The 57671-nt window shown below is 43.0% G+C and carries 49 protein-coding genes (2 of these 49 running past the window's edge); 13 read left to right on the top strand and 36 right to left on the bottom strand.

Features of this window, described 5'->3' with window-relative positions:
• Positions 1-1222, bottom strand: the 5' portion of a protein-coding gene (gene fdrA, locus MKZ09_RS04450) for an acyl-CoA synthetase FdrA (protein ID WP_076207669.1). Its footprint begins 323 nt before the window's first position; the window shows 1222 of its 1545 coding nt (coding positions 1-1222); its start codon is at positions 1220-1222; its stop codon lies beyond the left edge, outside the window.
• A 3-nt stretch (positions 1223-1225) separates the two neighbouring features.
• A complete protein-coding gene (locus MKZ09_RS04445; RefSeq protein WP_143767377.1) occupies positions 1226-1936 on the bottom strand; it encodes a DUF2877 domain-containing protein in 711 nt (236 codons plus the stop codon).
• A 541-nt stretch (positions 1937-2477) separates the two neighbouring features.
• On the opposite strand from MKZ09_RS04445, the gene MKZ09_RS04440 reads away from it, so the two are divergent.
• Positions 2478-4175, top strand: a complete 1698-nt coding sequence (locus MKZ09_RS04440) for a PucR family transcriptional regulator (protein WP_076136807.1) — start codon at positions 2478-2480, stop codon at positions 4173-4175.
• A gap of 58 nt (positions 4176-4233) precedes the next feature.
• Here the strand turns inward: MKZ09_RS04440 and MKZ09_RS04435 are convergent, their stop codons facing one another.
• From MKZ09_RS04435 to MKZ09_RS04400, 8 genes are all read right to left on the bottom strand, one after another.
• Positions 4234-4890 carry a M48 family metallopeptidase gene (locus MKZ09_RS04435; RefSeq protein ID WP_076136931.1) on the bottom strand — a complete coding sequence of 219 codons (657 nt, stop codon included), beginning with the start codon at positions 4888-4890 and terminating at the stop codon, positions 4234-4236.
• A gap of 80 nt (positions 4891-4970) precedes the next feature.
• Complete coding sequence (locus tag MKZ09_RS04430; protein WP_076207667.1) at positions 4971-6344, bottom strand: hypothetical protein; 1374 nt, start codon at positions 6342-6344, stop codon at positions 4971-4973.
• Between the two features lie 165 nt (positions 6345-6509).
• Positions 6510-8417, bottom strand: a complete 1908-nt coding sequence (locus MKZ09_RS04425) for a flagellin N-terminal helical domain-containing protein (RefSeq protein WP_076136810.1) — start codon at positions 8415-8417, stop codon at positions 6510-6512.
• Between the two features lie 203 nt (positions 8418-8620).
• Positions 8621-9274, bottom strand: coding sequence for a bacillithiol biosynthesis deacetylase BshB2 (gene bshB2, locus MKZ09_RS04420; protein WP_038574105.1), 654 nt, complete (start codon positions 9272-9274; stop codon positions 8621-8623).
• A gap of 23 nt (positions 9275-9297) precedes the next feature.
• The gene (locus tag MKZ09_RS04415; RefSeq protein ID WP_076207665.1) at positions 9298-9642 is read right to left on the bottom strand and encodes a YojF family protein; all 345 of its coding nucleotides are present in this window, start codon (positions 9640-9642) and stop codon (positions 9298-9300) included.
• A 233-nt stretch (positions 9643-9875) separates the two neighbouring features.
• Positions 9876-11756: a PAS domain S-box protein gene (locus tag MKZ09_RS04410; protein WP_076207663.1), complete on the bottom strand. Its 1881-nt coding sequence runs from the start codon at positions 11754-11756 to the stop codon at positions 9876-9878.
• Between the two features lie 112 nt (positions 11757-11868).
• The gene (locus MKZ09_RS04405; RefSeq protein ID WP_076207661.1) at positions 11869-13566 is read right to left on the bottom strand and encodes a hypothetical protein; all 1698 of its coding nucleotides are present in this window, start codon (positions 13564-13566) and stop codon (positions 11869-11871) included.
• Between the two features lie 242 nt (positions 13567-13808).
• Positions 13809-14258, bottom strand: coding sequence for a VOC family protein (locus tag MKZ09_RS04400; RefSeq protein ID WP_076136816.1), 450 nt, complete (start codon positions 14256-14258; stop codon positions 13809-13811).
• 100 nt (positions 14259-14358) lie between these two features.
• Here MKZ09_RS04400 and MKZ09_RS04395 point away from each other — a divergent pair, with 100 nt between their 5' ends.
• Entirely contained in the window at positions 14359-15297 is a 939-nt protein-coding gene (locus MKZ09_RS04395) for a helix-turn-helix transcriptional regulator (RefSeq protein WP_076207659.1), read from the top strand.
• A gap of 2 nt (positions 15298-15299) precedes the next feature.
• Here MKZ09_RS04395 and MKZ09_RS04390 read toward each other — a convergent pair whose 3' ends face one another.
• Positions 15300-15974 (bottom strand): winged helix DNA-binding protein, encoded by a 675-nt coding sequence (locus MKZ09_RS04390; RefSeq protein ID WP_256719287.1) that lies wholly within the window; start codon positions 15972-15974, stop codon positions 15300-15302.
• A gap of 168 nt (positions 15975-16142) precedes the next feature.
• Here MKZ09_RS04390 and MKZ09_RS04385 point away from each other — a divergent pair, with 168 nt between their 5' ends.
• The gene (locus tag MKZ09_RS04385; protein ID WP_076207655.1) at positions 16143-16766 is read left to right on the top strand and encodes an NAD(P)H-dependent oxidoreductase; all 624 of its coding nucleotides are present in this window, start codon (positions 16143-16145) and stop codon (positions 16764-16766) included.
• A 20-nt stretch (positions 16767-16786) separates the two neighbouring features.
• On the opposite strand, the gene MKZ09_RS04380 is transcribed toward MKZ09_RS04385, so the two are convergent.
• The 3 genes from MKZ09_RS04380 to lpdA are packed head-to-tail and all read right to left on the bottom strand — an operon-like array spanning position 16787 to position 19942.
• Entirely contained in the window at positions 16787-17938 is a 1152-nt protein-coding gene (locus MKZ09_RS04380; RefSeq protein ID WP_076207653.1) for an ABC transporter permease, read from the bottom strand.
• Complete coding sequence (locus tag MKZ09_RS04375) at positions 17922-18551, bottom strand: HlyD family efflux transporter periplasmic adaptor subunit (protein WP_076207651.1); 630 nt, start codon at positions 18549-18551, stop codon at positions 17922-17924. Before MKZ09_RS04375 ends, MKZ09_RS04380 begins: the two co-directional genes overlap by 17 nt.
• Positions 18548-19942 carry a dihydrolipoyl dehydrogenase gene (gene lpdA, locus MKZ09_RS04370; protein ID WP_076207649.1) on the bottom strand — a complete coding sequence of 465 codons (1395 nt, stop codon included), beginning with the start codon at positions 19940-19942 and terminating at the stop codon, positions 18548-18550. Before lpdA ends, MKZ09_RS04375 begins: the two co-directional genes overlap by 4 nt.
• A gap of 193 nt (positions 19943-20135) precedes the next feature.
• Here lpdA and MKZ09_RS04365 point away from each other — a divergent pair, with 193 nt between their 5' ends.
• A complete protein-coding gene (locus tag MKZ09_RS04365; protein WP_076136828.1) occupies positions 20136-20702 on the top strand; it encodes a TetR/AcrR family transcriptional regulator in 567 nt (188 codons plus the stop codon).
• A gap of 45 nt (positions 20703-20747) precedes the next feature.
• On the opposite strand, the gene MKZ09_RS04360 is transcribed toward MKZ09_RS04365, so the two are convergent.
• A complete protein-coding gene (locus tag MKZ09_RS04360) occupies positions 20748-21590 on the bottom strand; it encodes an aldo/keto reductase (protein WP_076207647.1) in 843 nt (280 codons plus the stop codon).
• A gap of 222 nt (positions 21591-21812) precedes the next feature.
• Between MKZ09_RS04360 and MKZ09_RS04355 the strand changes: the two genes are divergently transcribed.
• A complete protein-coding gene (locus MKZ09_RS04355; protein WP_076207644.1) occupies positions 21813-22802 on the top strand; it encodes a DUF4003 family protein in 990 nt (329 codons plus the stop codon).
• Positions 22803-22823: 21 nt separating this feature from the next.
• A complete protein-coding gene (locus MKZ09_RS04350) occupies positions 22824-23270 on the top strand; it encodes a GNAT family N-acetyltransferase (protein WP_076207642.1) in 447 nt (148 codons plus the stop codon).
• A 108-nt stretch (positions 23271-23378) separates the two neighbouring features.
• Here MKZ09_RS04350 and MKZ09_RS04345 read toward each other — a convergent pair whose 3' ends face one another.
• From MKZ09_RS04345 to MKZ09_RS04335, 3 genes are all read right to left on the bottom strand, one after another.
• Positions 23379-23612 carry a hypothetical protein gene (locus tag MKZ09_RS04345; protein ID WP_143767376.1) on the bottom strand — a complete coding sequence of 78 codons (234 nt, stop codon included), beginning with the start codon at positions 23610-23612 and terminating at the stop codon, positions 23379-23381.
• A 721-nt stretch (positions 23613-24333) separates the two neighbouring features.
• A complete protein-coding gene (locus MKZ09_RS04340) occupies positions 24334-26979 on the bottom strand; it encodes an FtsX-like permease family protein (protein WP_076207637.1) in 2646 nt (881 codons plus the stop codon).
• A gap of 13 nt (positions 26980-26992) precedes the next feature.
• Positions 26993-27694: an ABC transporter ATP-binding protein gene (locus MKZ09_RS04335; RefSeq protein ID WP_036684849.1), complete on the bottom strand. Its 702-nt coding sequence runs from the start codon at positions 27692-27694 to the stop codon at positions 26993-26995.
• Between the two features lie 273 nt (positions 27695-27967).
• Between MKZ09_RS04335 and MKZ09_RS04330 the strand changes: the two genes are divergently transcribed.
• Both MKZ09_RS04330 and MKZ09_RS04325 read left to right on the top strand, forming a co-directional pair.
• A complete protein-coding gene (locus MKZ09_RS04330) occupies positions 27968-29743 on the top strand; it encodes an ABC transporter ATP-binding protein (protein ID WP_076098706.1) in 1776 nt (591 codons plus the stop codon).
• Entirely contained in the window at positions 29730-31505 is a 1776-nt protein-coding gene (locus tag MKZ09_RS04325) for an ABC transporter ATP-binding protein (RefSeq protein ID WP_076207635.1), read from the top strand. Before MKZ09_RS04330 ends, MKZ09_RS04325 begins: the two co-directional genes overlap by 14 nt.
• Before the next feature lie 81 nt (positions 31506-31586).
• On the opposite strand, the gene MKZ09_RS04320 is transcribed toward MKZ09_RS04325, so the two are convergent.
• The 6 genes from MKZ09_RS04320 to MKZ09_RS04295 form a co-directional block, all read right to left on the bottom strand.
• Positions 31587-34952, bottom strand: coding sequence for a hypothetical protein (locus tag MKZ09_RS04320; protein WP_076207633.1), 3366 nt, complete (start codon positions 34950-34952; stop codon positions 31587-31589).
• A gap of 182 nt (positions 34953-35134) precedes the next feature.
• Entirely contained in the window at positions 35135-35887 is a 753-nt protein-coding gene (gene yaaA / locus MKZ09_RS04315) for a peroxide stress protein YaaA (RefSeq protein WP_076207630.1), read from the bottom strand.
• A 96-nt stretch (positions 35888-35983) separates the two neighbouring features.
• Positions 35984-36232: a hypothetical protein gene (locus MKZ09_RS04310; RefSeq protein WP_076207628.1), complete on the bottom strand. Its 249-nt coding sequence runs from the start codon at positions 36230-36232 to the stop codon at positions 35984-35986.
• Between the two features lie 31 nt (positions 36233-36263).
• On the bottom strand, positions 36264-37820 hold the full coding sequence (locus MKZ09_RS04305; RefSeq protein ID WP_076207626.1) for a glycosyltransferase family 39 protein: 1557 nt from the start codon (positions 37818-37820) through the stop codon (positions 36264-36266).
• 236 nt (positions 37821-38056) lie between these two features.
• Complete coding sequence (locus MKZ09_RS04300) at positions 38057-38926, bottom strand: aminoglycoside phosphotransferase family protein (protein WP_076207624.1); 870 nt, start codon at positions 38924-38926, stop codon at positions 38057-38059.
• A gap of 51 nt (positions 38927-38977) precedes the next feature.
• The gene (locus MKZ09_RS04295; RefSeq protein WP_256719286.1) at positions 38978-39865 is read right to left on the bottom strand and encodes a spermine/spermidine synthase domain-containing protein; all 888 of its coding nucleotides are present in this window, start codon (positions 39863-39865) and stop codon (positions 38978-38980) included.
• 495 nt (positions 39866-40360) lie between these two features.
• Here MKZ09_RS04295 and MKZ09_RS04290 point away from each other — a divergent pair, with 495 nt between their 5' ends.
• Positions 40361-41884 carry a flavocytochrome c gene (locus MKZ09_RS04290; RefSeq protein ID WP_036684833.1) on the top strand — a complete coding sequence of 508 codons (1524 nt, stop codon included), beginning with the start codon at positions 40361-40363 and terminating at the stop codon, positions 41882-41884.
• A gap of 83 nt (positions 41885-41967) precedes the next feature.
• Here the strand turns inward: MKZ09_RS04290 and gnpA are convergent, their stop codons facing one another.
• Both gnpA and MKZ09_RS04280 read right to left on the bottom strand, forming a co-directional pair.
• Positions 41968-44130, bottom strand: coding sequence for a 1,3-beta-galactosyl-N-acetylhexosamine phosphorylase (gnpA, locus tag MKZ09_RS04285; RefSeq protein WP_076207622.1), 2163 nt, complete (start codon positions 44128-44130; stop codon positions 41968-41970).
• Positions 44131-44142: 12 nt separating this feature from the next.
• Positions 44143-45162: a glycoside hydrolase family 88/105 protein gene (locus MKZ09_RS04280; protein WP_076207620.1), complete on the bottom strand. Its 1020-nt coding sequence runs from the start codon at positions 45160-45162 to the stop codon at positions 44143-44145.
• A gap of 425 nt (positions 45163-45587) precedes the next feature.
• On the opposite strand from MKZ09_RS04280, the gene MKZ09_RS04275 reads away from it, so the two are divergent.
• Complete coding sequence (locus MKZ09_RS04275) at positions 45588-46529, top strand: AraC family transcriptional regulator (protein ID WP_076207618.1); 942 nt, start codon at positions 45588-45590, stop codon at positions 46527-46529.
• Between the two features lie 22 nt (positions 46530-46551).
• On the opposite strand, the gene MKZ09_RS04270 is transcribed toward MKZ09_RS04275, so the two are convergent.
• The 4 genes from MKZ09_RS04270 to MKZ09_RS04255 all read right to left on the bottom strand — a co-directional run bounded on the left by MKZ09_RS04270 (position 46552) and on the right by MKZ09_RS04255 (position 49315).
• Complete coding sequence (locus MKZ09_RS04270; protein ID WP_076207615.1) at positions 46552-47310, bottom strand: hypothetical protein; 759 nt, start codon at positions 47308-47310, stop codon at positions 46552-46554.
• 252 nt (positions 47311-47562) lie between these two features.
• Positions 47563-48285 (bottom strand): MBL fold metallo-hydrolase, encoded by a 723-nt coding sequence (locus tag MKZ09_RS04265; RefSeq protein ID WP_076207613.1) that lies wholly within the window; start codon positions 48283-48285, stop codon positions 47563-47565.
• 113 nt (positions 48286-48398) lie between these two features.
• On the bottom strand, positions 48399-48968 hold the full coding sequence (locus MKZ09_RS04260; protein ID WP_076207611.1) for an SF0329 family protein: 570 nt from the start codon (positions 48966-48968) through the stop codon (positions 48399-48401).
• A complete protein-coding gene (locus MKZ09_RS04255) occupies positions 48950-49315 on the bottom strand; it encodes a winged helix-turn-helix transcriptional regulator (protein WP_076128545.1) in 366 nt (121 codons plus the stop codon). Before MKZ09_RS04255 ends, MKZ09_RS04260 begins: the two co-directional genes overlap by 19 nt.
• A gap of 191 nt (positions 49316-49506) precedes the next feature.
• Here MKZ09_RS04255 and MKZ09_RS04250 point away from each other — a divergent pair, with 191 nt between their 5' ends.
• Positions 49507-50040 carry an NAD(P)H-dependent oxidoreductase gene (locus MKZ09_RS04250; RefSeq protein WP_076207609.1) on the top strand — a complete coding sequence of 178 codons (534 nt, stop codon included), beginning with the start codon at positions 49507-49509 and terminating at the stop codon, positions 50038-50040.
• Between the two features lie 73 nt (positions 50041-50113).
• On the opposite strand, the gene MKZ09_RS04245 is transcribed toward MKZ09_RS04250, so the two are convergent.
• Positions 50114-51280, bottom strand: a complete 1167-nt coding sequence (locus tag MKZ09_RS04245) for a DUF4317 domain-containing protein (RefSeq protein WP_036684821.1) — start codon at positions 51278-51280, stop codon at positions 50114-50116.
• A 158-nt stretch (positions 51281-51438) separates the two neighbouring features.
• Positions 51439-52560 carry an NAD(P)/FAD-dependent oxidoreductase gene (locus MKZ09_RS04240; protein ID WP_076207607.1) on the bottom strand — a complete coding sequence of 374 codons (1122 nt, stop codon included), beginning with the start codon at positions 52558-52560 and terminating at the stop codon, positions 51439-51441.
• Positions 52561-52728: 168 nt separating this feature from the next.
• Here MKZ09_RS04240 and MKZ09_RS04235 point away from each other — a divergent pair, with 168 nt between their 5' ends.
• Positions 52729-53916 carry a YhgE/Pip domain-containing protein gene (locus MKZ09_RS04235; protein WP_076207605.1) on the top strand — a complete coding sequence of 396 codons (1188 nt, stop codon included), beginning with the start codon at positions 52729-52731 and terminating at the stop codon, positions 53914-53916.
• Between the two features lie 46 nt (positions 53917-53962).
• Positions 53963-54502, top strand: a complete 540-nt coding sequence (locus tag MKZ09_RS04230; RefSeq protein WP_076098721.1) for a PadR family transcriptional regulator — start codon at positions 53963-53965, stop codon at positions 54500-54502.
• Positions 54503-54577: 75 nt separating this feature from the next.
• Here the strand turns inward: MKZ09_RS04230 and MKZ09_RS04225 are convergent, their stop codons facing one another.
• The 4 genes from MKZ09_RS04225 to MKZ09_RS04210 form a co-directional block, all read right to left on the bottom strand.
• The gene (locus MKZ09_RS04225; protein WP_162164281.1) at positions 54578-55564 is read right to left on the bottom strand and encodes a FecCD family ABC transporter permease; all 987 of its coding nucleotides are present in this window, start codon (positions 55562-55564) and stop codon (positions 54578-54580) included.
• On the bottom strand, positions 55564-56604 hold the full coding sequence (locus MKZ09_RS04220; protein WP_076207602.1) for a FecCD family ABC transporter permease: 1041 nt from the start codon (positions 56602-56604) through the stop codon (positions 55564-55566). The genes MKZ09_RS04225 and MKZ09_RS04220 overlap by 1 nt, the downstream gene beginning before the upstream one ends.
• A gap of 65 nt (positions 56605-56669) precedes the next feature.
• Positions 56670-57491, bottom strand: a complete 822-nt coding sequence (locus MKZ09_RS04215) for an alpha/beta hydrolase (protein WP_076207600.1) — start codon at positions 57489-57491, stop codon at positions 56670-56672.
• Positions 57488-57671, bottom strand: partial view of an ABC transporter substrate-binding protein gene (locus MKZ09_RS04210; protein ID WP_076207597.1) — the 3' end only. The gene runs 833 nt beyond the window's last position; the window shows 184 of its 1017 coding nt (coding positions 834-1017); the start codon falls outside the window, past its right edge — the gene reads right to left on this strand; its stop codon occupies positions 57488-57490. Before MKZ09_RS04210 ends, MKZ09_RS04215 begins: the two co-directional genes overlap by 4 nt.

Genomic DNA, 57671 nt, shown 5'->3' with positions numbered 1-57671 from the left:
TCATCGGATGTGGTTTGCCGTTAGTGAAACCATCATCCCCAAAGTCAATAAACGTATGCGCTTGGCTGATATGGATATCACCCAGCTGATATTCCGGATCTTTTGGAATGTTGCTATAGACATCTTCGTATTTCTCCATCGCTAGATACATTGCTTCATCACATAAAGTACCGCCGCAGAATAACCCACGAATATACTTCTGTTCTGGTTTCAGCCTGACCTTAATCTCCTCAATCAGCGGAAGGTTTAGCGGATGCTTGTCAATTTGACTCTCATCAATGCCGGATAGAATTACCGCCTTCAGCGCGGCCTCTTTGGTTGTTTTGGCAAAATGTCCACCTGCCTCCAGAACAGCTTCCTCCGTTCCTCCGATAAAGCAGACCACGACAGGCTTATGCATATTTTTGATTTCATTCAGCACTTTTTGTTCCACACTTTTGGCTGGTGGCTTGGAAATCAACACAATGACCTTAGTGGCTTCGTCTTCGTTAAGCGCTTTCATAGCATCAAGCATCATTACTCCGCCGACACGTTCACTTAGGTCTCTGCCGCCTGTACCAATCAACTGTGAGATGCCTCCGCCAAAATCGTGAATCCGCACGCTGATTTCCTGACTTCCTGTGCCGGATGCACCCACGATGCCGATATTTCCTTTACGAACCTTATTGGCAAAACATAGGGCCATATTTCCAATGATCGCGGTTCCGCAATCCGGCCCCATCATCAGTAATCCACGCTCATGTGCTATTTTTTTTAATTCAATTTCGTCTTCTACGCTTACGTTGTCACTGAACATCATGACATGGAGATTATTCTCCAGCGCTTTTCTTGCTTCTCTGGCTGCAAACGCTCCGTTGACTGAAATCACTGCAAGATTAGCTGCTGTCATATTCTTCACTGCCGACTCAATTGTTGGATATTTAAGCTCTGTACCACCAACTGCACTGTCTTTTTTAATAAACAGCTCTTCGATTACTTCAAAGGCAACTTCAGCCAGCTCAGGGGATGCTGCTTTGATTACGATCATCAGGTCACTATTCTTAGCTTCCTCTAGCTCAGGGGTTATCAGCCCTACATTCGCTAATACCTCTTTATTCATTTGAGTAGCCATAGCGATAAAAGCTTGTTCGACACCCTCTATTTGATTCGCTTTGGTCGACAACGACATGAGCGAGACGGAATCAAAGTATGTGTTTCTTTTAATTACTATTTTAGTCGACATATCTTACCTCCAACGTTGTTCTAGATTAAGATCCAAACCGCTAATGATTCCCAAGGCAATATCTGTTCCGGAAGAAGAACCTATATCCAGCACTGCCGATAAGCCAAGAAGCATATTTTCCTTACTCTCATACATGAGCGAATGCAGCATCTGACCCATTGACTCTCTCACCTGACCCCAAGCCGCTTTTTTCAGAGCCATATAGCTTATTTCATTCGTTAATTCAGCTGCTTCGTTCACGACTTCCCTGCACCACAGCTGGTATTTACTAATAGGACTCTGAGGCAGATGGATCACAGCAAACAATCCAACTAAAAAATCATCTCCCGACGGAGTCAGCCCTGGGCCTAATCCCATTAGTCGAATTGCATAAAAAGCAGCCTCTTCCATGCTGTCATTCGCCAAGGCGTTCAGAAGACCTGAAGATCGCTCTTCCAGCAGCCGCATCGTTTCTCTCTCAAAGCTGCTAGAACCCGCAAACTGCTTCATACCGCCTGGTTTTCCATAGCTATTGATATAAGCTTTTGCCGCAGCCAAATTATCTCTTAGCGTCTTTACTTCTATTGGAAAAACAGATAAAGAGCTCTGCCAAACTGTCAGTTCCTTCATCGATATTGAAAGCTTAGTGCCAATATATAATTGATCACTCTCCGCAAAAACTTCTTCTCCCACAACCAGTCCAAGAACCGAAAAACTACTAACCTCTGTGATCAAAGTATTAGGCGCATTATCTACCCTACTGCTCGCAATGGTATATAATTCATCAGTTGCCTTGCACCTTACATTTACTGTCCGCTCAAATATGCTGTGTACATTTCCGAAAAATCTTGATTCTCGAATCCGATGAAAGAACTCGCTATCACTGGATATCCCAGCTTTTAAATAAGAGGTACACTTGCTCTGAGAATACTCCGTTTGATCGCCCCCTTGAGAAGGAAGTAGATAATGGTTTGGTCACTTATTGTCAGGTTATCCTATATAGAAAGCGTTCTCATAAAAAAACCGTAACGGTTGATGATGAATGATAGAAGATGTTACACTCAGTTCATAAAATTCCAAGAATGATGAAGATTGAGTTGCTTTCTGTGTAAAAAAGGATATTTTTGTGAAATATATCACAGTTTAACGGTTAAACGTTACCTGACACCCTTATTGTAGTCCTCCGTACACTGGGGGTCATCATACAAGAACACTAAAAACAACAAGTAATCACTATGCACATTGCACAATGGGTGATGATGAGAGGTGTGAATTGATGCTAACGATAAAAGATATCTTACAAATCAAATCCATCGAAGGCATAAAGATCGTTGCGGGGCATTCTGGCCTAAACAATCAAATCTCCGTAGTTAATATCATCGAGAATCCGGACGTATTTGACTGGCTGACCTCGAACGAGCTGCTTTTATCCACCGGCTATATCTTCAAAGACAGCACGGAGCTGCAGAACAAATTCATTCATGAGCTGGTGGAGAATAACTGTGCAGGACTCTGCATCAAAATGAAGCGATATTTCGAGGCTATCCCGCAGAACATGATCGAGCTTGCTGATAAGCATGGACTTCCGCTACTGGAGCTCCCTTTTGAATACACCTTGTCCAGAGTCATTGCGATCATTAACGAAAAGACCAACGCGGATTACGATGCAGTGAACCGACGTTCGCTCGACCTTCATAACGCACTGTTCAAAATCGCACTCGAAGGAGGCGGTATTGAGCAAATATCGGCGGAATTGTCCGACACCATCCATAACCCTGTTCTTATATTAGATAGAGACTGGAACCTACTCTGCTATACAGATCATAAGGATAACCCATCTCCACTTCAGGAATTCCTGCCACTGGTGAAGAACAGGCCTGTTTTTCCACCAGAGTTCACGGTAGCTTTCCCAAAGTATATTACTGAAATCAAAAAATCCATCAAACGCACCTACTATTCTCAGGGACAGCCGTACAAGTGCTGCATTATGCCGGTTTCTGTATCCAGTAACGCTTACGCGTATATCGTCGTTCTGCAAACGGTACGCAAGCTGGTTGAATTTGACTACACCGCGTTAGAGCATGTATCCACGATGCTTGCACTGGACCGGATCAAAGCCAAGGAAATCGAAGAGGTAAAGCATAAAATCAGGCAGGACTTCTTCGACGACTTATTAGCTGGCAATATTACTTCAACAGAAACACTGCATTCCCTGTCTGCTATGCATGGGCTTAAAGTTAACTATGCGTATTACTGTACAGTTATCCATATTGAAGCTACACAGCTGGAAAACTACACGGACATGGTTTATAGAAAATATGAAATGGAGCATATGGTCAAAAAATGTGTCAATTTGATCTATGGCTTGTCTAGTAATGCAGGTGGAGAGCTAATCTGTTACTATCGCAATCAGCAAATCATCATCTTGATCGGCAAAAATGAAAATAAACCGCCAATTTCCGTAAGCGATACGAAAGCCTTTGCACAAGAGGTGCTGCAGTTGCTGGCTCAGGAAATGACTAAAAACCATTTTCTCATCGGCATTGGCAGTCAGTATAAGACACTTGCTTCGCTCCATCGAAGCTTCTTCGAGGCCCAGGAAGCTATGCGGCTCATGCAGCGGTTTAATAAAGACAGCCGGAGCATTGCTCACTTCGAGGATTATTCTGTCTATCATTTTCTGGATTCCAATATTAAGCCTACGGAAATGGAGACATTCTTTAACAAAGTTCTGGGAGGCATCCATGAACATGACCAGACGATGAACACGAGATTCATGTCTACCTTGGAGTATTATTTTATGTACAATCAGAATGTAACCGAAGCCGCCAAAGCGATGTTTATTCACCGCAATACCTTTATTTACCGGATTGATAAAATCAAAGATTTGCTAAATATAGATCTGAAAAACTCAGATGAGTTATTCGAGATTCAACTGGCACTTAACCTCTATCGATTGCTGCAAAGGGGTTAAAATAACGAAGGGTATTCCCGGCAACCCTTACTCTAGTTGCACTGGAATACCCTTTTTTTCATAACGTCATAGCACCTCCATATCTTGCTAAATATTCTTCCTTCTCCTTATAATCCGGCATTAGGCTTCCAACCCGTCGCCAAAAGGAGCGATCATGGTTCATATGCAGCAAATGACATAACTCATGGATGATCACATAATCGATAACCTCCACGGGAGCCATGGCCAGACGATAGTTAAAGGTTAGTTTTTTATCGGAGCTGCAGCTTCCCCATTTGGTCCTGGACTCTACAATCTCGATACTCTTAGGTTTTACTCTAAGCTGCGTCTGGTACCTAGTGATCCGCTCTCCTATAAGCTTCTTGCAGCTAGAGAAATAGAACTTTTTCAGCTTTAACTGAAGTTGTTCTTCACTTAACTCCGCTGTCTCTATAAGCTCATGCAGAGAATAATATTTGCCTAGATACAGGAACTTCCCTTCATCTTCGTAGGCTCTGATCATCTTTGGCGTTTCACGAGCCGCTTCGAGACTTTGCAGCTTCTCCACAATCATTTTGCCATTACGCTCAACCACACTTTTAATCGTCTCTTCAGATGTTTTCTTAGGTGCCTTGAGTGTTATGCGCCCTGACGAATCTATATGAATGGAGATTTTTTTCCCGTTTCCATATTGAACATTAAACTCGATCACCTGATTGTCGTAATCAATCTTCATACCCACCATCGTTTCTATAAGATTATTCGCAATAAAAAAGAAGAACGCACCTAGGCGTTCTCCTATTTTAACATGATTCCTCAATACACCGGATACCCCGCTACAAACATTGCCAAGTACAATATACTACCCACAACAGATATAACAGTGAGTGCAACATCCTTCGGCTTTTCATTAGTAAGCGCAACGGCTGCAAATGCTAGCGGAAAAGCAACAAGCAAATAACGCGGGGCTGACAGCAGCCAGGTAGCTCCCACTACGAAAGCAAAATACACGATAAAATAAGCAGTATAGGATGGCCGTAGTTTTCTTGCTCCCATAAACATGATAATTAGTGCTGAGAATATAGCGATTAAATTAGGCAGCCACATGCCGAGAAAAGAACGGCTATCTCCACTTTTAAAGGTGCCCACCGCATATTCCACTTGATATCTTACGGTATCGAAAAAGAGATAGAACTTCTGTGACCAATGCTCTCTCTGGTAAATACTGAACTGAAAAGCATTTCCCGTAACATAGTAGTTGATATAAAGATAAGCCAGCAAACCCATCGATATGATAGCAAGACAGCCAACGGCGGTGGTCACCTTATGTATAAACGCTTTTTTATCTAGTAATTTATAAATTCCTATAAGTTCCCGTGCAAATTCAATCGCAACCGGTACAATCAACAGCACCCCTGGAGAACGCGTATACGCTGCGAGTGCACCGCATAAACATCCGATGAGCCATTCTTTTTTTCTCACAAAATATAAACACAACAGCGATAAGGCCAGAAATAGAGATTCGGTCATTGGGATGAAGAAAAAGAACGCAGCCGGAAATATAAAAATATACTTCACTACTCGCATAGCACTCTTTCGATGCATGTCTAGTGAGGCAAGCTCATAGGCGACCAAGGCAGCAACAAGCGAGCAAATATTAGAAACGATGAAACCAGCGACGAGATAATTCCCTACGAATACCTGAACTACTTTAATTAGATTTGGAAAAAAAGGAAAAAACACAATATGGTATTTCGGATCTCCCTCCGTCACATACCAATTCTCCGCGATGCCCAAATAATGTGAAGCGTCGATCACCGATATATGCCAGGTCTCAGCTATTTTGTTAAACAAACCACCGGAATAGCCATTCTGTATGATCAAAAATATATAACCGATAAACATAAGCAAGACCCGACTAGCCACTATCCAGCCGATAATATATAGCCAAGCCTGCTTTCTGTCCCGTGTTTTATTTTCCAGAGTTACTTCAGGTGCTGGATTTGTCAGAACAAAATCTGTCAAAACAGGGATAGTGCGGAGTCCCAATAATATAAAAAGTACGAAACAGGCCACGGAAGCAAGGGTACCCATCATAGTCCAACTAGTGGTCGAGTTTACCCAGAAAATAGCCGTCACCATCATAATGAACATGAAGATGAAGGAAATGATTTTGTCGTGCTTTCTCATTTGAACCTCCAAAGATAAATTCTTACAATAATCTAGTTAAAAAAGGAAAATATTACGCATAGAAATATAATAGTCTCTGGAAATTTTTTTGTAAATCATTTCTTAGATCCTCATAGATTCTAAAAAAAGTCTATGCACTGAAATGCATAGACTGTATGTATAGCCCTATTTTAACAACTCTAACACGCCTTGAGGCTGTTGATTAGCTTGAGCCAACATGGCTTGTGATGCTTGAGATAGGACATTGAATTTGGTAAGCTTCATCATTTCCTTTGCCATATCCGCATCTCTTATTCGTGATTCAGCTGCTGTTAAGTTTACTTCGTAATTGGTTAGGTTATTATGGATATGTTCTAATGCATTTTGATACGCGCCGTACATTGAACGCTTGGATGAAACGGTATTTATAGCCTTGTCTATTTTCGAAATCGCTAATTCGGCACCTTGTCTAGTTGAAAGATCTATATCCGCAATTCCCAGAGCAGTAGTTCTAGCATCTGTTAATTTAACAGTGAAGTTATCCCCAGAGTTTGCTCCGACCTGAAGGTTTACTGTTTTGTAATCATATGTGGTACCGGGGTTTGATCCATAAGATACATTGAAATTGGTTATTCCAGTTGTAGTTGAAAAAGTGTAACTTCCGTCATCATTACTAATAATGTTATTTAATCTATCCGTAGAGCCCCCACCATTTAGATTAACATTAGCCAATTCATTTCCCTGTGGATCAAAAATGGAAAGACGATAATTATTATCTACTATTCCTCCAACGATGTAATTCCCATCTTTCATTTCTGTAATGCTAGTAAGTTGACTGGAGTTGGAAGTTTCATTTGATATATTCTTCTCCCACAATACGTTTCCACTACTGTCTAGTTTATAGATTAATCCACTAGTTTTAGTAGAGTCGTTATAAGAACCAACAATTATGGCCCCTCCATCACTGGTTGCGATGGCGCGGTAACCTTCATCATCCCCAGCAGCACCGACTCGTGTGTCCCATAACGGATTTAAGTTACTATCATATTTCACAACCCAGCTTGACTTATCGGTATAAGAACTGTTTAGTTTGAGACTTGATGAACCAATAGCCAAATAACCGCCGTCAGCAGTTTCAATAATAGAATTAAATTCTTCGCTTCCATAGCCAACAGGATTGGATTGTGAAGAACCCACTATCGAGGTGGATTGTTGCACACCACTACTATTAAATTTAGCCATAAGGCCATCCCAATTTTGAATACCGGAACCCGTCCCTGCCACAATAAAGGAACCGTCACTAGTCTCAATTACTTCATTCCCCATAATGGAGTAGACGCCAGATACCCCTGTACTCCACTGCTCATTCAAATTCCCATCCCATTTAATTATATTTATCCTTTGATCGGAAACTGCTCCTGCTGAAAAATCATTTCCTAATAAAATATAACCACCATCACTAGATTCCTTAATACTATATACATCCATATTAGGAATTGCTTGTGACCAAACTAGATTACCCATACTATCTAATTTGAAGGGATTATTACCGGGAATTCTTATTCCGACGTAACCTCCATCTGAAGTCTTAGATAAATCTCTGGCAGGTATGTTAGCTGTCCAGTTCGTACTTATATTGCCCTGTACTGGGGTAATATTCGTGTTTACTTCAAGGTCATTATTCAATAAATGAATTCCATTAAATTGAGTGTTATTAGCAATATCATTTATCCCAAGCTTTATCTGCTCAACTTCTTTTTGAATCAATGTTCGATCAAAATTTGTTAAGGTATCATTTGAAGCCTGTATTGCAAGCTCCCGTAGTCTTAGCAGATTAGGATCTTGTATAGTTCCAAGTCCACCCTCAGCAGTCTGAATTAGTGAAATACCATCCTGTGTATTCCTTGCTGCCTGAGACAATCCACGAATCTGTGCTCTCATTTTCTCAGAAATTGCTAATCCTGCAGCATCATCTGCCGCTATATTTATCCGAAGTCCAGAAGATAACCTCTCCAGTGAACTTGTAGTAGATTTATTATTTTTATTTAATCTGTTCAAACTATTTAAAGACGTGATGTTGTGACCGATTCGCATTTAATCACCTTTCAATTGTTAGTATCTTCTATATCGGATAGTCCTTAGTAATTTTTTAGGTCAAATTACCCGTGTCTTAAGGCCTCACCTTAAATTCCCACCGTCCCCCGCTGAAAAGTTGAATATTCGCATACAAAAACGGCGACCTATCACCGGTTAAGCACCGACAACAAATCACCGCTAAAATTCTGACTAGATCATTATCATTCAAACGGATAAATCCAGAAATGTTCTGTTCCAAAACGAGCTTGGATCTCTTTATCATTTAAAGGTTTGCTGCCCAACAGCTCAGCAGCTTGGAATTGGGAACGATGCGCCTGAATGGACGCCATCTTGTGCTTGAGGAAATCTCTCACATCATTGATAACCTTTGGCTCCCCAATCTCTACAATATTATTAGCAAAAGCTATACAGTGAACAGGAGGTCTTTCTTCCTTCGGCAATCTTGCAACGGTTCGGATCACTGCAGCTCCAGTAGCATCGTGATCAGGATGAACGCTGTACCCTGGATAGAACGTGATGATCAGCGAAGGTTTAAGCTCTTTCAAGAGCGCATCAATCTGCCCATCGAGCAAGACCTGATCTTCGAATTCTATCGTCTTGTCGTGAAAACCAAGCATTCTTAAATCCTGTATGCCAATAGCCTCGCAGGATTCCTCCAGCTCCTTCTTACGTATTTCTGGGAGGGTTACCCGATTCGCAAAGGGCGGGATGCCCATATTTCGGCCCATTTCTCCAAGCGTTAGGCATGCGTAGGTAACTTGGGTCCCATTTTGTATATGTTTGGCAAGGGTCCCTGATATACCGAAGGCCTCATCATCCGGATGTGGCAAAATAACAAGAATATGTTTTTCCACAGAACTCTTCATCTCCTCTTCCATTAGAACGGCTCTCGGCTTAATTGTAACGATACGATCAGTTTGCCTTGAGGATCATGTCCCGCCATAATCAATCTGCCTGTCTCACTCTCTTCATAGTGAGTTAGCCCTTCTGAGTATACCCAGCCCTGCGACATTTTTAAGCCGACCCGATAAGGACCGTTGCCGGAAATCGAACCATGGGAATATCGAATAACAGCATTGGTAATAAAAGTAGCGGCTGGATGCTTCGAACTATCTAAATGGGCAGCGTAGGCTCCCGTTGTCATCTCAAGATGGATATATAGATCCTGATCTTTAAGCAGGTCGATCCTATCTTGTACTTCCGATTGATTGATTAGCTGCAATGTTGCGCCTCCATCTCTGACTGAATATATACATACAAAAAATAAGATCCATACCTTATAGAAGGACGGATCTGTTATATGATAAGCGGGTCCGTATTTCTTTTCAAAGTATAACGTGCAATGCTATGTAATTCAATGGATAGAGCGATCCCCTCCAAGTGTAACAGTAATGGACTGGCTTTTTACTGTTCACCTGAAGGGGATAATATCACTGAGAGGTTATGCTGTTTATATTAGATCACGAACTGATCTAACATCTTTACGATGACTTCACGCTTTACTGGCTTGCTGATATACTCGTCCATCCCGGCAGCTAGACAATTTTCGCGGTCACCCTTCAAAGCATTAGCCGTGACCGCGATGATGGGCGGACATTTCTCTTGATGCTCATCTCTTAACATCTTCATAGCCTCTATACCGTTCATAATGGGCATGTGAAGATCCAATAAAATAAGATCAAAGGGTTCTTTCCGTGCTGCTTCAACCGCATCTATGCCGTTTGTTACGGCGATAACGCTGTGACCCATTTTTTCGAGTATTTTGGTCAGTACTAGCGCATTAATAGTGTTGTCTTCAGCAAGTAAAATTCTTGCCTCACGTGCGGTATGAAGCTTGTTAATGTTAGCCTCTTGGCGAGGGATTACCACTGATTTCTTGGGCTTGATTGTGAAGGTAACCGACGTACCGCTCTTGCCGTCACTCTCCGCATAGATCTCACCACCCATCATTTCGACAATTCTGCGGCTGATGGCAAGGCCAAGCCCCGTACCTTCATGTCTCCGCATCATAAAGCTATCCACCTGCTCAAACGGTTCAAAAATATCAGTAAGTCGATCAGGATCAATTCCAATGCCAGTATCGGTTACCGTAAAGGCAAGCAGGGAGGGATCTTCCTTTATAAGCCTCACTTTTACCGATATGCTGCCCGCCGGTGTGAATTTCACAGCATTGCCTAGCAGGTTCAAGAACACCTGCTTCAAGCGTTCCTCGTCACCGTAAATAAATTCCGGAACGTCATGATTTATGATGCTGGTGAGCTCCAGATTTTTTTGTTCAGCTTTTATTGCAATAACAGAAAAGCTGTCCTTGAGGCAAGTTCGCAGATCAAATGTATCCTCTTGCAGCTCGCTACGGCCTGCCTCAATTTTTGAAAGATCAAGGATATCATTAATTATATTAAGCAGGATTCCTCCGCTTTTGCGAATGATTTCTACATATTCACGTTGTTCTTCATTAAGCTCTGTTTCAAGCAAAATATCAGTCATGCCGATCACTCCGTTCATGGGAGTGCGAATTTCATGACTCATCATAGCCAGGAACTCACTTTTAGCTCTATTCGTGGACTCTGCGGCTTCCTTAGCTAGCGACAATTGCCTTTGCTCGGAAATGTCCTTGCATATAAGGTAAAATCCGATATTATGATTGTTCACATAAATGGGTGCAATACTGGTGAGCACTTCAACGACTTCGCTGTCCTTAGTGACAAGCTTATTGATATACTGCTCAACCGTATTATCGTAAAGGGCTCTTTCCAGTATGCGCTGGACATTCTCTTCTCCAATCAGACTCGCAAGCCTCATCCCGATCAACTCGGACTCGATGGCGTAGCCCGTTATCTTTTCCGCCATACTATTGGTGTTAATGATTCGACCGTCAAGGTCAAAGGAAATGACGGCGTCATGGTTATATTTTTTAAGCGACGTATACCGTTCAACAGACTCCTGAAGGCGTTGCTCGGATTCCTTTTGCTTTGTAATGTTAACGATTTGGCAAATGAAATATGCTGGCTGGTTCGACTCGTCGCTGAATAAGTGGAGAGTAAGCTGTCCCCAAATATAATCTCCATTTTTTGTGACAAACTGCTTTTCCATCTGCAATTTCGCCTTCTCACCCAAGAGTGCCTTTAAATCATGAAGGTTGCCGAAATCATCGGGGTGAGAAAGGTCTTCTAACCGCATACCCTCAAACTCTTCAGTAGAATAACCAAAAGTCTGTTCAAAGGCTGGGTTTACGGTCAGAATCAAACCATTTGGCGATAAAAGGGCGATCCCAAAGGAGGCGTGATTAATCACCTGTTGGTTGAACTGTTCCTGGTTTAGATTTACGCGATGCATAGCGACCTCCATGGATGATGTGATTTTTGCGTGAAAAAATAGACCTTCTAATTAGAAGGTCCTATTTATAGCTTATAGTCTAATTTACCCACTTTGTTATTAATTGAATCCGTTAATTTAACGGGATCGAATAGAACACTCGGGACCCCTTATTGTTAGTATACCAAATAATTTTATCACCACTAATAATAGGACTGCACTCTGATAAGGCAAAATGCTTGATCGTTTGGATGTCGCTAGTAGCTTTCCCCGCTCCATCTATAAGAACATATTTCAGATCACCCGGATGATTCTCTTTATCAAACTCCTGCCACAGCACCATCATTTTGTCGTCTGTGATTTTTACTAGTTTAGGGATGGACGCGATCAGGTTCGTACCTACATATTTAGCCAAGGTAATGTGATTCACCGAAGTACTGCTCAGGTTGGACTTGGGCAACACACTAAGCATGACATCCCTTTGGTCTGTTTCCAAACCCACCATCTCATAAGATGTATACTCTTTGACTAGGGAATGATCTACCGAATTCATAGCGACTATATAGTTCGCCGGGGACATCTCAAATCCGCCTATAGAAACACCCGTCGCGTTCGCTCCGATTTTGCCGGGAATATTAAATAAGTCCACTTCGTTATAACTGGCTCCGTCTCCTTTATTCAGAACAATCGAACGGGGATAAGCGTCGCCGTGATCGACTAGAACATGCGCTGTACCATCAAACAATACATATTGGTCAAAAGAGTGACTGACATGATTCTTCTGGAATCTTCCCAGATCATTGGTCACGGTCATGGATTTAGTATTTACGATAATGGTAAGCTGGGATTGATGATTTAATTTATCTTCTGTCGTGTATCTTGTACGTGAGGTGTGAAATACAAGCGTATCTCCAGCCTCAGCCATACTACCGGAGCCTGAATCAAACGGGCTAACGGTATAGCTCTCCCCACCCTTTATGGAGACACTGTCTACTCTATTGAAGCTTTTATCATAACGGACAATACGAATGACTTCTTTGCTATCATTCTCTTCGCGGTTCTCTTGGCCAAAAGCAATATAGTTATACTTCTCCCCACTAAAGAAGCCACCAAACACCGGAAGCTCAAAAGGAATGCTCTTATTGCCTGTTAGTTCATACTTCTCATTGTACGTTTCAATCGTAAACTCTTTGTTCGCCTCAATAACACTTACAGTCCCATCCTTATTATTCACAAGATAAGAAGAGGCCGTACTTTTCCATCTAGGAAAATAAGAAGATTCCCCGTTACTCTCAACTACAGCCGCCGTCTTTACCCGGTAAGCATGATCTGGGATTTTGGAGAATAACGATATGCGATCAGACTGAACGTCAAATTCAATATCGAACGGGATTTTACCCGCCAAATCTCTCAACTGAAAATAATTGTTATCATCAATATTGTACGCCGTAATAGACTGCAACTGTCCATTGACCAGCACCTTAGAATTTGAAAGCGTAGCTGCATAATTTCTATTGCGGCTATAATAGTTGCTCGTAGTTTTCTTTTCGGGCGTATAAGCTTGTCCAGTTATGATCTCAATCGCATTGTTCGCTTTATTCCAAGTGATATCAAACTGGCTGCTCGTTCCCGAGAAATGCTCTGCCAAATCGCGTAGTCTGAAATAATTGTTATTCGATATGTTGAACCCATTCAGGTTCCGCTGTTCTCCATCAAAATATGTACTGCTCTCGGTTACCTTAGCCTTCACCGTACTGCTCGCAAAGGTTGTAGTGCCGAGCGCTGGTATAACCAGTAATACAATTAGCAAAACACTAAAAATCCTCTTCATCCGTCTTTCCTCCATTAGATATATTCATTAGCTATTATATTTATCGGTATTTTGCTGTGCCGCCTTAATTTAGAAAGGAACGTCAAAAAGCACAATCTGCATAGTCTCGCGATCTTCGTTCTATCGTTTGGTTGCGGGTAATCCGTCTCTCAAGAAAAAAGCCGTCTAAACTCAGGACAATACCCCTGAAATTTAGTCGGCTGCATCTTAAACTTGGTTTGTTTTAGAAGCATGAAGCTTTTTTAATGTAATCTTTCATCGAACATGAGTTGAATTTGAATACCAAAGGGATCCTCAATGATACCGTAGGCATTGCTAAACACATTGCTGGATAAAGGAGCAATAATTTTCACGCGCTCGTCTGTGATTAAGCTTTTATAAAAACCTTCAATCCCCTCTAAGTCAGCACTTTGAATACATAATGAAGTGTTATTGCCCACTGTATATTTCTCATTCGTATTCATTGTATCTTCTGCTATCATTATTTTTGTTTTTCCGATTAACAGGACAGAGTGAGTAATATAATCCTTATTTTCATCCGTAAGCTGTATGGAGCTGTCACGCTCTGCGAGTTGTTGATAGGTGACACGTAACAATTCCTCTGCGTTAAAATGTTTTTTGTAAAATTCTATAGCTTCCTTAGCTCTTCCATTCATCGATAAAAAAATAGCTACTTCTAGGGTTGTACTCATAGTATAAATCTCTCCTTTTTATATATTTGATATCTGGCCTTAAACTTATTATCCTATATAAAGGTATCAAAACATGACACCTTTATAAGGAGTTTTATATATGAAAAAATCAGAACGGTTAAATGACATGATGAGGTACTTAAACAATCGAGAATTCTTTAATTTAAGTGATCTCATGGATAAATACGCTATTTCAAAAAGCACAGCTCTACGCGATATTAGTTCATTAGAACAATTAGGTATGCCTATTTTCGCGGAACATGGAAGACACGGACGTTATGGACTTTTAAAAAACAGATTGTTATCCCCTATTATTTTCACGATAGATGAAGTCTATGCGCTGTATTTTGCCATGCTGACGTTAGAATCTTATCAATCTACACCCTTTCATCTAAGTGTTAACAAGCTAAACGAAAAGTTCGAGCATTGTCTATCGAGTACACAAATCAACCAGATTCACAAAATGAAAAAGGTCCTGAAATTCGAAATGTATCAGCATAAGCATGTCAGCCGTTTTTTAGATAAAATCCTAGCAAGTATTCTAAATGAGAGTGCCTGTAACATTGAATATACAAAAGAAAACCAAACAAAACGCTACCCTGTTCAATTCTTTAGGATTTCCGCTAGGTTTGGTCAATGGTATGCCACTGGAATAGAGCTTACGACGAATACATATAGAGTTTTTAGATGTGATCGAATAACCTTCATTGAAGAAGAGGAAAGCAAGGCTCGTTATGCTATAGAAGAACTTCTTAGTCGTTCATTAGAAATCTATCAGTCTGCGAAAAGTATTGACTTTGAAGTTGAGATTGCGGAACAAGCAAAGGATATTTTTTATAAAGAACATTATCCTTCTATGGAAATAGAGGTGGGTCCGAAAACAGTCATTAAGGGATTCTATAATCCAGGTGAAGAGGATTTCTTGGCTAATTATTTTATGCGATATGGTCATGCTGTTACATCTGTGAAACCTGAAGCCTTAAAACAAATAATCAAAGATAAATTAGAGCAACTCGTAAATCACTATCAAAAAATATAAAGCTAAGCAAAAGGGGTAAAAAACACAGCTTGGAGAACTGCCTTAGCCTTCTTGAGGTTGCGCGTATCCAGTTGGTTTAGCATGTCTACGATTTGACTCATTTCATCGTCTTCCACTGGCTCAAGAGATGCTCCAGCAGTTAATAATTCTTTTTCAGCAACCGATTCCGAATGAACCCATGACGCTTCCAAAGTATCCTCGAAGGCTTGGATTATAAATAACAATTCATCTGTGTTATATCTCTGCAGAAACCGGTTTATCCCTTTATTCATCTGCTTATGTAGGGCTGAATGCAAATCGAATATTTCTTTCCCTAGAGGTGTTGTAAGAAAAAGCACTTCTTTTTTATTATCGGGGAGAAACTCCGTGCGAATAATTTCCTGTTGCACTAATTTTCTAGTGATTTTGGACACGCTGCCTTTTGGAATTCCGAATTGCTTCGAAATGGTAGTGCCATTCACCGGCTCAAGCTGTCCAATCGCATCTATTACATGCAGCATCATGACTGTGGAGTCTTGGAGGAAATCAATGATAAGGGGATTACTGCAGTTCTGAATCAACCATTCCTTCTCTTCATCATCCTCCGATTGAAATCGCTTTTGTAGTTGGGGAATCATCTCTATCAGTTTTTTTATCAAAATATCCTTATTAGTTAAGTTCTCGAAAGAATGCGTCACTGTTAAGTCTCCTCGTAAATTCATCTTATGCTCATTTTAACAAGACACAGATCATAAATAAAGTTTCCTAGAAATAATATTGACAACAGGGAAACTTAAAACGTATTATTGTTTCCATAGTTAATATTTTATTTCAAGGAAACAATAATACGAAAAGAAGGTATTTATATGAATGTCTTAATTATTTTTGATCATCCCTACGGAGCAACAGCGTCCGAGAATGTCCCCCATCAGCGAAGCTATTCCGCAGCCTTATTAGCCTCCGTAAAGCGAGGTCTCACCACCAAAGGCCATACGATTGATCTTATCGATCTGCATGCCGATGGATTTGATCCAGTCATGTCGCACGAAGAACTCACTGCTTGGCGGCAAATGAGAACCACCGACCCGCTAGTCGCCAATTATCAGCAGCGTCTTATAGCAGCGGATCATATCGTCTTCATTTTCCCTATATGGTGGGAAGCTATGCCCGCTCTTACCAAAGGTTTTCTTGATAAGGTATTCGCAAAAGGCATTGTCTACGAAGAAACTAAACCTGGGCGGCCCTTCAAATGCTTGCTCCCGAATATCAAAGGAGTGTCCCTCCTGACCGTAATGAACACGCCCGACTTCTTTTATCGCTGGATTTTTGGCAACCCCATCACCAAAATTCTGTTCAGAGGCACCTTCCGCAAAATGGGAATACGAAAGAACCTGCGTTGGTATAATTATGCCGGGATGTCAGATCGCAGCTTAGAAGAGCGGGTGAAGCATCTTGATAAAACAGAACAACGGTTTGCACGACTGGACTAAACTAGACTAGATCAAATTACTCAAGCGCTGACTGATTCTGAGAACTGAATCTCTGGTTTCTTCATCTCCCTAAGCACCAGCAATCCAATGAATAAGGATACAACGCCGATAATCATCAGCAGCGCCCCCAGCTCCTGACTGTAGGCTGTTAGCGCCCCATCCCGAAAAGCCATTCCACGTATGAGGCGATTAAGCCAGTTCATAGGTAATACCCATGCGGAAATTTGAAAAAACTCTGGAAAGGCAAGTGGGCTCAGCTGGATTCCAGTAGCAAGAAACGACGGATACAACACGAAATTGGTTCGTAAATTAACTTTGGATACGTCTTTGGCAGTATAACCAATTAACAGTCCCATAAGCGACAAGGCAAAGGCATATACAAACAGCGGAATAATAAACAGATAAGGCTCTGCTTCAAAGCGTATTCCCCCCACCTGCTTTAATAAGCCATAACATAGGAGCAGCGAAATAGTGGTCAAAACAGCGTAAGGTACACTGCGAACCCAAATCTGCCAAAGAGACTTCCCGTTTGCAAAGAGTTTCCCCTCCTGCCGCAACCGAGGGACAATTGAACCCGCTGCGCTTGTTGTAATCATCAGCACCACAATATTCACAAATCCAATGACCATAAAGCTCACATAACTTGTGGTCGGGTTAAACAACATCCGCTGCTGAAGAGATAACGGAGAAGCAAGCCCTTTAGAGGTTTCGGCATCCATCCCCTTTTGAAGGAGCCGGGTCATAGAAAGAGTCGCATTTTCCGTCTGGATGACTTCCTGAATCGCAGTCCGGATACTGGTTAACCCCGATGGCATTGTATTATCCATTAAGATGCCAATATTCGTTGATATCCCCTGCTGCTGATGTTGCCCCAACTCTTTGGGAAGCATGAGGACCGCTACAGCCTGCTCATTTGCTAGTAACGTCTCTGGGTTCAGGCGGCTGGAGTACACGTTTGTTACGTTCATATATGGAGAGGCATTTATCTTTGAGATCAGCTGACGTGAATACGAACTGTGATCCTCATCAATGACAATAACATGCGATTCGCTGATTTGGTTCTTCGAGAACATTAAGCCAAAAAACAGGGCCGCAATAAGCGGACCTATAAAAATCAGGCGTAAATACTTACTGCCCGCCACATACTTCCATTCGTCAATCAGTGACTTCATCGAGCTTCACCTCCGCTGTCATCCCCGGAAGCAAATCAGCATTCCCATCCATAGTTACACGGACAAGAAACATGCTTAAATCAGCTTGCCCCTTTTCACGTGACATACGTAAGCTCGCAAATTGAGGCGCAGTTGCGATGGATGTAATTACACCTGTCACCTCCGTTGGGTGCTCCAAATATGGAAAATGAACGCCAATGCTTTGATCCACCTCTAGCTTTTGGATTTCACTTTCCTGTATGTAGAGGTCTGTATAAAAGTTGTTTTTTTGCAAAACCGCCATGGGCATTCCTAGCTGGACTAGATCTCCCGGCTTTACAATAATCTTGTTGACTGATCCGTCCTCCGGTGCAACTACATCCGTTTCTCCTTCAGCAGATTTAACCTTAAACAGCACCTCTCCCTGCTTTATGGAATCACCCACAGCCACACTGACCTCGACAATTGACCCTGGACTATTCTGATAAAATATTGTCTTCTGCTCCGCATCCAGAATCCCTTGTTTTCTGCTCTCAGCCTGACTGACTGCATCCTTTCCTTTTACAGCAAGAAGCGCCCCACCAACAATCAGCACAATCGCAATTCCTATATATAGCCCTGCTTTTATCTTCATTTTCCACTCTCTTTCATCCCCATTTTTTTAACTGCATTTTCAGCAGCCTCCATAATTACTTCTCCCAATGTGGGATGAGGGTGAATGGTCATTGCCAAGTCCTCCACAGTGGCTCCCATCTCAATAGCCAGAGCAAGCTCCGACACGAGTGTGGATGCCTCTACTCCAACGATTTGTGCACCCACTACGACTCCTGAATTTAGGTCCGCTACAAGCTTGACGAAACCTTCCGTCTCCCTCAAGGCCAAGGCTCTTCCGTTAATCCCAAAGGAGGATTTGCCAATAACCAGCGAAATGCCTTTTGCCTTTGCTTCTGTTTCACTTAAGCCGACACTGGCCAGCTCTGGGTGCGAAAAAACAACGAGCGGGATGGCTCGATAATCAACTTCGGAGGAGAGACCTGCAATGGCCTCTGCCGCAATCTTTGCTTCGTACGATGCCTTATGAGCGAGAGTCGGGCCTGCCGTAATATCTCCAATTGCAAAAATATGCGGGATAGCTGTTCTGCACTGTTCGTCCGTCGCAATCAATCCCCTACTCGTCACTGGCAAGCCTATGCGATCTAGTCCTAAATTGCCGTCTGTATTTGGTTTTCTGCCCACAGTAACTAACACATATTCCGCTGTAACATGCTGCTGTTCCTGATTTTTTAAATAATGCAGTGTAATGGTATCTGTACTCTCCACTACGTTCACTGCTGTCGCTCCGGTAATAATCTTCATGCCATCGGCTTTCAGCTGCTTTCCAACAGGGCTCACAAGCTCCGCCTCAAATCCAGGCAGCACTTGTTCTCCTCCTTCCAGAATCGTTACCTTTGTTCCGAATTTGGCATACATCTGCCCCAGCTCGACACCAATATAGCCCCCACCTATAACTACTAGGCTAGTTGGAATCTCAGGGAGCGACAGAGCTTCTGTGGAAGACAAAATACGTCCGCCAACAGGAAAGGCTGGCAGCTCAATCGGACGAGATCCTGTAGCCAGGATAGCTTTTTTAAAGGATAAGGTTTGCTCCTGTCCAGACTGACTGATGATAGCTGTATGTTCATCCATCAAGCTAGCCTCTCCTTCGAAAATGCTCACCCCAGCAGTCTTTAATAAATAACTGACTCCACCTGCCTGCTTATTCACAACTCCTTGTTTAAAATGCTGAGCATTTTTAAAAGATGCTGACGCATCTGCAAAATTGAACGGTCTGAGCAAATCATAGCGATGTGATTCTGCAATTAATGCTTTAGATGGGATACATCCAACATGTGTGCAGACTCCGCCAAGCTGGTTGCGTTCAACAATCGCTGTCTTCATCCCAAGCTGTGCAGATCGCAGCGCCGCCACATACCCCCCCGGACCTGATCCAATGACCAATGTTTCTACGGCTTCAAGCTTACTCATCTCCTGATACCTCCTGTTGAACTTTTTAAAATATGATGAACGTAATATATTATTACCATCATATTTTAAAACAGTCAATAACCTTGCCTCGCCTTTCACGAGCTAACTTTCTCAGAATCGCTAAATTGACAGGCTTTATTATGACGACTATAATATTTTAAAAGTAGAACTATGAAGCTGTGGAGTGATTACAATGCCGTATCCCAAAGGTCATAAAATAAAAGTGCGAAATAAAATCGTTGAAAGTGCTGCTCAGGCTTTTCGCACCAATGGTATTCACGATGTAAGCGTTCCGTTCATTATGAAGGGGGCCGGATTAACTCATGGGGGGTTTTATTCCCATTTTGACAACAAAGAACAGCTTGTCGCGGAAGCCTGCCGGTATGCCATCAGCGATACCATCGCACTTCTGCAGAAGGTCGCTGACCAGGAAGAGCAGAATCCCAAAATCAATGCTGTCATTGATTATTATTTAAGTCCGTATCACCGCGACAAAATGGAGATGGGCTGCATTATCCCTGCCCTCTCTAGCGAAATATCCCGTTCCTCAGAAGAAGTTCGGCAGGTATTCACGCAGGAACTGGAGCGGATGATTGCTTTTATCTCTGATCTGGCGGGAATTGACGCGTCCAAAGGTAGCGCACTGTTCAGTACTATGGTTGGCTCCCTTGTTCTTGCACGGACGGTTAAAGATCCTGAACTGAGCGACAACCTGCTCTCGTCTGGCAAACAGTATGCCAAAGAGCTCGTAAGAGCCTAATATATAAAAAACACGCCAATAAATGGCGTGTTGTAGTTAAATTTATTAAAATTCTTCATACGATGCGGGATCTTGATCAGCTATGCGGCCTGTTGGCGAGGTTAATCCGGAAATAATGGTCATCTCCGCTTCCGATAATTCAAAATCAAAAATATTCAGATTATCACGCTGATGCTCTAGAGAAGAAGCCTTTGGAATGGGAATAGCCCCAAGCTGTATATGCCAACGTAAGATAACTTGCGATATTGATTTATTATGAACCTTGCCTATTTCCGCTATTTTCTCATTTTCCAGTACACTGCTAGCCCGTCCCAATGGACTCCACGATTCAATCACTACCCCATGCTCTTTGTTCCATGAACGCTGTTCTTCCTGATTAAAATGAGGATGCAGCTCAATCTGATTCATGCTCGGCGCTACACCAGTTTCTTGTATCAAACGTTCAATATGCTCCGGCAAAAAGTTACATACACCGATGGAGCGGATCAAACCTTGCTTACGTGCCTCGATCATCGCCTGCCAGGCCTCAACGTATAGATTCACTCTAGGGTTAGGCCAGTGGATGAGATAGAAATCATAATATTCCAATCCGGCTCTGAATAAAGACTCCTGTATAGTAGCCAACGCTTCTTTATAAGAGTGATGGCGTCCTGGCAGCTTGGAAGTAATGAGCAGCTCTTCCCTAGGCACAGAACTTTGCCGAACAGCCTGGCCTACCGCACCTTCGTTCTCATAATTAAACGCAGTGTCGATCAGACGATAGCCAACATCAATCGCCTTAGTGATGTTTTGTGCTCCCTCAGTACCGTTTAACGCGTAGGTACCAAAACCAATAGCAGGCACCTTCACTCCATCGTTCAATACGATTTCAGGTATTCTCTCAGTCATCGTCGCACTTCTCCTTTGTTGTCATTTAAGCCCCTGCCGATCCATCTTATAATTATTATAACATCCTCATAGTAAATCAATCATTGGGTTACCTGAACAACCTCTAGTCTATTGGTAGGCCGCTTTCGTGGGCAACCGATTTATTTTTTATAGTAAAATGAATCTACAACACGGGATTTTCGTAATGTTATGAATTAAAAGTAGAGATAAGAGGTGTATCCAATGAAGGAGCATTATCCAGCTAGGCTTGAATTGTTCGCAGACAACGCTCAGAGGATCAAAAAAGCTTTCCCATGGCAAAATGCAATGGTTAACCGGTTAGCGGCACTATTGTATGCTGTAGAGGACAAAGTTGCAGATGACGAAGCTATCCGTGCTAGCTACGAGCTAATTAAGGAGAGTACCGGGATTTTCTCTCAATTTAGAGGAGCTTCGGTGATCAGCATTGCCGCCCTGCTCTCTCTTTCTGACGAGAAGGAAACTCTGCTTGCAAACACACTTGCCGTGTATGATTTAATGAAGGAAGCCAAATTCAGAGCCTCTGATTATCTCGTCGTTGCTGCCTATCAAATCGCTGCTAATGCAACATCGGATCGATATCAGCGTACGGTAGAACGGGCAAAGCTATTTTACGATAGTATGAAGGCAAAACATCGTTTCCTTACCGGACAGGACGATTATATCTTCTCCGCTATGCTTGGGCTTTCCGATATCGATGTTGAGAGTGGCGTAGACCGCATGGAGCAGCTCTATGTAACGCTTAAGCCCGAGTTTATGTCAGGCAACAGTGTGCAGGCCCTGACCCAGGTATTGATTCTTGGGGAAGAAGCCCCTCAAGCAGCGGACCGTGTATTGGCATTAAGAGATACATTTCGTGCACAGGGTATCCGGCTAGACAAGGAATATACCCTCTCCTCACTGGGCGTGTTATCCCTGCTCCCTTGCAACAAGGAGGACATCGTTACTGATGTCTGGGAGACTTACGAATTTTTGCGTACAAAAAAGGGCTTCGGGAACTGGTCTATTGGCAAGCAGGAATTACTGCTCTTGTCTTCTGCACTGGTAGCCTTCAGATCTGTGGAGGATGTGCAAACCGGCGTATTAACTACGATGCTTTCCACCAACATTACCAATATTATAATTGCTCAGCAGGCTGCTCTTGCCGGGGCAGCGGCTGCGTCAGCTGCGGCTGCAGCTTCTTCTTCGAATTAGATTGAATCGTGAGGGAAAGATATGGACTCAATAAAAATCTTCACAACTAGAAATGAAGAATTGTTAAACCGTCTACTGAACATTTGGGAATCATCCGTGCGGCATACTCATCTTTTTCTATCCGAGCAGGATATTGATGCTTTGCGGCCGCTGGTCACGCAGGCGCTTGAGGGCATAAGCGATCTGATTGCTTTTACTGATGATGAGGAACAGTTGCTTGGCTTCATAGGGGTTCAGAATAATAAGATTGAAATGCTGTTCGTAGAACCTGCTGCAATGGGAAAAGGCGCTGGAAAAGCGCTTGTAGCTTATGTCATGCAGGAACTCGACGTACACCTCGTAGATGTGAATGAGCAAAATCCCCAAGCTTTAAGTTTCTATGAGCATATGGGATTTCAGGTTTTTGAGCGTTCAGCACTCGACGAACAAGGTAATCCTTTTCCTATCCTGCACATGTCGCTTAAGTAGCTTTTTCCTATGCAGGAGACAGTTCGATGCATTTTAGTATCGTAAAAGACAACAGAGCAGCGATTCTCTCGTTTGAGAATGCTGCTCTATTGTTTAGTTGTCTGCAGTTTAGGTTGGCGAAGCTAGGAGCGGATAGGCGGAGCGGCTCCGAGTATTCGGTTCAGCTGTATCTACCTCTTCATCTACTTCTACCTCTTCATCTACTTCTACTTCTTCATCTACATTTACTTCTACTTCTACTTCTACTTCTACTTCTACTTCTACTTCTGCTTCTGCTTCTGCTTCTGCTTCTGCTTCTGCTTCTGCTTCTACTTCTAAATCTACGCATATACCCTCACGCACATTGCCAAATCAAAGCTCTCTGTTGCTTGCGGACTCAGATGACGCTATTTGCTCATTTATCGCCCTTGAAGCATAGTTTCGGACTCCAGTGTCGCTATTCTATAGAAAGAGCATCATTTCTGGCGTTTTTTATGCCAATAGCTGCTATGGAGTCCGATATCATTCCAAATGGCGGATAATCCGGCGTTTAAGGTCCTCTAGGTCCGATAGGGTCCGTTAGCGTCGGGCATAGATTCAGATAGCAAACAATATCGTCAGAAATCGTCGGATGGCATCCAATAGCGTCCGATAGCGTCAGTTCCTAACCATCCCCAGTTGCTTGCGGACTCAGATGAAGCTATTTGCTCATTTATCGCCCTTGAAGCATAGTTTCGGACTCCAGTGTCGCTATTCCATAGAAAGAGCCTCACATCTAGCGTTTTTTATGCCAATAGCTGCTATGGAGTCCGATATCATTCCAAATGACGGATAATCCAGCGTTTAAGGTCCTCTGGGTCCGATAGCTTCGGGCATAAATTCAGATAGCAAACAATATCGTCAGAAATCGTCGGATGGCGTCCAATACCGTCAGATAGCGAACGATAGCGGCGATTCCTAACCATCCCCTGTTCCTTACGGACCCAGAGGACGCTATTTGCTCATTTATCGCCCTTGAAGCATAGTTTCGGACTCCAGTGACGCTATTCCATAGAAAGAGCCGCAGCTCTGGAATTTTCAGATGCTATTCCACCGACTTCAAAGCCTCTATCATATGGATTCGTTTGAGCTTAATATGCATGAACGCCATAACAATACCGGAGAATAACAGTGTTAGGAGCGCCGCATAAATATAACTTGGCCACTTGATGATCGGAGCGAACATCGTCGCATCCAGCTCGGCCGTCTTCAGGACGAAGCTATGCAGCACTATGCCGAGACCCGATCCAGCCACAATACCGAGTAGGCTAAGCAGCATATTCTCGCGGTAAATATACATGGTTACTTCCTTGTCGTAGAAGCCCAGTACCTTAATGGTTGACAGCTCCCGGATCCGCTCAGACACATTGATATTGGTCAAATTGTAGAGGACGACAAAAGCCAACGCCGCCGCTGAAACAATGAGCACCAAGGTTACAACGTCCATACTCTTCATAGTCTCATCGAAGGCGGAGCCTACACTGCTGGAAAAGCTGATGGCAGCGACGCCCTCATTAGCCGTGAGCTTCTCACCAAATTTGTCTTCCCATGTCTTATCATGTGCGGTGTAGTTCAGCAGTTCTGTGTTGAATAGCGGTTTTTCTCCGAACACAGAAGCATAATACGCCGGTGTCATATAAACATAGTGCATTACATAATTCTCTGTAATCGCTGCGACCTCAATTTCGAACGTCTCATTATCTTTGTCCACCACGGTCAATTTATCACCAGACTCCAGCCCATACAGCTTAGCCAGTTTTTCTGAGACAATAGCCCCATCATCCGTAAGCATCCGCCCTTCTCCACTCTTTCGATCCCGCAACTCCACGAAATCGGATAGGGAGTCAACGGAAGTAGGAACGAACAGATGAACCTCTTGATCATTTACACCACTAGCATGTGCGGTCATCCGTTCTTGCGCCACACTCAGCGTGCCAGTTACTGCAGTTTCACCATCGATTAGTTTTTCGTAGGCTTTTAGCACATCGGCAGACACATCTTCATGCAGTGCCACAAGTGCATCATATTTCATAATCGTGCCGAACTGCGACCCGGCGATGCTGCCAATTGAATCCTTGAGACCAAATCCCGTCAGGATCAGCGCTGTACAGCCAGCCACACCGAATACAGTCATGAACATCCGCTGCTTATAGCGGAATAAGTTTCGTGCGGTAACCTTTTGGACAAAGCTTAATCGCTTCCATATAAAAGTGACCCGCTCCAGTAAAATACGCTGGCCACTCTTTGGTGCCTTCGGCCGCATCAATACGGAAGCATTGCTGCGTAATTCTACCCGTGAAGCAATCCACGCCGTCAACGTGGTACATATTAACGCTACGATAACGGATATGATCGAATACGAAAGATAGAAATTCTTCGTGATATCCGGCAAGTTATAGATTGCACTATACGCATCGTAGATAATACCCGGAAACAGGGTAAAACCAACCGCAAGACCCGCAATTGAAGCCGCCAGACTGGCAAGCGTACCATAGACCAGGAATTTGGCCATAATGTCGCGGTTGCCATAACCAAGTGCTTTCAGTGTCCCAATCTGCAGGCGATGCTCCTCAACCATCCGTGTCATGGTCGTCAAGCTGACCAGCGCAGCAATCAGGAAAAAGAACACAGGAAACGCACTGGCAATCGCCGACAACCGATCAGCGTTATCTTTATATTCGGCATATCCCGGATTAGCGCTTCGGTCAGTAACATAGACCTTAAGCTGCTCCAGCTCTGCAAGCTTTTGCTCCCCTGCTGCCAATTCCTCCTTGGCAGAAGCAAGTCCGGCAGCAATTGCCTTCATACTTGCAGCCTGTTTCTGCTGCACTTCCTCCGGCTGGCGCTGCAAATCCGCAAGCTGCTGCTCGGCGGCTGCCACCTTTGCGCGGCCACCAGAAAGCTCTTTCTCGCCTTCCGCCCGCAGCTCAGCAAGCCTTGCTTCCGGCACGCCGGACATCGCCTGCTCTACAGCATGGGTATGCTGTTCGATCAGATCTTCATATTCCGGCGAATAAGCCTTCACCCCGGCTGTATCCTTAAAGGACAGATAGGCTTCCGTATACACCGGAAGCTTGAAATCCGACTCCGGGATCGCGGCGAACGCATCCGCCGTACCTTTGCCGATCCCACTGGTGCCCCGGGTACTTTGCTCAATAAACTGTGGACTTCTAACAAAGCCAACTACGGTATACTCCAGTGTCTCGAAGCTGTTCGACAGCTCCGCATCCGTACCGTTTCCACTTAAAGATACCTTGTCACCCAACGCATATTCTTCCGCTAGCTTATCGTCCAACACGATTTCACCGGAATGTACCGGAAGATGGCCTTCAATAATACGGTATTGATTAAGTGGTTTATCCGTGTTGTAAGAATTGACTTTAAGTATTAAGGCATTATCACCTATGAATACATCTGCACTATAGCTCGGCTGAATCTCATCGATCCCCTGTACATTTCTGAGTAACCCGATGTTGTCTTCGGTCAGGCCGTAGTTAGTCTGCACCTTCAGATCCATCAAACGCTGCTCTTTGTAAAAGGCTCCAGCTGTATTCAGCATATCTGGCCCAGTGGCCTTGATTCCGGCAAAAAAGCTGACGCCTAACATAATAATTGCAAAAATCGAAATAAACCGGGCTTTGGTATGCCCAATTTCACGAAAAATATCTTTCCACAATGCTCGCTTTTTCATAGATGCCTTCTCCTTACCATTCAATATCGTCAACGGATACCGGCGAAGGATTGATCACCATCTTCCGTACCTTAGCGTTGTTAATCTCTATAACCCTGTCAGCCATCGGGGCGATCGCCAGATTATGTGTAATTACGATAACCGTTGTCCCGGTGTTACGACAAGTATCCTGCAGCAGCTTCAGCACCTGCTTGCCGGTGTTATAATCAAGCGCTCCTGTCGGCTCGTCGCAGAGCAGCAGCTTCGGTTGTTTAGCTAACGCTCTGGCGATAGCGACACGTTGTTGCTCACCACCGGACAGCTGAGCCGGGAAATTATCTAACCGCGCGCCCAGACCCACATCCTCCAGCACCTTACGTGCATCTAATGCACGCGGGGAAATCTGCGAAGCAAGCTCAACATTTTCCAGTGTGGTCAGATTAGGCACTAGATTATAGAACTGAAATACAAAACCTACGTCATTTCGGCGGTAGCCTGTCAGCTCCTTGGCACTAAACTTGGCGATATCAATGCCATCCACAATGACCTGACCTTCATCGGCGGAATCCATTCCACCCAGAATATTAAGCACCGTAGATTTACCCGCACCGCTTGGGCCGACGATCACGGCAAATTCACCTTTTTTTATCTCAAAATCAATCCCGTCATTCGCGACAATTACATTCTCGCCCATCTTGTAACGCTTGTACTCCCCTTTTACAGCAACAAAACTCATTCCTCTTCCTCCTGTCCCTATCCGAACTAAGTCTAATTACTCTACATTGTCTCAGTTTATCATAATTAGAACGCCCAAGCCCGAATGGCAACCCTCATTACACAAGGTGAAATTCACATCATTAATAAGTTCATTTTTTTGTAACAATAATGTAACAAGGAAATTTTACCGTAAACGATACTTAGTCATTTGATAATGTTATAATCACTTTGTTTTATTTACTCTTTTCAGGCAAGAGTGAAAGAACAAGAACAATCAGAAACAGGTGATCAGATGTTCGAACTGAAATGGCTATGGCAGAACCTAGAGGGAAACCGGACGCGATACATTCTGGCACTCTGCCTTTCGGTGGTGGGCTCAAGTCTTACAATCGTGAATCCGTACATCAGTCAGCGCATTGTCGATACGTTTATAGCCGGTGACAACGCCCTGCAGAATCTTACACAAGAACGGCAATTATTGATTATGCTCTGTCTGGGCATGATTGGATTTTCTCTACTGCGCACAGGTCTCGCATATTTCACGACTATGCAGTACGAGATATCCTCGCAAAATATGATGTACAATGTCCGCATTTATTTGTACAACAAAATTCAGGGACAGGACAGAAAATACTACGATCATAATCGTACCGGCGATCTCATGACCAAGATGACAGGCGATCTGGACATGGTCCGTCACTCTATGGCCTGGATTTTTAAGACGATCATTGAATCGCTAACGATCTTCCTTGCCGCCGTTATCTATTTTTTCACCATAGATGCGGAACTGACGCTGTGGATGCTTATCCTGTCACCGCCCATTTTTATCGTGGCTTACATATTTGCTAAACGCGTCCGTCCTATGTATATTGACCTGCGTGAACGGCTGTCCCAGCTTAACACGACTACACAGGAGAATATCTCAGGCAACCGTGTGGTCAAGGCTTTTGCCCGCGAGGAATTCGAGGTCGAAAAATTCACAGAGAAGAATGTCAACTATTCTACGGCGAACAAAAAGGCCGCCCTTGTATGGCTTGATTATTTTCCTTATCTGGAATCCTTCGCTCAGGGCTTCAACGTAATTCTTATGTTGGTTGGTGGTTTGTTCCTTATGAACGGCCGGATCACCTTCGGTGAATTTATGGCCTTCTCTTCGCTTATTTGGGCTATATCCAACCCTATGCGCAACATTGGTATCATTATCAACGACATTCAGCGCTTTTTTGCGAGCTTGTCCAAAATCGTAGATATCTATTATGCCCGGCCAAATATTGTTAACGAGCATACTGTCACTGACAAACGCCGTTATGAAGGCCGTATTGAATTCGATCATGTCCGCTTCAAATATGATAGCGCTATCGTACTGGACGATATTAGCTTTACCGTTGAACCCGGTGAAACTGTAGCAATCATGGGCGCGACAGGATCAGGCAAAACAACAATCATCAACCTCATCCCTCGCTTCTACGATGTAGCTGAAGGGCGCGTACTCGTAGACGGTGTTGATGTTCGGCAGCTGGAGCTTGATGAACTTCGTGGAAATATCGGCATGGCGACCCAAGATGTACTTTTGTTCTCTGATACCATTGATGGAAACATCGCCTATGGCGATCCTGATCTTCCGGAAGAAGATGCAATGGGTTATGCAGAGCTCGCAGCCGCACACGACTTCATTACCAAAATGCCTGAAGGTTATGATACCGTTGTCGGGGAACGCGGAGTCGGACTATCGGGGGGGCAAAAGCAGCGTATTGCCTTAGCGCGTGCTTTGGCGGTACACCGTCCTATCCTGATTCTCGATGATACGACCTCTGCGGTCGACCTTGAGACGGAGGAGCATATCCAAAAAAGTCTGCGTGAACTGGACTATCCTTGTACGAAAATTATTATTGCGCAGCGTGTATCTACTACCTCGCAAGCCGACCGTATTCTCATTCTGGATGGCGGGAAGCTAGTTGAGGAAGGGACACACACTGAACTGCTAGCGAAACGTGGTTACTATTACGAAGTGTTTAAACTGCAGAACGAGGGTATTGGAAGGCAGGTGACCGCAAGTGGCAAGGAATAAATTTGACGTCGATGAAAATCTTGAATCGCCGTTTAATATAAAACACTTCCGGCGTGCGATGGTATATATCAAACGAAAGAAAACGCCAATGATTGTTGCGTTCGTGCTCAGTGCACTTTCAGCAGCCATTTCACTGTCGGCTCCGCTGATCATGCAACATGTCATCGACGTGACCATTCCGGCAAAAGAGAAGCTTGCACTGCTGGGTTGGGCTGCACTGATGCTTGTGACCATCGTGGTCAGTGTTTATCTGGCTACGATACGCTCGCGCATCATGACGAGTGTTGGGCAGGATATTATTTTTGACATCCGAACGGATTTGTTTAAGCATCTGCAAGAATTGCCTTTCAAATATTATGACGACCGCCCACAGGGCAAGATCCTTATCCGGGTCGTAAACTACGTCAACGCCGTTTCAGATGTGCTGTCCAACGGGATTATCAACTTTATTCTAGAAATCGTGAATTTAATCTTTATCGCAGCCTTCATGTTCGCTGTCGATGTACGACTCTCACTTGTCATCCTTGCCGGACTGCCAGTCTTCCTTGGCATCATGCTGCTGATCAAAACCCGGCAACGCCGGGCATGGCAAGCAGTGTCCAACAAAAGCTCCAATTTGAACGCCTATCTGCAAGAGAGCATCAGCGGTATTGGTGTGACACAAATGTTCTCCCGGGAACAACGTAACGAAGGAATCTTCACACGTCTCGCAGGTAATTTCCGTAAAGAATGGATGAAGGCTCAACGTTACAACTTACTTATTCCGTTCTCTGTAGACAACTTGTCTACGATTGTTACATCATTGATTTTCCTTGTAGGCCTACTAACTCTGAGTCCTCAAGACATGACCCTCGGTGTCATTCTGGCGATGAGCAGCTACGCCGCCCGCTTCTGGCAGCCGATTCTGAGTCTTTCGAACCTGTACAATAACTTCATCAACGCCGTTGCCTATCTTGAGCGTATCTTCGAAACGCTGGATGAACCGGTTACCGTCAGTGATATTCCGGATGCAAAAACACTGCCATCTGTACAGGGCCATGTCACCTTCGACGATGTAACTTTCGCCTATGACCCGGGGCTTAATATTCTGGAGAATATCTCCTTCAAGGTCAAAGCGGGAGAAAGCATCGCGCTGGTAGGACCCACAGGTGCGGGCAAAACAACCGTCGTCAATCTGATCTCACGCTTTTATAACATTTCCAGTGGTCAGATTCTGATCGACGGCCAGGATATCTCGCAGGTGACGTTAAAATCTCTTCGCAGCCAGATGGGGATTATGTTACAGGATAGCTTCATCTTCTCCGGTACTATTCTAGACAATATTCGGTACGGCCGATTGGATGCGACCGAAGAAGAAGTAATCGCCGCTGCAAAAGCCGTTTGCGCCGACGAATTCATCCGTGAATTCGATCAAGGCTACATGACAGAGGTCAATGAACGTGGCTCCAAGCTGTCTCAAGGACAGCGGCAGCTCATTTCGTTCGCAAGAACACTTTTGGCAGATCCGCGCATTCTCATCTTGGATGAAGCCACTTCTTCCATTGATGCGAAGACTGAGCGCTTATTGCAAAAAGGGCTGAATGAACTGCTTAAGGGACGCACCTCGTTCATTATCGCGCATCGCCTCTCCACCGTAAAAAACTGCGATCGTATTATGTACGTATCTAACAAAGGCATCGCGGAAAGCGGCTCACATGATGAGCTTATCGCACAGCGGGGCCTTTATTACCGCCTCTACACAGCACAGAAGATGGAAGCTTAATTGAAGAAACACCAAAAGAGCTCAGGCCGATTTGCAGCCTGAGCTCTTTTGGTGTTTTATATTTTCAAAAAATATCAAAAACTAATCTATCGCCGTCCAAATATTTAGCGCAAGTGAGCGAATCGCAAGGTTCGTGTGATCTCTGTACAACCGCAGACGCTCTGCAGGCTCTGAACTCCACAATAGAGCACTTCCGGCAACTTCAAGTAGCGAAAGTCCAATATACTGAGATTCGTAACGGCTCTCAGACCCTAGAACATCTACAATTTCCAATAAAGTTTCCGGACTCCAGTATCCCGTGCTCTCTTCTAAATTATACGCGACCTGCTTATAAACATCGCTTAATAGCTGGGGCTGATTTGAAATAGTGGCAACGATCCGATTCAGATAATTGGCGGATTCCTCCACGTTATTCCAGTCTATTGCTGCTATATACAATTTCATCACAGCTTGCTGTAAGGTCTCATCAGATGCCAGACAGTCAATCAGATCCGTATACAAAGGGATAAGGTGCATCCGGGTGATTTTTGGCAAAGCTATCAGCTGGTTGACTAATTTCAGTAGACGTTGCCGATGAGGCAAATCTCTTTTGGCAGTAGCGTTCCAATCATCACTTATCGCTGCACTAACCAGTCTCTGACATACACCAACTACTACCTCATTGATCGTACCATCGCGACAGGTTTCTACCAGCGTGTTCATAGCAGTTTCCCATCTAGTGCTGTCTTCCAAATCCGTAATAGACTGAGCGGTGGCAGCTGCAACAATCCCTTCATTTCCATTTGTCCACCGCATCATAGAAATGAAAGCATATCTGCCAATATACGCATCTTGGTGCCTTGCAATTTCAAGGATTAATCCTAGATAACGTGGTCTATAGTCTAGCGGAAGAGCATTAGGCTGTTGAGATAATAAACTTCCTGCGATGTCACTTTCTGAGGAAGAAGCCATTGTACTTAACATATCCCAAGCGCGTTCATCATCTAAAAGCTGTTTCGCAGCATGCCCTATGGCTATGATTACATCCTTGTGTGCATTGGGTTTCTCGAACTCGTTCATTAATAGCGGAAGGCTGTCATCGCTCCTATAAGCGCCCAGTAAGCGGATGGCTTCTTTTCTGACAGTAATCTTCAGCTTATCCCGATTCAGCAGCTCTTTCAGCATGGTAACCAGTAACACCGGATTCACCCTGCGGATGCATCTGGGTATCGAGTACATGGCTACACGGGCCCGGTCCCCATCCAGATTCTCCAGCAGAACGGGAAGTGCCTTCTCCGGTTCTTCCATAAGTGAAAAGGCATGAAGTGCAGCTTCTACTACAGTTACTTCCTTATCCTGCATAAGCCCAAGTAACCTATCCGAACCGAGATCAGGCATGCTTGCCATGATCTTAATAACGCTTGCACGCTCCCAAAGATTACGTTTGGCATCGTATGCAATTTTTTCTAATAAGGCACTTAAAGCTTGTTGCTGACGTGGCAGCCATCTGTGGAATCCATCCGCAGCCGGCACAAGATAGATAGTTTTGCCTGATAGGAACTTGCCCTTAATGACAGCCCCTGAAATAAAAGGATCGAGCCATTCCTGACGCTTCAGATGCAGATGCTGGAATACTTCATGGATCGTAATATACGATTTATCTAAAGCTAATAATTCCTTAACTCTGGCATCACGCGTTGTATGAGGCGCAAGCCAGTATCTGGCCGCTTGTATGGCTGTAGAATCTGCCTTTGCCCCCGTTGCTTCCTTTAACAGATTCTGAAGTTTTATGATGCCGTAACCTCTTTTACCGAATGAGCTAGCTAGGCTTAACACCAGATTGTAGTCTTCTCTTTTGTTGGCCTGTACAGCTAATGTATAAATTTCGTCGAAGATAATCTCTTCTACTCCCCGGGGTAAATTCTTCTCCAATGATGGAAGGGAAAGCTGCCCATTCTGCTTGGCCAATTTCTGAATCGTATTTAAAGAAAACTTAAACAGCTCACCGTGAGGAAGTAATGCGTTATGCCGGAGAATAGCAAATGCCAGTTGTTGAACGGAAAATTTTGTACCATATGAAGTATCTCTGGCCTCTATAACACTATCAACAAGCAAAGTAAGCTCTTGTACATGGGCATCCGTGAACACAGACGCAGGACTTTCCGATAGCTCTTTAAACACAGCGCCCCGGACAGGATCCTGATCATTTTTAATCCGGCCCAAATACACCAAAGTTTCATTCATGTCCTGTCTCGACAGAACGGTACTTCTGATCAGCTGCATAAGCGCCGTGGCACGTTCGTCTGCACTGGATACCTTTGCTGCTTGCTCAAGTCCCGCTCTTGAATGAAGAATAGAACGGCAAGCTATAAATCTGACTGTTCTCTCCCGGTCATCATTGATTTCACGAAGGGCAAGCATCCGGGTGGCTTCCTTGTCACGCAAGGCATGCGGTAATACATACAGTAATCTTTCCGGAAAAATACGTTCATTGCGTTGATCTTCTTCATACACAGCTTCAAAAATGACCTTGCGGTTAGAAGGTGCAATATTATGAAGCAGCTTTGCTATGTGCATAGGGTGATCTGCCAGTAGTTTCGCTATCTCAATCCATTGATCAATGGATAAATATTTTTTCCTTTTAAGAACAGCTTCAGGAACGCCATAAGAAATCAGATCGCTCCGCGACTCCGTTCGTGTTAACAGCTGATACACCTTATTAGGATTTTGGCGTAAAAGCGTGCCAAGCTGTTCTTTTAAAGCAGGATGTATGATGCCCATGGGTCCATGATTCAGCGCACACTCCAGCACCAAATCTGCCTTCAGATTGCATAGGATCTCCAGAGCTGATGAGAATCTCCACCAGACATAGCCTTTTTCCCTGAGTGGTGTGCTTTCCAGTGTTGTTGCAAAGTATTCCGCTACTACGTCAAGATGCCGGCTGGATAATTTCTTCCAGTCTTTTATGGCATACCCGATATCAGCAAGCCATTTACTTACCGTTGCCGAATAACAGGCCTGCAATATAATTGCGGCTTCCTCCGCTCCCCATCGGGCATACACTACAGGCAATAAGCGTTCCGCTAATTCCTGACGGTTAATCTGTGAAATACTATGCAGCAGCTTGCGGCGGCAATCATGGGATAAATGGGGGAGCTCACGTTCAATATCAGCATCCGAAGCCACCTTTGCCAAAAGCCCCGCAGCCGTATTTCTGATACTTGCCTTGGGATGCCGCAGTGCTGATAGAATAATAACAGCATCTTGTGTTGCAATGGCGCCGATTAAGGCAAGTCGTGCTTCATAAACGCCATCCTCCAGCAAAGAGGCTAGTAATTGGGAGTACTGGACAGATCCGAGATGATCACGGCCTAAGATTGCTACTTTTTTGATTCTGTCAGAATAGCCTAGCGAATCCAATTCTTTAAGTAAGCTCTGTTTATCCAATGGATTTCTTTTGAAAATCATAAGTCCTCCTCGTTAACCTGTTCTTATTCCACCCGAACTTTATTCTCTATACCCTAATCTATCCCCTTTAAAAAAACTAGAAATCAGCATCTGATTTCGTTGTTTCGTTGACCAAAAAATAAAGGTAACCCTGAAGCCGGTTATTCAACCTCCTTCAGAATTACCTTCATGTACTGCTTGCTCTAGTCATTCTTTTTCTGAATAAACACATACGTACTCTCATCCGACAGCTCATCAGCAAAGCTGAAATCAAATCCGTCGAAGCCTTTGATATCCTCCACACAGCTGATTTGCCGCTCAGCCATGAAGCGTACCATTTCACCTCTGGCCATCTTGACCAGGGTCGCTCTCTCTACTACCTTACCGCCGATCTCCTGCCCGAATACACAACTAACCATGCGAACATTCCCGCCAATGTAAGGGGAGATGCACTTGCTGTATTCCTTAGAGGCCAGATTCAGAATGATCTCAGTCTCCGACAATAGCTGATCTGCCAGCTTCCTGTTCCAGAACTCGTAGATAGACTTGAAACCAGGTCCGCTAAGCTTTGCCTGCATCTCCAGCCTGTACGGAACAACGCCGTCAAATGGCCGGACGATTCCATAGAATCCGGACAATATCCGTAAATGCTGCTGAAGATATTCCAGCTCCTCCATTTGAAGTACCCCTGGTGCCATGTACTGGTACTGGATACCCTCATAAGAAAAAATAGCCGGTGTAAGATTCCGTGTTACATCCATATCCCGAATCCGTTCCACATTCAGCGTGGCGATGGCATCATTGCATTTCCATAACGATTTGGCTTCTTCATAATTCAACTTTTGTAATAAGGCCAGAAGAGTCTGCGACTCGCTTATGAATTGCGGCATCTGGCGGCAATCCAAGAAATCCGTATCCATCTTCATCTTCTTGGCAGGCGATATAATGATTCTCATGGTGCTCCCTTTTCTTACCCCCGCGGGGAATTTAAATGTAACCTTATCCTATCACACTTAATCTTCGTAGGCTTGGGGCAAGTTCATGAAATTTGTTCACTGCCGCCCACCTTGTGCGCCACCGCCATCAATACCTGGGTTGCCGTTTCTCCTTGTCCCACCATTCATGCCGGGAGATCCGCCCCCATCTTTACCCCGCCCGCCGGTGAAGCCCTGTCCCCCGTTCGCTCTTGACCCGGAGTCAGTACTCGTTATCTTCTGTGCGGTAATAGCATCGCAGGAGACGAGCACCATGGAACAACTTAGCACTGCTATGAGCAAAGCGAAATACCGCTTGGTCCGCATCTTTGAATCCCCTCTTTCCGAGCGAACATAGTTAACGTGGAAAATATCTTTTTAACATATAATCGTATACGTCCTTAAAACCCATGTAGGATAATACGATCAGCAGCGGATACACCGGGTAAATATACCGGGACTTGATCTCCCATAAAAGATAGAATCCGATAAAGCCCAGCACCACAAGAATCAAAGAGGTCTCTTCAAATCTTTTGGCTCTTATTCCACCAATTAAGCGAACGAGTATAAATACATACATCAGAAAATTCAGGACATACAGCAGCCACAACATTCCGCTTCTATAATTGGAGTCTGCCTTAAACAAATCCGTAGCAGCATTAGTGTAGCTATAACGGTCCATGACAAAGCCCATTCTTCCCCCGTTACTGGATGATCCGTCGTTTCCGAGTCCATATCGTTCCATCTGGTAGGTTCCTTCCGTCCAGGTCCAAACGATTTTTTTATAATACATCTTCACTAAGTCACTTAGGCCCGCCTCGGAGAGTTTATTACGGATTTCTTCTTTAAATAACTCCGTACTTTCTGCCTTATTATAATTTGCATCCTGCTGATAGATAGCGTAGCTCTCCCGGTTGTCCCAGAACCCAAACGTCTCCAGATTGATCCCCATATTCAGCCACATGTAGACAGGTGCAGAATTTTCGTTCATCGGTTCATCTACAACATTCGTCGCCTGTAGCACAGCATTTTGCGTCCAGCCGGGAACATTAAACAATATGGCCGTGATAAACAAAGCGCTAAAAACCTTTTTCACCCCGATAGAACGTATGTTAAATAAAAGACCCGCCACCACGGTAATCAGAAAAATAACACCGATACTGCGGAAATAGTTGCCTATTGCCAGTAAGAGAGCTGCGAAGAGAATATCCTTAATGGACCTTCTTTTGATAAATCTTATGGCAAAATATAAAGCACTTGTCAGAAAAGCGGTAGCGATCACATCGTTATAGATAAAATTACTCATAAACAATGAAGGGATATAGGTTGCGGCAAACACGAGGATGCCATAATCCTTATCCTTGGACTTATAATTAAGCTCTTTATACAGCATGTAAATCATTAATGAGGTTAAGAGTGTAAATAGAATATTGACTATTTTGATTACCAGATAATTATCCGGAAAGATCAACAACAACGTCTTTAAATATAAAACGATCGAAAAATTAAACGGAAACATATGCAGATAGCCGTTCGTGTCAAACGACGAATAATCATTCCTGTACAGCATGTCGAGTGCCAATGAAAGCACTGTCTGCGAATCATCCGTCGGCAAGCGTGGAAACAGAAAGATAACCACCATCTGGATTGCAAAAGAAAACAGCAGTGTGGCTGGAATGACTATTTTCCAACTGTACTTATTAAGCTTCAGGCACATTTTATACAAAATAACGCTTAATGCCAGCACCACTGCGATCACTAGAATAAAAAGACCCAGCTCTTGTCTCTCCAAAATTGGCGTGTCCCCATATACGAAATAATTATATTTCGCCCTAATAAAAAAGGAGGATGCGATAAAAAGACCGATAAAGAATGCAAGTATGAGATACAATGTTTTTTGAATTCCCCTTATCATGGAAAACCTCCTTTGCGCAATCGAAAGCCCTTTACAATCCACTGTCCCGATTCATAAAAAGCATTATAAACACCCAAACTGAAAATCCAATGAAAATCGGATGTTTGGGAATTCGCAAGGAAGAGATTTAGAAAGAGGGGTACGCAAATAGACCGCCCACTCACAAAGGCATGCGGTCTATCTGTCGTGTCCTATTTGCTGAAGCCTACCGCTTTTAAAAGCGGATATTGCGTACATCAGAAGAATTTACTATCCATCTTTTTTAAAAACCGATTATCAGCGATTAAACTTTTCACTCTCTTCGTTGTATTAGGCCCTTTCGGTGTGCTACCTCTTCTATTCAGCAAAATCCACCGTAGACATGCCCAGGCTTCAAAGATTTCAAGTTCTTCCTGATCTATATCATTTTCCAATAGATAAGCAGATCGGAACACATCAGCATAACGCTCGGAGATATATATTTTCAGCAGAATAAGTGACCAGGCAAAATCATATCTAGAGTCTCCCAACTGGCCGTTCGTCCAATCAATTATGGTATATCGCTCTTTATCCTCCACTATATTTCCGATATGAAAATCCCCATGAATGATACAGTCCTGCTTCATTGGAGTTTGCTCAACAAGAGTAGTCAATACATTAAAAATATCAGATTGTTCTTTGGCTTCAGGGAAAAAGTAGCCGATAAAATTGTATTTTGGCAGTTGTATATTTCCAATCTCTTCAACGCGAATTTTATGTATTTTTGCTAATAGGCTTGCGAGTTCCTTCATTTTCCTGGTATTCATTTTATGAATAGGGGTTCCGTCAAAACCTGTTAACAACACCTTATATCCCTCCGGATTGATTCCCCAGCCCACTGGTTTAGAGACGGCTACTCCTCGTTCGGATAGAACATCCAATAAACGATATTGAAACTGGACATCCGGTCTGGATTCCTTATTCCATGTTTTCAGTACATAGCTCTCTTGATCAGAATTAATCCTTATGACCTCAGCTTCAAATCCTTGATCCATTGTATGCGCAGTTAAGCTGTCTTCCTGATTTAATAAGTCGTTTATGATTTCGTTGTGCTCAAGCCAATTTATGATAGATATAGGAGTTTTCAAAAATGGGTCTTCCTTTCGGAGTCAGCTACAACAGATTTACGCAACCCAAAATTACAAATAACATAAAATAGATTGTTCTATCCAGTACATAAATACAGTATCCGGGCTTTCCTTTTCAAACTTTTTCATTTTTAAATACATATCCATTCCATCAGAAACATCATGCCATAAATCCGTAAATGCAAAATCATATTTCTCCTTAGACATATGTTGTTCTGCATATTCGAAAGCATCTGCTTGGATAAGCCTGATCTTGTGAGCATTACTGAATTGTGGCAGTACATATTTATTAAATAGATCAATGACATCTTGATTTTTTTCAACAACCGTTATGCTTTCAACATTATCTTTTTCAGAAACCATATAAGCATAATAGCCAAGCCCAAGTCCAAACGTAAGAACATTCCCACACGCTTTATCTACAGCTTCTTTCATTGTTTCTATTTCATTTGGCGTGATCGTCATCCAGATTCTATCATTCTCTAATACGGCCGGGAACATGAATTCAGTTTGAAAAAAACCAACCTGAGGAATTTGTCTTCCCTCTTCTGTCCGGATGATATCATTGCAAACAAAACCTTCAAAAGGTTTATATTTTTCATATTTTAATTCACTATTATTAATCTTTATAGTTGGTATCTTGATATTTTTATAATATGGATTGTCATAATATTCATTTGCATCAAGCTTATGAAGCATATTGCTAAAATATTGGTTGAACAATTCCTTATCATCAACATTATCAACCGTATCCATCCCAAAAGCAGCAGCCAGCATTAAACCAAAAGCGTATTCATAAGATACACCACAGTTTACGATTTCTTCAATTTCTTCTTTGTTAATAAAGTCGGGGGTATTATTCAAATAGCGGCTTAGTAAAGCAAACACTTTATAGTTATCTTCTTTTACTTTTTCTTTTATTACATTATTAAATTCCATATTCTCACCTATTAATTAGAATTTGTTTCTATGTCTCATGTTAGTCTTTCCGGATTGACTAGTAGGCAATACTCTCATTTTACCATTTAAAAATCCAGAAGAACAAAAACCGCTTTACTAATCCGTGACAGTTACCACTTCTACAGTGAGAAAATCTTACGTCAAAACCTTCTAATTGCAAGATCTATGATTCATTTTTCGCCTAATCTGCTCAATATTTCGTTACCCTATGTTAGAATAGACGACTTGTATAATTTGTGAAAACTTTCACTAATAGCCATGATTGATGGTATACTTAATAAGAAGATGAACTAAAGAGAATAACGATGGAAAATGTGGACGTAACCGTAGAAGATTTGAAGTTAGGAGAATAACAGCGACGCGCGCGCTTCTCCACTTCCAACTCCCTCTGATACTTCCTTTCTTTTTTGTCGGGTTCTTTTGGTACATCTTAAGTACATCTTAATAGAGAAATATAAAAGTGGAGGGTTAACAATGAAAAAGAAAGCAGCTGGTGCTCTGAGTCTTGTCCTCTCTGTCATGCTCGTTACCGCAGGATGCGGTAATGGAAACGACAAGGTGAACGAGAGCAAGAGTAATAACAACGAGAAAAAAGAAGTTGAAGCCGTCTCCGGGGCATCTGAAGCAAGCTACACACCATTCGATCAATTAAAAGATAAATATGATATCATCATTGTCGGTGCGGGTGGTGCGGGAATGTCCGCAGCGCTTGAGGCCAAAGAGAAAGGCATGAACCCTGTTATTTTGGAAAAAATGCCGGTTGCCGGCGGGAACACAACCAAATCCTCTTCGGGAATGAATGCTTCTGAAACGAAATTCCAAAAAGAACAAAACATTGAAGACAGCAATGATTTATTTTATGAAGAGTCATTAAAAGGTGGCCATGACACTAACGACAAAGAAATGCTTCGTTTCTTCGTTGATAATTCCGCGAGTGCGATCGATTGGCTGGATTCCATCGGAATCCGCTTGAACAATATCACCATTACAGGCGGCATGAACGAAAAACGTACACACCGTCCTGAAGATGGCTCTGCTGTGGGTCAATACCTTGTCAAAGGTTTAGTGAAAAACGTACAAGAGAAAGAAATCCCACTTTTTGTGAATGCTGATGTCAAAGAAATCACTGAAAAAGACGGCAAAGTAAATGGCGTCAAAGTCCTCTTTAACCAAACAGAGGAAAAAACAATTACGGCAGATGCTGTCGTTGTAACCACTGGCGGGTTCGGTGCCAATATGGATTTGATCTCCGAAGTAAGACCTGACTTGGAAGGCTACGTTACTACTAACCAAATCGGCAGTACCGGAGACGGCATCAAGATGATTGAGAAACTCGGCGGCACAACCGTCGATATGGATCAAATCCAAGTTCACCCGACTGTGCAGCAAGAAAAATCCTACCTCATCGGCGAAGCTGTTCGTGGGGAAGGCGCTATCCTTGTTTCCAGTGAAGGCACACGCTTCACCAACGAATTGGATACCCGTGATAAAGTAACGGCTTCCATCAATACACTGCCTGAAAAAGCGGCTACGCTGGTCTTTGATTCCGGTGTTAAATCCCGTGTGAAGGCTATTGAACAATATGACAAAATGGGCTTCGTGATTCAGGCGGATTCCATCGAAGCTTTGGCCAAAGAAATCGGTGTTCCAGAGGATAAGCTGGCAACAACGCTTGATACTTGGAACAGCGCCGTTAAGAATAAAAAGGATGCCGAATTTGGCAGAACTACAGGAATGGACAATGACCTGTCCACTGGTCCTTTCTACGCTATTAAAATTGCTCCTGGGATTCACTACACCATGGGTGGCGTGAAGATCAATACGAACACAGAAGTTCTGAATAAAGATGGTGAAGCTATTCCTGGTCTGTTTGCGGCAGGTGAAGTTACGGGCGGCTTACACGGACAAAACCGGATTGGCGGCAACTCTGTTGCAGAAATCATTATTTTCGGCCGTCAAGCTGGGATCAAATCTGCTGAATTCATAAAAGCAAAATAAGTAGATAATAGATACTATAGGCCTCACAGCAAAAAGCTCAAGCATCGGCAAGTTAGCCGCTGGCTTGAGCTTTTTTAATGTAATTAATCGCCAATAGTTCGGATAATAGTATCAAACGGATCTAATTCCAACGTTTGTTGTCCATATTCCGTATCAATCGTAGTTTTTTGAAGCTGGTCGCTATTGTTAATCACGACGAGTATTTTACTTTCTGGATAATACGCACACTCTGTATATAAATTATCCGTAATATACTTTGTGTCCTTTAACTCATTCCCGGCATAACGAATCACATTTAACAGCAATCTTGTATTTTCAAAGCTTAAGGTGAAAGAAGGCAGGTAGATCCCCTTTCCTTTACCAAAGGCATGGGCAGACAATGTTATCATCCCACTCTTTTCACACAATACCGCTGCCGAGCCATCCGTAAGATAAATGTTATTTTTAGGTGTTATACTGGCTCCTTCAGGCACTAAACCTTGCTCATCTCTAGCCTCAAATGACCATCTTCCATGAGCTACCTTGGAGCCTGTATCCTCATCCAGACCAAGCACATGGGCCATTCTGAAAAAACTGTCATAACCTTCAAGCGCCGAAGGCTGATTGACACCTATAAAAGTACCGCCCTCATAAACCCACGCTGTCAGTAAGTCCACGCACTTATGGTCACTCCAGTATTCTCCGCCACTCCATGCTGAACCTGCCGAGCCGGCATTAATCACTACATCACACTCTTGTAATACTCCCTTACGGATATCTTCAAAATCAATGAACTGGACTTCAATCGGCAATCCGGACAAAGCCTCATTGATATGAATCAGATCATGCATATACGTTTCATGGAAATGCCCGGACAAAGTCCACGATCTCAATTTACCCCAAGCGTGCAAAATGGCTACCTTCGTCTTAACCTGATACGGTTTGCCTTTATGATGCAGCTCTTTAATTTCTCTGAATTCACCCGCGATCTTTTCGATATAATCACAAAAATCCGGATAAGGCTCTACAAGATGCAAATATCCGCCCAGTCCAATCCGATCTATAGGCTCTCTGAGCAAGGCGCGCCGGATATTAATCCAATACTTTTTGGCATCGAGCGTAGGGTTACCTCCCTCCATAAACGTAGGGAGCCCTCCCAATCCAACCGGAAATAAATAGGGATGCAGCCGAATCTCATGGGTATCTACTTTTACACCAGAACAAAGCCTTGCCTCATACCCTGAGAACACACATTTAATCATCCCGTCAAAACCAAACTCCTCAAAACGGTCATTGTAAGGCTCCATGCCAACCCAACTATCATCATAGAAGACATACGCCAGCTTATCGTGCTTATGCACAATATCAATTAATTGCTTACCAAATTCGATGACAAAATCATTGATAAATGCCATATAGTCCAGCTTCCGCTGCTGCGCCGGGATATGACTGACCCGATATTTCCCACCATTCACAAAATCCTCGGCCGTGAGCGAATACCCATATTTCTTGGCAAACAGATCAAGCGCTCTTGAGCTTACCGTAAAATCATATGAACCCCAGTCCGAGAACAAATGGCGATTGCGCTCATCACTGCCCCAGATCCAGGCGAAATTATAAAAGAGGGAGGTAAACCGAACCACTGTTGTTTCCTTATGCTTATGACACCAATCTTCTATCCAATGGAGTAAATATTTTTGCGTTTCTACATAGATGGGATCGATCTGCATCAGATGCTCTTTTTCCCAGTGATTCGTGGTGTGATTGTACATGGAGATCTCTTCCCAAATCCGATAGACCATGAAGCTGACTGTGTATTTATGCCAAGGTGCAATTCCGGTAATGACTACATTTCCCGATTCCCGCTCATAATTCCACTGTTCTCTTGGAACCTCTTCGCCCGTCGTTCGGTCAAAAACCTGCCAGTACTTAAACGCCTCTTTGGAATCATTCACTCGGAATTGTTCAGCAAAAAAATCCTCCATCAGATAGATGGATAAATAATCTTGTACCGCTACCTTAGGATTTGTTATTAAAAAGCTCTGCTGCAGCTTGTCTGAATTCTGGGACGCCCATTCGTTATGATCTCTGATGATGCAGATTGTAGAATAAATGCCGTATCCTGCGTTGATAATCTCATCGGACAACTGTGTGCCGTCACTGTCACGAATGACATCGGCACCCCAACGTTCAGCTAATTCCAGGGTCAATGCCTCACAACCGGATTCTCCCGGCAGTGTAAAGGCCCCCGTTGTTTTTTGGGACAACTTGGATCCCTCCTATTTAAGCATATCGGATAGAAAAGCTAATGCTAAGCCTTGACCCCAGCCTTGAATCCAGTCTTTTGGAATATTGCGGTATCCTTCCCGATCCTTCATAACCGCTGTACCGCCAGAGACACCCAGCACCCGTCCATCTTCACTGATATTGTTCAAAATACCTTTCAGGGCCTTTTGCACATATTTGGTATGCAGCGGGTTGCCGTTATTGATCATAGCAGCCGCAATGCCGCAAGACGCGGATACTTCTTCATAAGACTCCTCATCATCTAGTACTGTCCGCCACAGGCCGTGCTCCGTTTGCACCAGCTTGAGTGCGGCCAGCTGATCGCGCAGCGAACACTCCACGTCCATACACTGCGGATACAAATACCATTCTTTCAAAAGCTTTTTAACTTGCGACATAGTGTATGCGCCCCAAGCATTCGCTCTGCCCCAGAATAGTCCAGACATGTGATCCTGCTTCACATTATTGTAGCCGTGGTACCAAAACCCGCTGCTAGGATCTTGCAGGTATTTGATATGCCAATAATATTGATTCAAGGCATCTTGGATCATTTCCTGATCCTTTAATTTGCTTCCTACACGAAGCAGGAAAAATGCCGCCATAAACAAGGTATCCGCCCATGCCTGTTCTGGAAAATCATTAGAAATAGAGACGGTATGCTGCAACACATGATCTCCGAATCTAAGCGCATTGTTCTGCAGATAATCCACTTTGCTCATCACAATATCCCAATACTTCTGGTTACCTGTTTCTTCATACAAGGTGATCAGCATATGGCCCATAGCACAGGTGTTAACTGTCCAATCCGGCAGACCCAGCTCGATGTATTCATCTGCCCACTGGACAAGCATATCCAAATACTCTTTATTTCCTGTAGTTTCATAAGCTCTGGTTACCCCATAATAAGCCACACCACAAGGCCAGTCCCATGTTAAATCCATCGCCATTGTTTTTCTGACCACTTTATCGATGACCCTTAAAATCTCTTCTCTGTCATAATTTAATTGAAGCATCTTGTTTCTCCTCTCTTTCGCACACGCCCCCAAAGGCGCTTGAGAGCTGTCCGTCCATATTGTAAACGCTTTACTAACTCTATTGTAAGTAGTAAAATGGTCTGATTCTAAGCATATTCATAACTAAACTGTGCAATTTCAACCATTAACTAGTAGTTCTTATATTTCGGGATTGGCCGTGACTACAGAGAATGTTTGGACTTCCGGCCGCTGTTGTCGTAAGAATTTCTTGATTTTATACCGCTCTTCGCGGTGGAAATCTGCTGACAAAGGCGGACGCTAACGCTCCTACAGTTCCAAACTTCTCCTCCGCCACTTTTTTCCCAAATTGTATAATATCAAGTTCTCTTTATATAGTTGAATTTGATATAACGTTAACCTATAATCTACTCAACCTACGTAATAAGAATGGGAGTATTGAGAATATGCCCAGAAAAAAGAAGCCCATCATTGAATACCGCCACTACAGCTTACCGATAAACTTTCCTATCTTGCTGTTAAGCGGTGAACGTTGGAAGATTTCTGATATTAAAAGTGAACATCTGCATTTCCATAATCATTTGGAGATTGGCATTTGCCATTCGGATAGCGGCATCATGGAGATCAAAGGAGAATCTGTGCCTTTTAAAGCCGGAGATGTGACCTTCATCCCTAGGTATCTCCCTCATACAACTTATAGTTCGCCGAATGAAGCCAGTCTGTGGTCTTATATCTTTTTTTCGCCTGAGGATCTTTTTCAGCAATCCTTCAAGAGCGCTTACAGCAACTTTGAGCCGAATCTGTGGGCAATAAAGGGAACAAACTGTATTTTGAACAAAGAGGAACATCCCAAGGTTTATACCCTTGCGACATCGGTCGTAGAGGAATTGAAACAAAAAAATCCTTACTATCAAGAAAGTGCCTACGGCTTATTGTTATCGCTTTATATAGAACTCCTTAGAATTCATTCCCGGAATGAGCCCTTGGTTGATCAAGAAACAGAGCATAGCCTGAAGGGCGTTTTTGTCATCTCACCCGTTCTGGAATACATCACTAAAAACTACATGATGCCGATTACCATCGATTTTTTAGCTGATCTGTGCCACCTAAGTACCACTCATTTCCGCAGGAAATTCCATGAGATTATGGGGTCCGCACCTCTCGACTTCCTAAACAGTACCCGTATTGAAGAGGCCTGCAAGCAGTTAAAAAGTACGGATGATTCCATTCTCTCCATCTCTGAGCAAGTCGGTTTTCAGTCCATATCCAGCTTCAACCGATGTTTCTCCAAGCTTATGGGTGAGTCACCTAAACAATGGCGTAAAGGCGCACAATCCGAAGCACAATCCGCAAAAGCTTCTATTTTGGAGTTTACGGGGTGGGTGTGATCCATTGATCCATCGGTTTATTCTAGATCATCTTTCTCCCGATCGTTTTATATAACATGGTTCTTATCTTCTTTAACTGCGCAAAGTTTTCTTCAAATGAAATGCTTTGGGTCAGTGCCAGCCCTTTTGAGAAATCTTTTTTATATAGAAAAATTGATTCCAAATACAAACCTATGACATGAATCTGGTTCCAAGTAGGATAACTTGAATTATGATAGAAGACAGTCAGCGTTTCTAATGCATAAAAATTATGACACCATCTCGCTTCCTCCATTATGTACTTCATTGCCGGTCCATTATTGTTAATCATTATGTCTCGGAATTCATCTAAATGATTAGGCTGAACATCGACATATTCAATTGCATAAAATGGCTTTACATGCCGTTTTCGCGCGCCTTCCCCTGGTGTAGGGTACGTACTGTTTGGTGTGGTTACAAGTAACTCCATACGGATTGTTTCGAGCACGAAAGGTATATTCACATTTTGTAAGTTAGGTAAAATGATTTCGGCATCTTCTTCTTCCTTGATCTGCATTAGGATAAGATAATCCCATATAATGAATTCTCCATGTTTTTCGGCTGTTTTGTTATGACTGTAAACTGAAATATCCTCCACAGCATTATTTTGAGTCATGGATCCTAGAACGTCTGTGAGTTGGCTCTTTATTTCTTTTTTCATATGCTTTTTATACTTCTTATCGACTCCGATACTCCAAGCAATATAATAAGTATCATTTTGTGGTGTCAGTTTTAGATTCTCTACGCTTATTTTCTTATCCATTTCTGTTTCCCTTTCTGTACAAGTCCCCAGCCATCGATGTATAATTCGTCTAAGATTTCTAATAGCTCAGGAGGGGTTTGAAGCAAGGCTGCTTATGATTAATCGTAACGCTGCTTCCCAATAAACGCAAATAAGCCCCCTCTATGAACTGCCCCATCAGGCACAACAAAAAGGCATGCGTCCGGTACACTACCGAATTCATACCTAACAAGTCGCCTAATAAAATAAGCTGTTATGTGATAAGGCTAGCCTTTACTTTACCTCACAAAATCTATTTAACAAGGGAATGATTTGTTCCTTGCTCATAGGGGCGTCGTGCCCCGGGATATACGTAGTAAATGAAAGAGTCGATAAAAGCTCAATATATTCTTTCATTTTTATCGGATCAATTTTACCTTCTCCATGATAATAATCCCCGCTATGTGCATCACCTGCGAATAAAACTCCCGCTTCTTTTATATATACAACACAAGAATCGTCTTCATGTGGCCCTCCTACCTTTATAATCTGGCAAGTGGTGCCCCCTAAATCCAGCGTTAAAGCATCCTCGAAAATAATATTTCCTGTGCTAACCTTAATCTTATCAAACGTATCATATTCTTTTTTCATACAGTTATAGGCGAATGCTATTTCTTCTTTGGTCTCTAAACGTTTTACCACAGCTTCTTCATCCCATTCCCATGCTTTCAGGCGCTTTAGTGCCTCATTCGTTGCTGAAGAGACTATAGTTTCCCCGTCAAAAGCATGCATACCAAAGGTATGATCCCAATGCCAGTGCGTGATCAAAGCATATTTGGGACGTGGCAGATTGTTATCATCCAAACACTTTATAAAGGCATCTAAATGCGATTTTGAATTGCCACAATCAATCATAATTGAAAAGCTGTCACCTAAAACATATCCCAAAACAGGTCTGTCTGTTTCTCGGACACTTTTCAAATAATAAATAGAGTCATTTATTTTTTTGAGTTCCATCCTATTTTCTCTCCTTTATGGATACAGGTAAAGATACGCTCTATGGGGGAGTTGATTACCTATTTATAATGGATGAAGCAGATGCCATTGAGCAAGGGAGAGTTTAGTTATATTCACAATGTACTACGACGTAGTTCATAAAAATATTGCACAATCGGATGCTTCAACTGCATCTTCTCGCTCATGTTTAAAATCCGCTTTTTCCCAACCCGTCTGTCCACTAAAGCCAGAATATTCAATAAGATATCATCACTCTCTATGCTTTCCTCTATAGAAGTAGATAAAAACTTATTAGCTATAACGATAAAATTCGATTTACTTAATGAGGTCTGTGCTGACAAAAGCTCCTTTGCAACTTCTGATATCTTTCTGCTTCTTGCAATGACTATTAGACGATCCTCCGGGATGTTCCCTTTACTATCTTTTCTAACCGCTTCGATGTCTTCAGGGTGGATTGGAATTTGGAGTTCTGAGTCATTCTTAATCTCCTGCTCCGTCTGATACCATCTGATTGAGCTAGTTCTATCATTCATATTGAGTACGTTCTTTTTATCTACCGAAATATAACAGCTCCCTGATTTATCAGGTAAATAACGGTAGCTGCTTGCGCGATATTCAACCTTGCCGGATAACGCAGGACATAGAAAACTCTCCAGTTGTTGCTTTAATTTGCTCCAGGACATGTATCCTCCAACAAGACGATCTCTTCTCCTCGTCTTTGTCTTATTTTTATATTTTCTTTTCCCCAAGAACACATAACATCCACGATCTTATTGGCTGTAACGCCATATTCCGTGAGGCTGTATTCAACTTTTGGCGGCATCTGCTGGTACACGAATCTTTTGACAAGCCCATCCCTCTCAAGTTCACGAAGCTGCTGGATCAGAACCTTTTGTGAGATGCCCTGAATATTACGCTGTAATTCACTTGTTCTTTTGGCACCGGACATCAAAAAGCAAATGATCAAAGCTTTCCACTTTCCGCCGATGATTTCTAGTGTTGCCTCTATCCCTAGATGATATTGTTTCATAGAATAACACCTCGTTCATGCTGATCAAATTAAGCTTACTTAAAACTTCATTGTTGCATATATTTTTTTCAGAGTCCAGTACACACCTCGAAGTAACCATCTTACTTTATTGTGTGTATTTTCTTTTTTTACAACCTGCAAGATAATAATAATATTCATAAATAATATAGGCCTGAGAATGGAGATTCATCATGAAAACACTAGTGATTTTGGCGCATCCGAACCTTGAGAATTCGAAGGTCAACCAGCGCTGGAAAGAAGAACTGCTGTTATATCCCAACGATATAACCCTTCATGAGATTTATAAGGAGTACCCTGACTGGAATATTAATGTTCCTAGAGAGCAGAATCTAATGGAAGCATATGACCATGTGATCTTTCAATTCCCGTTGTATTGGTACAGTTATCCGCCGCTATTAAAAAAATGGTTTGACGATGTGTTGGCTTACGGATGGGCTTATGGATCAAACGGGAACAAGCTTAACGGGAAAAAGTTAGGGCTGGCCCTGTCCATCGGTGATAAAAAAGAAAATTATCAGCCAGAGGGCTCTGTTTCTTTTACCGTAGACGAAGTGATCGCACCCTTTAACGCCAGTGCCAAACATGTAGGCGCAGAAGCCCTACCGTACTTTGCTGTTTTTGGAGCTTCATTCCAAGCCAGCGATGAAGAAATTAATACTAGCGCAAAAGAATATATCGAATATATCTTTAATCACCGTATTTGACACAAAACAAATTGGGCTATCCTTAGTCTTGTTCAAAGACTTTAAGGATAGCCCATAACATTGTTGAAGCGGTCTAAAGATTCTCTGTAGTAAGTGTGAAGCCTTCGATCACGGCATCTTCGTCAACCTCAATCAAAATGCAGCGTCTCCCATGATAATTCACTTGCTTCACATATTTTAAATCCTGCGGGCTGACCGAAATCGTAGCTACCTTTGTATCGATCTTAATCGATTTGGTAGTGAATTTCGGCATTACGCTGCTCGCCTTCATCTCATAATGCTTATCGTCAACGATCGTTTCAAACGCCCGTTCCACTTTTTCCATTGTCACGTTCTCTACGCCACTTACCGTCAGTACACGTTCCAGATCTCTATAATCGAGCATTGGAGGTTCTTCCTTATCGTCGTTGGTTTCGATGACCTGATGGATCTCCTCGTACACCTGTGCGAGAGTGGTTGCATCAAGCTGTTCGCCCGCCACTTCCTTCACGATGTCTTCGAATATAGCTCTCTCTTCCAGAGCCGTATTGGATCTTTCGGCATTCAAGACCTCTCCGACAAAATGCGGATCCGGGAAGTTCGATTTCCCCGTACAATACAGAATGCGGTTCACATCGGAATAATTGTCCGTCACGCTTGGGTAAAAGAAACCTTGCTCCGGCGTACTTAACTTGACGATCGGATCTACAATGACATTGTACTTGAACTCCCGCTCCACGTAATCAAACAAGAGAGCTTTCCGTTGTTTCTCCGTGGAATTCACGCTGCATAGGATAAAAGGATGCGCGAATAGTTCGTTTTTCTCACTTTCCTCGGCTTCATCGTTTCTATCTTTAGTCGGGCGGAAATACTGTCCGCGAACGAAAGTGATCACCGTATCCCGTTCATAATGAGTATCCGCCATCATTCTGTCCACCAACAGCAGCATCAGGTCCTGCCATTCATCCGGATCCCCTGTCACCAAAGCTTGATGAAGCATCACCTGCGCTGGCTCCTCCGCTTCCGCTTGAAACTTCAACTCGAACAATTTCTGATCCAGTTCACCGGTCAGGAGTTTTTTGAAATTGCCCATATACAGCTCCTGCTTCTCTCTGTCCACCATTCCAAACGGCTGGCGCTCCCAATGATAGATCTCGTTGCTTTCCTTCATAATATACACGTTGAGGATATCGTAAATACTCATTAAATCGTGATCCAGCTTAAATTGCTTGCGTATATGCGCGACTTCTTTCTTTATCATGATTCGTTAGACAACTCCTAGGAAGATTAATTGGTCTTTTCAGTATAAAGGATAAAAAAAACCTTCGCTATATTAGTTGAAGTTAAGATTTTTCTATTAAGGTAAGTGCGTGACTGCGGTGAATGTTTGGACTTCCCCTCCATTCGTGCTCGTACTCATCAATTTATCGCATGCTCTAATGCATAGTCTTCAAGCTGAATATCTACCTGTTGATTCATGGCCAGCTTGGCTAGCTGCTCACCAAGAAAGGGTCCCATCGTTAATCCGGATGATCCTAGTCCATTAGCAACAATTAGTTTATTCCATCCTTGAACCCTGCCTAACACGGGAAGAAAATCTGCAGTAAAAGGACGGAACCCTACTCTTATCTCATTTAGGCTACAATCTGTAAGACCGGAAGCCGTTTGCAGACCTTTATTTAATATTTCTTGCATTCCTCCTGCGGTTACAGCAGTATCATAACCTACGACATCATTTTCGTGAGTAGCACCTACAACGATATTTTGATCCGCAAACGCAAGGATATATTGATCTGTAGGCGGCATTACCACAGGCCATTGCTCTGTGCTCGCTTGTTGAGCAAGCTTCAAGTGCATAATTTGAGCTTTTTGATAACGCACCTGGAGCATGATCCCAAGCGGATGAAGCAAAGCGTTAGACCAAGCCCCTGCGCACACAATCACTTCATCCGCTGTGAATGTCTGTTCTCCTACTCGAACCCCTTTAATTTCATGATCAGCATACTCTAAAATAGCATCGCCCTCAATCATTTGCGCACCGTTACGCTGTGCCGCTCTTAGCAAAGCATCACGTAATTCACGACCGTCCACTCTTGCTGCACCGGATACATGAAGCGCATGGTAACCTTCCGACAATAAGGGAAACTTCTCTTGTGCTTCAAGATCCGTCAGCATCGTAAGTTCCCCTATTTCAGGGGCGTCCTCTCTGCGCAGCTCCGCTCTTTCTTTCATCGCGAGTAACTTTTTCAAATCCTCATGGATACATATCGCTCCAACTTTTGCGTATCCAGTCTCGGTTTCTCCAGCCTCTTCCAACTCTTGAATAAGTGCCGGATAAAAGCTTGCTCCCGCTTTAGCAAGACGATACCATGCTTTGTTTCTGCGTTGAGACAACCATGGACAAATAATCCCTGCTGCTGCATCCGTTGCTTGTCCAACATCCTTACGATCTATAATGATGACCTCAGCACCTAACTTACTTAGCTGATAAGCTGCTGAAGCCCCTAATATCCCTGCACCAATTACAATAACCTTGTTCATATTCGAAGTCCCTTCAGTTATTCATTTTTTAATCATTCACTACTTACCCATTGTATCTTAAATTTGACATTTATAATGAATTATCGTACTATAAATCTCACTCAGTTAAAAGTACTTTAATTGGAGTACTAAAATAAAAGTGTTATTCAGAAGAAAGAAGGTATACAGTTGAAGTTTTCACAGTTTTTGAAGTCCAAAGGGGCCATTGGTTCTATTTTTATGGGTGTGTTCTATGCCATTGCGATGCTTGGTATTTTCTTACCAGGGTATACAGCACTTCCAGGGAACATGGATGATTTAAAAATTGCTATCGTCAATGATGATGCCGGTCAATATGGGGCTCAGATTTCGAATCAGTTCTCAGAGAGCTTACCATTCAAAACGATAAAAACCGATGTATCGAATAAAAAGGCGATGGATGAATTAGAACATAATAAGTTAGCTCTAGTTGTCCATATTCCAGAAGAATTTTCCGCCAACGTTCAAAGCGGTAAGGTATCCGCAAGTATTGATTTCACAGTCAACGAAGCTTCTGCCACCATGGTATCTTCCGCCATGTCTTCCGTTGTAGGAGAAATTAACAAACAATTAAGCGCGAACTTCTCAGAGCAAACCGCAAAAGGTGTGTTAATGAACTTTAACGTACCAGAAGAACAAGCCACCGCAATGGCTACACAAATTGAAAATAGTTATGTCGGGAATTATGTTGTCATCAATGATGTTCCGGACGGCATGCACAACAACATGCTACCTATGTTCTTAACTATGGCTGGTTATGTTGGGGCAATGATTGCCTCCATGCAGTTAGTTGCTTCTTTTAAAGCGAACCGCGGGAAAGCGAGCAAGACAAAACTGTTTATGTTCGTTCAACTCACAGCATTATTAATCGCTGTATTATCAACAGTCGTTGCTTTAACCATTGCCTTCTCTGTTGCAGATGTAGACCTATCCTTACTGTTACCAGTTGCTGCTCAGCAAATTCTAATGTATATGGCTGCATTTAACGTGTGTGCGATTATGGTCTTCCTAGTTGGCGAAGGCGGTATGGTCTTAAATATTCCAATTCTGCTCATGCAAACCATCGCCAATGGCGCTACCATGCCTCGTGATATGATGTATACACCATACGATTGGTTCGGCCGCATCACCCCGATGTATTATTCTGTGCAAGCTTATTTGGCACAAATGTTTGGTTCTATTAGTCCAGCACCCTTCTTATGGGGATTAGCAGGCGTATTTGCCGGGGCTATGATGATTAACATTGTAATCGTCCGGTTTGTTCATAAACCTGTACCTGTGACTAAAGAAACTATACTGCCCGTTGAAGTTAAAAATACAGCTGAAATAACCGCCTAGGTTTGGTAAGATAGAGTTTAGCCAACAATTAGGAGTGGGTTCTGTGATGTCAATTCAAATTTATATCTTAAGTAAGTTAATGGATGAAAATAATTATCCTTATAAATTAAAAAAAGAACTATCCACCCCTATTCCATTTGATACATTGCTAAATCTGTCTGAAAGCAAACTATATTATCATTTTGAATCCCTTACGAAACAGGGCTTAGTTGAACAGGTAGAGATTATCAAAGAAGAACATCGCCCAGACAAACAGGTGTTTTCCATTACCGATAAAGGGCGCAAGCAGCTCCCGCTCAAAATTTATAAGGTAATAGAAGATGCAGAATCTATTTCAGATATGATTGTTGCTCTTGTGAATCTTCGTTTTGTAGAGACTGATAAAGTGATCCCGATTATCGAGAAGAAAATTGAACAGTCACTTATAAAAAAAGATCAATTAAATCAAATTTACCAGCAAATAGATGTAGATAGCTCCACCCGTGACGTCGTAGATTTCATGGAAAGCTACTACGCTTCTCAACTAGAGCAATCTATTTACTGGTGGAAAGATCTTTTAGAAAAGCTGAAAACAAAAACTATATAAAAAAGAATGCCTTGGATTATAGCATAATCAAGGCATTCTTTTTTATATCCAGCACCAATCGCAAAGTTTTTTCAATTATTCACTTTTAATCAATAAATATAAAAAGTATGGAGCACCGATTAAAGCCACGATCACTCCTGCTGGTATTTCAGTATTGGCTACCACCATTTTACCAAGCGCATCTGCAATAACAACTAATCCGCCACCGATTAATAAACATGCGGGAATCATTATTTTATGGCCACGAAAGAGTCGTCTAACTAAATGTGGAACTACTAGTCCTACAAATCCAATACTCCCACTAACAGCAACCGCTGGTGCCGCCAATAAGACACTACACACTAAAAACCAAACACGATATTTATTTAGAGATACCCCTAAACTAATGACTACAGGATCGTTAAGCCTTAGTACATCCAATATAAGATGATTCCGAATTAATAAAGGCACAATAAGAAGTAACCAAGGCAGCATAGCATACACGTGACTCCAATTACTATTCCCTATGTTCCCTGCCAGCCACACCTTAATCATCTGATATTGCGAAGGATCTAGTACGAAGGTTAACACAATCATAAATGCACTAATCGCAGCCGCAACAGCAATACCCGTATAAATTAATCGAATGGGAATAATGCCTTGATTGCGATCATAGGAAAGCATAAATAATAGAGCGACAACGATAAATCCACCCAATAAAGCGTACAGTGGCTGAACATAAGTATGTAAGCCGGTTGAGCTATTTTGTAACAGCAAAAATAACATCATGGATAATCCAGCACCAGCATTTATCCCCAATATGCCCGGGTCTGCTAAAGCATTTCGGCTTATGGCTTGCAGCAGCATTCCTGCTATTGCCAACGCGCCACCCACTAGAAAACCCAAGATCATACGTGGAATACGGAACTGAAAAAGTACAAGCTCCTGCCTCGGTGTTCCATTTCCCAATACGGTTTGCCATAACTCTTGTAAGCTTAAGCTGCTTTGACCAGTAGATACACTATATATAAAGCCTAGCAGTAAAATGATTGCTATAATTATAAATTTCCATCTTAGCTTCACTATAGTTCCCGCCTTTCTTTACGTGCCAAATATAGAAAGAACGGAACACCAATAACCGCAATTACAGCACCTACAGGGATTTCATAAGGGGCATTTACGATACGTGCCACTAAATCAGCAAGCACAACAAGGGTGGCTCCCAGAATCGCGGATAATGGAATAATATAACGATAATCCACACCCACTATGTAACGTACCAAATGCGGAGCAATTAAGCCCACAAAGCTTACAGATCCAGCTAAAGCACATGAAATCCCAGCTAACATGAATGCGGCTAAAAGCGAAAGATTTTTGATAAGTTTAATATTAACGCCTAACCCTTCCGCTGTCTCATCCCCTACAGATAGTATAGTAATCGACTTTGAAATTACGATGGCAAGTAATAGCGCAAGAAGCATCCACGGCAACATTTGCTGTAAATGAGCCATACTAATGCCACTTAAACCTCCTCCATACCAAAAAGCCACCTGCTGTGCCACTGAAAAAAAGATACTTATTCCTTCACTTAGGGCGGTTAGCATAGCAGAGATGGCAGCACCCGCCAGTACAAGTCGAATAGGCGTCATGCCTCGTTTACTTAATAAACCAACACTAAAAACTAAACCCGCACCCAATCCCGCACCTAGAATACAGAGCCAAAGTGTACCTGTGAATGAAATCGTCGGCAGGAAAACCATAGCAATAACTAACGTGACCCCGGCCCCAGCATTTAAACCAAGAATCCCCGAATCGGCTAAAGGATTGCGACTAATCCCTTGAATAATCGCTCCACTTACTGCAAATCCAGCGCCTGTTGCCATAGCGGCAAGTACCCGGGGTAAACGAATCGACTGGATCACCTGATGAGTAGAAGCCTTATCATCAAAAGCAATGATCGACATGAATACATCTGCGAAGGGTATTTTTTTCGCGCCAAGGGCCATAGCAAGCACTAATACGCCTATTAATAGGAGGAGCATGAAGATTAGCAATATTAAAAAGGAGAACTTTTTTTCTCCTGCTAGTGATGATTTCTGAACATTTGCGGCCAATGTTTCCAACCCTTTCCCTTCACTTTACAAAAAGAGCCAGCCAAGGGCCAGCTCAGATGCAAACGATATGATTTCTAACTTAAGTCAGAGGATGTGGTAAGCAAAAATTTGACGGCCCGACTAATCGCACCCGAGATTACGCTCACATGCTCCTCTTGCTCAAGCAATGCCCAGCTTACTTCGAAGCTTGGAAGGTGTAAGGACATCATGCTGTTGCATAGATCCAAGCTATCCTTGACCATATAATCCAGCTCATCTTCACCGGCAATCATAAGCGTCCTAGGTAACTGACTTAGCGTATTGCTGTGTAAATCAGCTTTAAAATTCTCATACTCCTTTAATAGTGAATAATCATTCCACCAGATGGAAGCACTGCTTGCAATATAATGCGAAAACAAGGTAGGTTGTGTAAATAAGGCATGCAGAACAAATAATCCGCCAAAGGAATGACCATATAATGCTTGCTTCTGCTTATTGATAACGAACCGCTGGGCAATGGCTGGCATTAACTCTTTTTCAAAAAAGGCTAGCAGCTCATCTGCCCCGCCAAATGCTGGCCAAGGCTCCCCGTTGGGACGTTTCGGTAAATTCGCAAGCTCGGCTGGCATGGTTAAATCATAGGTTCGACGCACGGTATCAAACGCCTCACCTCCAGGATAACCAATGCCAACAACCATCGCGGGTGGATAGCCTTTAGGCTTACGCGTCAGCAATCTTGTGATTTCAGCAGCGGTTTCAAAAAGCCCATTACCGTCAAGAACATAAATGACACCGTAGCCATCCTTTGCAGGCTCATCTAAAGGTTTAGCAATAAAGATTTCGTAGTCTAGATTATTAGCTTTACTCCTGATCAGCATCGTTTCATAGTTTGGTTTTACGTACGGTTTGATAATCATGGCAGCAGGAACGCTACAATATCGTCCATCGTTTTTTGATAAGCAATTAATCCACTGGATCTCCAGTGATCGCCATCCACCTCGAACACTTTACCTGCTTGAACTGCCGGCAGCGCCTTCCATAAAGGACTAGCTTTAATGTCTGCCAGGAAGGCATCTCCCAGACCATCATTATCGTTA

The organism is Paenibacillus sp. FSL R5-0908, from assembly GCF_038006245.1.
Lineage (GTDB): Bacteria > Bacillota > Bacilli > Paenibacillales > Paenibacillaceae > Paenibacillus_AQ > Paenibacillus_AQ odorifer.
The sequence above is the reverse complement of the archived record's forward strand: the minus strand, read 5'-3'. Positions and strand labels throughout refer to the sequence as shown.

Coding starts and splice junctions, on each gene's coding strand:
- MKZ09_RS04245 (WP_036684821.1), bottom strand. CDS start 51,280: ATGATAAAGAAAGAAGTCGCGCATATACGCAAGCAATTTAAGCTGGAT.
- MKZ09_RS04290 (WP_036684833.1), top strand. CDS start 40,361: ATGAAAAAGAAAGCAGCTGGTGCTCTGAGTCTTGTCCTCTCTGTCATG.
- MKZ09_RS04250 (WP_076207609.1), top strand. CDS start 49,507: ATGAAAACACTAGTGATTTTGGCGCATCCGAACCTTGAGAATTCGAAG.
- MKZ09_RS04335 (WP_036684849.1), bottom strand. CDS start 27,694: ATGAGTTTTGTTGCTGTAAAAGGGGAGTACAAGCGTTACAAGATGGGC.
- MKZ09_RS04275 (WP_076207618.1), top strand. CDS start 45,588: ATGCCCAGAAAAAAGAAGCCCATCATTGAATACCGCCACTACAGCTTA.
- MKZ09_RS04280 (WP_076207620.1), bottom strand. CDS start 45,162: ATGCTTCAATTAAATTATGACAGAGAAGAGATTTTAAGGGTCATCGAT.
- MKZ09_RS04265 (WP_076207613.1), bottom strand. CDS start 48,285: ATGGAACTCAAAAAAATAAATGACTCTATTTATTATTTGAAAAGTGTC.
- MKZ09_RS04360 (WP_076207647.1), bottom strand. CDS start 21,590: ATGACTGAGAGAATACCTGAAATCGTATTGAACGATGGAGTGAAGGTG.
- MKZ09_RS04260 (WP_076207611.1), bottom strand. CDS start 48,968: ATGTCCTGGAGCAAATTAAAGCAACAACTGGAGAGTTTTCTATGTCCT.
- MKZ09_RS04340 (WP_076207637.1), bottom strand. CDS start 26,979: ATGAAAAAGCGAGCATTGTGGAAAGATATTTTTCGTGAAATTGGGCAT.
- MKZ09_RS04230 (WP_076098721.1), top strand. CDS start 53,963: ATGTCAATTCAAATTTATATCTTAAGTAAGTTAATGGATGAAAATAAT.
- MKZ09_RS04270 (WP_076207615.1), bottom strand. CDS start 47,310: ATGGATAAGAAAATAAGCGTAGAGAATCTAAAACTGACACCACAAAAT.
- yaaA (WP_076207630.1), bottom strand. CDS start 35,887: ATGAGAATCATTATATCGCCTGCCAAGAAGATGAAGATGGATACGGAT.
- MKZ09_RS04440 (WP_076136807.1), top strand. CDS start 2,478: ATGCTAACGATAAAAGATATCTTACAAATCAAATCCATCGAAGGCATA.
- MKZ09_RS04380 (WP_076207653.1), bottom strand. CDS start 17,938: ATGAAGTCACTGATTGACGAATGGAAGTATGTGGCGGGCAGTAAGTAT.
- lpdA (WP_076207649.1), bottom strand. CDS start 19,942: ATGAGTAAGCTTGAAGCCGTAGAAACATTGGTCATTGGATCAGGTCCG.
- MKZ09_RS04365 (WP_076136828.1), top strand. CDS start 20,136: ATGCCGTATCCCAAAGGTCATAAAATAAAAGTGCGAAATAAAATCGTT.
- MKZ09_RS04305 (WP_076207626.1), bottom strand. CDS start 37,820: ATGATAAGGGGAATTCAAAAAACATTGTATCTCATACTTGCATTCTTT.
- MKZ09_RS04375 (WP_076207651.1), bottom strand. CDS start 18,551: ATGAAGATAAAAGCAGGGCTATATATAGGAATTGCGATTGTGCTGATT.
- MKZ09_RS04215 (WP_076207600.1), bottom strand. CDS start 57,491: ATGATTATCAAACCGTACGTAAAACCAAACTATGAAACGATGCTGATC.
- MKZ09_RS04395 (WP_076207659.1), top strand. CDS start 14,359: ATGAAAAAATCAGAACGGTTAAATGACATGATGAGGTACTTAAACAAT.
- MKZ09_RS04330 (WP_076098706.1), top strand. CDS start 27,968: ATGTTCGAACTGAAATGGCTATGGCAGAACCTAGAGGGAAACCGGACG.
- MKZ09_RS04310 (WP_076207628.1), bottom strand. CDS start 36,232: ATGCGGACCAAGCGGTATTTCGCTTTGCTCATAGCAGTGCTAAGTTGT.
- MKZ09_RS04320 (WP_076207633.1), bottom strand. CDS start 34,952: ATGATTTTCAAAAGAAATCCATTGGATAAACAGAGCTTACTTAAAGAA.
- MKZ09_RS04400 (WP_076136816.1), bottom strand. CDS start 14,258: ATGAGTACAACCCTAGAAGTAGCTATTTTTTTATCGATGAATGGAAGA.
- MKZ09_RS04385 (WP_076207655.1), top strand. CDS start 16,143: ATGAATGTCTTAATTATTTTTGATCATCCCTACGGAGCAACAGCGTCC.
- MKZ09_RS04430 (WP_076207667.1), bottom strand. CDS start 6,344: ATGAGAAAGCACGACAAAATCATTTCCTTCATCTTCATGTTCATTATG.
- MKZ09_RS04295 (WP_256719286.1), bottom strand. CDS start 39,865: ATGGAATTTAATAATGTAATAAAAGAAAAAGTAAAAGAAGATAACTAT.
- MKZ09_RS04355 (WP_076207644.1), top strand. CDS start 21,813: ATGAAGGAGCATTATCCAGCTAGGCTTGAATTGTTCGCAGACAACGCT.
- MKZ09_RS04255 (WP_076128545.1), bottom strand. CDS start 49,315: ATGAAACAATATCATCTAGGGATAGAGGCAACACTAGAAATCATCGGC.
- MKZ09_RS04410 (WP_076207663.1), bottom strand. CDS start 11,756: ATGCATCGCGTAAATCTAAACCAGGAACAGTTCAACCAACAGGTGATT.
- MKZ09_RS04435 (WP_076136931.1), bottom strand. CDS start 4,890: ATGAAGATTGATTACGACAATCAGGTGATCGAGTTTAATGTTCAATAT.
- MKZ09_RS04350 (WP_076207642.1), top strand. CDS start 22,824: ATGGACTCAATAAAAATCTTCACAACTAGAAATGAAGAATTGTTAAAC.
- MKZ09_RS04240 (WP_076207607.1), bottom strand. CDS start 52,560: ATGAACAAGGTTATTGTAATTGGTGCAGGGATATTAGGGGCTTCAGCA.
- MKZ09_RS04425 (WP_076136810.1), bottom strand. CDS start 8,417: ATGCGAATCGGTCACAACATCACGTCTTTAAATAGTTTGAACAGATTA.
- MKZ09_RS04405 (WP_076207661.1), bottom strand. CDS start 13,566: ATGAAGAGGATTTTTAGTGTTTTGCTAATTGTATTACTGGTTATACCA.